Genomic DNA, 55,949 nt, shown 5'->3' on the forward strand with positions numbered 1-55,949 from the left:
AACCCGACGGCCGGGTTGGGCCCGTCCGACACCGTGGACATCGGCTGGCACACGTTCCTGATGTACACCCGCGAGTACGCCGAGTTCTGCCAGCGCCGCGCCGCTCCATGAGCGGCCACGTGAGGCCACGTGAGGCCACTGCGCGCCCGGATGCGATCTCCGGCTCGCCCGCTTCTCGCCCGGTTGGACTCTCCCACTGTGGGAGCCTCCATGCTGGTGACTCCTCCGCTCCCGAGAGGAACGGCTTCCCGCTTCCCTCGGCTGAGGTGGGCGACGGACAAGCCCTGCCCGTTTTCGAACCCGGAAACCGTATCAAGGAGGCGATTCCCCTGCCAGGCGAACCCGGCGGTCCCCTCGCTGGAGCTGATGGTGTGAACGAGGGACACCTGCCGATCGGACGGTTCGCGAGGCTCTGCCGGCTCAGCGTCAAGCAGTTGCGTCACTACGACGAGCTGGGCCTGCTGACCCCGGACCACGTCGATCCGGACACCGGCTACCGCTACTACCGGCCGGACCAGGCGCGTGCCGCGATGCTGATCGGCCTGCTCCGCTCCATCGACGTACCCCTTACCTCGATCGGGCGGGTGCTGTCCGGCGACACGGGTGCGCTCGGTGGCGTACGCGACCGGATGGAGGCCGATCTGGCGCGCCGCGAACGCAACTTCGCCGCGCTCGAACGCATCCTCTCCGACGGTCTGCCCCGGCCGGAGGTGACGGTGGTCCGTGAGCCCGCCCGGCGGGTGGCCGTCGTCAGGGACATCGCGACGCCGGACCGGATCGGCGTCGTCACCTCGGCGTGCGTGGCCCGGCTGCTCGCCGCCGTGGGCACCCCGAAGGGGCTGCTGATCGGGCTGTTCCCGCTGGATCTCACGCGGGAACTCGCCGTGGCCGTCACCGTGGAGACGTCCGAGGACGTGCCGGGGACGTCCCCGGACGTGCTGCCCGGCGGCCTGTACGCCTCGGTGACGCACGTCGGTCCTTACGACCAGATCCCGCTCACCGCGCACGCGCTGCTCGCCTGGGTGGGCGAGCGCGGGCACACGCCCGAAGGCCCGCTGCGCGAGGTGTACGTCTCCAATCCCGTCACCACGCCGCAGAACCGGTTGGTGACCCATCTGATGATCAAACTGGAGGACCCGGAATGAACTGGTATTCGGCCGCGGACGATCCCGAAGTGGTGGAGTTCGGTCCGGTACGCGGGCTCTCGGTCACCGGACAGGGGGCGCCGGGCGGGCCGGTCTACACGACGAGCGTGGGAGCGCTGTACGCCGTCGCCGGGGCGCTGCTCGGCATCGCGGCCCGCGCCGTGCGGCCGTTCGAAATGCCCCTCCTGGAAGGCCGCTGGTGGGCCGAGGACGAGCGACCGCCGCTCGACGTGCCGCGCGAGGAGTGGTGGTGGCATCTGTTCCTGCGGCTGCCGGAGCCGGTGGACGAGGTGTGGGCCGACGAGGCGCGCCAGTCCGCGGGGCACCCGGCCGCCGCCAGGGTGCAACTCGTCACCTTCACCGAGGGACTGTGCGTGCAGGTTCTGCACCGCGGACCGTACGCGGAGGAGCCGAAGTCCCTCGCCAGGATGGACGCGCTGATGCGGAGCGAGGGGCTGGTCCGGAACGGCCTGCACCACGAGATCTACCTGTCCGACACGGGGGAGACCGACCCGGAGAAGATGCTGACCGTACTCCGGCAGCCCGTTCGCGCCGCCTGAAGCCGGGGCCGTGATTCGACACCGGGTGTGCGGAAGCCGTTACCGCGCCATTCCGGTCCCTGGGCGGTGTAACTTTCCGCATTAAAGACCGACACTAATTACCCGGGCCCCGCTGATTCTCGCTCCGCGCGGCTCGCTCGGCTGGATTTTCCCGGCGGGGAAAAACCTTCGAAGGCCCGCTTCGCGCTGTCGGCGTGAGGCGGGTTTTCTTCTTTGCGTACCAGGTCATCCAGGTGATCACCGGTCTCCGGCAGGGGGCGTCCGCACCCTCCCGGGAGCTTTCGGGCCCGAGGTTCCGGCCATTGCCGCCTCGGTCGTGGGTGGGCGACTTCCTTTTCTCCGATTCCCGCTCGGAGCTATCCGCTACGCGGCAGAACTTTATTCGCGTAATGGCAGATTTAACAATTTACCTATACGATCGCCGTTCGTGGCTGAAGTTGATCTTTCGGGACCCCGATTGGCTGACGACCTGTTCTTTGTCATGCATGACAATGCGACAGGCCGGATGAGGCTTCATGCCCGCCTGACCGGTCTGGGGCTGGCCGCCGCCATCCTGGGAGAACTGATGCTCGCCGGGCGGATAACCGTGGGATTGGCGGCGGGGCAGATCGGGCTCGTCGTTCTCGACGCGGCGCCGCCCGAAGACACGCTCACCAGGACCGCCCTGGACCACGTCGTCGCCGAACCCGCACACCGCTTCCGTACCTGGTTGCAGTTCCTCGCCCGTACGGCACGCGCCGACGTGGCGGCCCGGATGACCGCCGACGGGCTGCTGCGCCCGCCCGGCAGACGCCCGTCGCGGAGGCAGGTGCCGGTCGACGTGAACATCGCGGCGTGGCCCGGCGGACGCGTCAACCTGGCGATCCAACGCCGTGAACCACTCAGCGTCCAGGACGGCGTCCTGCTGGGGCTGCTCGTCGCGACCGGCGGCAACCAGCTCGTCCTGTGGGAGCAGAACCCGAGATACCTCTCCGATTCGATCACCGCCCTCCCGGCGCCGCTCCAGGAACTGATCGCCCAGACCGAGGCTGCCGTAGGTGACTCCGTCATCAGCCGCCGGTGAACCCACCCCCCTCATTTCAAGGATCCCAATGTCCGTGACAGAACGAAGGGCCAGCGCCGTCTCCGCCGCGCTCGCCCAGGACCGCCTCGGTGTGCCGTCGGTGGTGTTCTTCGTCATCTCGGCGGCGGCGCCGCTGACCGTCATCGGTGGCTCGGTGACCGCCGCCTACGCCGCGACCGGCGTGATCGGCGTGCCGCTCGCCTTCATCCTGCTCGGAGCCATCCTGGGCCTGTTCGCCGTCGGCTACGTGACGATGGCCCGTTACGTCGTCAACGCCGGGGCGTTCTACGCGTACACCGCGAAAGGGCTCGGCAGGCCGGTGGGTGTGGCGACCGCGTGGGTCGCGTTGCTGGCCTACAACGCGCTCCAGGTGGGTCTCTACGGCATGATAGGTGCGGCCGCCCAGCCGCTGATCGCCGACTGGTTCGGAAGCTCTCCGCCCTGGTGGGTCATCGGGCTGGTCGCCTGGGTGCTGACCGGGGTGCTCGGCCTCATGCGGGTCGACGTGAACGGGAAGGTCCTTTCGGTCCTGCTGCTGACGGAGATAGCCGTCGTCGTCGTGTTCGACATCGCGGACCTGATCAACCCGGCGGCCTCGGGCTACAGCCTCGACGTCTTCGACCCGTCGAACCTCTTCGTCCCCGGGATCGGAGCGGTGGTCGCGATCTGCATCGCGTCCTTCGCGGGCTTCGAGTCGTCGGTGGTGTTCTCCGAGGAGACCAAGGACCCGAGGCGCACGGTGCCGATCGCGACCTACATCGCACTCGCCGTCATCTCCGGCCTCTACGCGTTGTCGTCCTGGGCGATGACCGTGCCGATCGGCTCGGACAAGATCGTCGAGGCCACGCGCGAGCAGAGTTCGGCCCTCCTGTTCAACCTGGCCGGGCAGCACCTGGGGGCGACCGTCGCCACCATCGGTTCCCTCCTCTTCGTGACGAGCCTCTTCGCCGCGCTGATCGCCTTCCACAACACGATCTCCCGCTACGTCTTCGCCCTCGGCAGGGAGAGGGTGCTGCCCGAGACCTTCGGCCGTACCTCCCCCCGGACCGGTGCCCCGGTCAACGGCTCGGTGGCGCAGAGTGTCATCGGGCTGGTCACGATCGTCATATACGCGCTCTTCGGCCTGGATCCGGTCGTCCAGCTGTTCTTCACCGTCGGATCGTTCGGTGGCCTGGGACTGCTCATGATGCTGGCGGCCACCTCGATCTCCGTGCTGGTCTTCTTCACCAAGAACCCCAAGGAGGAGAACGCCTGGCGGACCAGGATCGCCCCGGGTATCTCCTCGGTCCTGCTGATCGTGGTCATCGTGCTCGTCATGGCCAACTTCGACACCGTGCTCGGCGTGGCCCCCGACTCCCCGCTGCGCTGGATCATGCCCGCCGTCTACTTCGTCGCCGTGGGGCTCGGCGTCATGTGGGGACTCGCCCTGCGGGCCAACCGGCCGAAGGTGTACGCGAACATCGGGCGGGGCGCCCAGGCGGCCGTGGGAGGGACCGAATGACAGAGATCATTCGCGTTCGGAACACTCCCGGAGCCGCCGAGACCATTGGCGCGATCATCGCCACCTCCTTCCACGAGCAGGAGATCTCGGCCTGGATGATCCCGCCGGACGACGACCGCCGCCGGGTGATGCCCCCCTTCTTCTCCATGATCACCGAGAGCGCCCTCATCCACGGCGAGGTCCACGCGACGGCCGACATGTCCGCCGTGGCCGTATGGTTTCACAAAGGCGCCGAGCCGCTTCCCGAGATCCCCGACCGGGACGTCCGGGTGGAGGCGTTCGCCGGTCCCCACGCGGAGCGCATCGGGCAGATGGGGGAGGAGATGGACAAGCGCCACCCCCACGACCCGCACCACTACCTGGCGTTCCTCGCCGTACTCCCCGGGCACCAGGGACGGAGGACGGGGACCCGGCTGCTCAGGGAGTACCACCGCGGGCTCGACGAGGCGGGCATACCCGCGTACCTGGAGGCCAGCAGCACCCGCAGCCGCAGGCTCTACCTGCGCCACGGCTATCAGGACCTCGGCGACCCGATGTTCATGCCCGACGGCCCGCCGATGTTCCCGATGTGGCGCCCGCCGAACCTCTGACCGTGCCTCCCGCCGGTCACGGTGTCGCGACCGGCCCGGCCGGGCCGGTCCGGCCGGTGTCGTACGAGTGTGATGTGCGCCCCTTGGGCGGATACGGCACTGATCGGGCTGCTAGCATTCGTTCCATGATCTTCTTCTTCCAGCTGCGTTAAGGGACCGTCGGCGAGGCGAGGAACCCCCGTCGTCGACGAGGCGGGGCGGCGTGGCGCCGTCCCGAACCTTGACGTGGGAGAAGAACGATCATCATGCGCACTCGCGCGCGTTTTCTCACCGCCCCGCGTCCCAGCGCCCTCGCCGTCTCGTGACGGCGGCGCGCCTGGTGGCGCGGTGCGTCCGAGGACTGGAGCCCGTCGTGGCCTCCGAGATCCTCCAGCTCGGACTCGGTCCGATCACCCGTCTGGGCCACCGTGAGGTGCACTTCCGTGCGCCTCGGCCGGAGCCCGGGGTGGTCCGGCTGCGCACCGCGGACGACGTGTTCCTGCTCGCCGCCCAAGTGCCGGACATCGGAGCGGCCAGAACGGGTGTCGACGCGCTCGCCGAGCTCGCGGCCGTCACCGATGTGGACACGCTGCTCCGGCACCGGCTGGGCTGTGGAGGCTCCGGCGACCTCACCGGTGTCGAGGTGTCGGCGTCCTTCCTGGGAAGGCGGAACTTCAACCGGTACGACGTCGAGGACGCCGTCGGCCGGGCCCTGGCGTGGCGGCTGGGAGCCGGCTACCACTCGCGGCGCGGGGGCGCCGCGCCCCCGCCGGCCCACAGCGCGTGGCGGCTGATCCTGGACGGCACCCGGGCGACGCTCCTGCTGAGGATCACCGACCGGCCGCTGCACCGCCGTACCTACAAGCGGTGCACGATCCCGGGCACCCTGCATCCTCCGCTGGCCGCGGCGATGGCCCGGATGGCCGACATCCGGTCCGACCACCGGGTGCTCGACCCCTGCTGCGGTGCCGGAACCCTGCTCATCGAGGCCGGGCGGCTGCGGCCGGACGCCCGCTTCTGCGGCTTCGACCTGGACCCGGACGCGCTGCGGGCGGCGCGTACGAACGCGGCGGATCTGCCGGCCGTCACCGTCCGCCAGGCCGATGCCGGTGACCTGCCGCTGGCCGACGGCAGCGTCGACCGCGTCGTGTGCAACCCGCCCTGGGGTACGCAGGTCGCCGCGCACGGCCTGCTCGACGGGGCTTTCTCCCGCTGGTGGACGGAACTGCGGCGGGTCCTCGCTCCCGACGGAATGGCGGTGGTGCTGATCCCCGACACCGACGACCTCGGCACCGCCATCCGGCACCGGCTGGTCCCTGTCCACGTCCAGCAGGTCCGGCTCTCCGGCGCCAGTTCGTACATCGTCCGGCTCATGGCAGGGGAGCGGCGCCCACGACAGCAGTCCCGGCGTCGAACACAGGGAGGATGAGCTCGGAGGATCGAAGGGGAAGGTCAGGGCGGTGGCGGATGCGGTGATCCCGCCGCCACCGCCCCGACCGTTCCAGCCGGGGCTCCCGCGAGGACGCGGGCATGACGACGGTTGACCGGTGGGTTCCGCCGGGAGATCAGAGCAGGGCGCGGACCTCGCGTTCGAAGCCTGCGACGTGTTCGGCGGCGAGCCGGGCGGCCCGCTCCTCCTCGCCGTCGACGACGGCGCGCAGCAGCGGGCCGTGCTCTCCGACGTGGCCCGCCATGCCGGGAAGCCGGTCGACGAACAGGCACCAGATCCGGGTGGCCAGGTTGTCGTAGCGGACCAGGGTGTCCTCAAGGTAGGGGTTTCGGGTGGCGGCGTACAGGGCGCGGTGCACGCGCAGGTCGAGACGCATCAACTGCTCCGGCGGCAGGGTGGAGATGCGCTCGGGGGCCAGTTCCGCGCCGAGCTCGCCGAGCGCGATCCGGTCCGCCGGCGTGGCGCGCAGGGCCGCCTTGGCCGCGGCCACCGGCTCCAGTTGCTGCCGGACCTCGGAGATGTGGGCGAGGTCGGTGATGTTGACCTCGGTGGCGAAGGTGCCGCGGCGCGGGTAGGCGACCACGAGCCGCTCGCCCTCCAGCCGTTTCAGTGCCTCGCGGACGGGTGTCCTGCCCATGTCGAGTGAGGCGGCGAGCTGGTCCTCCTTGATCGGCATCCCGGGGCGGATGTCGAGCATGACGAGCCTGTCGCGGATGGCTCGGTACGCCTGCTCGGAGAGCGAGAGCGGTGCCCCGTCGTCCCCTGCGTTGACCGTCGCTCGCACCTGACGTAGATTACCCCATCAACTGATATATCAATAGTTTACTAGGTGGCCTCGACCCGAACGGAGCCTCGGCGTGACCACGAACCCGCTCCCCGAACACCCCGACCTGCTCTGGCGCAACCCGGAGCCGAAGCCGTCGTACGACGCGATCGTCGTGGGCGGCGGCGGGCACGGGCTCGCCACCGCCTACTACCTGGCCAGGAACCACGGCATCGGCAACGTGGCGGTGCTGGAGAAGGGCTGGCTGGCCGGTGGCAACATGGCCCGCAACACCACGATCATCCGCTCCAACTACCTGTGGGACGAGAGCGCCGGGATCTACGAGTTCGCGCTGAAGCAGTGGGAGCGGCTGCCCGAGGAACTGGACTACGACTTCCTGTTCAGCCAGCGGGGCGTGCTCAACCTCGCCCACACCCTCCAGGACGTCCGCGAGGCCCGCCGCCGGGTCGACGCCAACCGGCTCAACGGCGTCGACGCGGAGTGGCTGGAGGCCGAGGAGGTGGCCGAGGTGTGCCCGATCGTCAACGTCTCCCCGGACGTCCGCTACCCGGTGCTGGGCGCGACGTTCCAGCCCCGGGCCGGCATCGCCAAGCACGACCACGTGGCCTGGGCCTTCGCCCGCGCCGCGGACGCGCTGGGCGTGGACCTCATCCAGAACTGCGCGGTCACCGGCTTCGTCAAGGACGGCGACCGGGTCGTCGGCGTGCGCACCACCCGGGGCACCGTGAACGCCGGGGTGGTCGGCCTGGTCGCCGCCGGTCACAGCGGCGTCCTGGCGGAGCAGGCCGGCTTCCGGCTGCCGGTCCGGTCGCAACCGCTGCAGGCACTGGTCTCCGAGCTGTACGAGCCGGTCCACCCCACCGTGGTCATGTCGAACCACGTGCACGTCTACGTCTCGCAGGCGCACAAGGGCGAGCTGGTCATGGGCGCCGGGGTGGACTCCTACAACGGCTACGGCCGGCGCGGCTCCTTCCACGTCATCGAGAAGCAGATGGCGGCGGCGATCGAACTGTTCCCGATCTTCGCCCGCGCGCACGTGCTCCGTACCTGGGGCGGCATCGTCGACGTCTCCCCCGACGCCTCGCCCATCATCGGCAGGACGCCCGTGGAGAACCTCTACGTCAACTGTGGCTGGGGGACCGGCGGTTTCAAGGCCACCCCGTCGGCCGGATGGACCATGGCCCACACCATGGCGACCGGGGAGCCGCACCCGCTGAACGCGCCGTTCTCCCTGGAGCGGTTCACCACCGGCGCCCTCATCGACGAGCACGGCGCCGCGGCCGTGGCCCACTGATCCCGCGACCTCGCGAAGGAGCCACCGAATGCTCTTGCTGGACTGTCCCTGGTGCGGGCCGCGGGACGAGACCGAGTACCACTACGGCGGGCAGGCCCACGTCCGCTACCCGCAGGCCCCGGCCGACCTGACCGATCGGGAATGGGCCGAGTACCTCTTCTTCCGCGACAACCCCGAGGGCCCCTTCGCCGAACGCTGGGTGCACAGCACCGGCTGCCGCCGCTGGTTCAACGTCGTGCGGGACACCACCAGCTACCGGGTGCTCGCCGTCTACCGGCCCACCGACCCCCGCCCGGAAGGATCGCGATGAGCGCCCAGCCCCACCGGCTCCCGTCCGGCGGCCGGATCGACCGCGACACGGTGCTCCGCCTCACCGTCGACGGCCAGGAGCTGACCGGCCACCCGGGTGACACCGTCGCCTCGGCGATGCTGGCCGCGGGCAGGCTCGACGTCGCCCCCTCGATCTACCGGGGGCGCCCGCGCGGCATCGTGGCGGCCGGTGTCGAGGAGCCGAACGCGCTGCTCGAGGTCCTCGGGCGGTGCTCGGAGTCGATGCTCCCGGCCACCACGGTCTCCCTCGTCGACGGGCTGGCCGTGCGGACGCTGTCCGGCCTGGGCCGGCTCGACCCCACCGGTGACGAGGCCGTCTACGACAAGAGGTTCGCGCACACCGACGTCCTGGTCATCGGTGCCGGCCCGGCGGGGCTCGCCGCGGCCTCCGCCGCCGCCAGGTCGGGCGCCCGGGTGATCCTGCTCGACGAGCAGTCCGAGGCGGGGGGATCGCTGCTCTCCTGCCGCCAGGAGACGGTGAACGGCTCGCCCGCGCTGGACTGGGTGCGCGAGGTGGTGGCCGAACTCGAATCCGCCCCCGAGGCGAGGGTGCTCAGCCGCACCACCGCCTTCGGCAGCTACGACGACAACTACGTGGTCGCGGTCCAGCACCGCACCGACCATCTCGGTCACCCGGCTCCCGAGGGCGTGTCCCGCCAGCGGGTCTGGCACATCCGGGCGGCGCGGGTCGTGATCGCCACCGGCGCGCACGAGCGCCCGCTGGTCTTCGCGGGCAATGACCGACCCGGGGTCCTCCTGGCCTCGGCCGTGCGCGGCTACCTCAACCGGTACGCGGTGGCGCCCTGCTCCCGCGCCGTGGTGAGCACCGTCAACGACAGCGCGTACGACACGGTGACCGACCTGGTCGCGGCCGGAGTCGAGGTGGCGGCCGTGATCGACGCCCGTCCCGTCCTGTCGCCGCGCGCGGCCGAGGTCGCCGGGACCGGAGTGCGTGTCGTGCCGGGCAGCGCGGTCGTCGAGACGACCGGCGCCTCGCGGGTCGGCGGCGTCCTGGTCGGCGCGCTGGACGAGGACGGACTGCTCGGCGGCGACGCCGAGGCCGATGTCGAGGCCATCGCGTGTGACCTGCTCGCCGTCTCCGGCGGCTGGAGCCCGGTCGTACACCTGCACAGTCAGCGGCAGGGCGGGCTGCGCTGGGACGACGTGCTCGCGGCCTTCGTGCCCGAGGGGACCGTCCGCGACCAGCAGGTGGCCGGTTCGGCCCGGGGCACCTTCGACCTCGGTGGCTGCCTTGAGGAGGGTACCGAGGCCGGGGTCGCGGCCGCCGTGGCCGCCGGGTTCCCGATCGAGGCCGAGGCCCCGGTGGGGCGGGCGGCCACCGGCGAGTACGGGCCGGTCCGGCAGCTCTGGCTGGTGCCGGGGCGGACCGGCGGGCCGGCCGACTGGCACGAGCACTTCGTCGACCTGCAGCGCGACCAGACCGTCGCCGACGTCTGGCGGGCGACCGGTGCGGGCCTGCGCGGCATCGAGCACGTGAAGCGCTACACCTCGATCGGCACCGCGCACGACCAGGGCAGGACCTCCGCCGTCAACGCGATCGGCGTGATCGCCACCGCCCTCGGCGCGACCCCCGGAGAGATCGGCACGACGTCCTACCGGGCGCCGTACACCCCGGTCTCCTTCGCGGCCCTCGCCGGGCGCGAGCGGGGCGACCTCTTCGACCCCGAACGGACCACCCCGATCCAGCCCTGGCACGTCGCGCACGGCGCCAGGTTCGAGATCGTCGGGCAGTGGCTGCGCCCCCGGTACTTCCCGAGGGACGGTGAGGACATCGACGCGGCGGTCGCCCGCGAGAGCCGGGCCGCCCGGCGGGGCGTCGCCATGATGGACGCCTCCACGCTGGGCAAGATCGAGGTCTGCGGCGCCGACGCGGGCGAGTTCCTGGACCGCGTCTACACCAACGCCCACCGGAGACTGCCGGTCGGCTCCGCCAGGTACGGGGTCATGTGCAAGCCAGACGGCATGATCCTGGACGACGGCGTGAACCTGCGCCTCGACGAGAACCGCTTCCTGCTCACCACCACCACCGGCGGTGCGGCCGGTGTACTCGACTGGCTTGAGGAGTGGCTGCAGACCGAGTGGCCCGAACTGGACGTTTACTGCACCTCGGTGACCGAGCAGTGGACGACGATCGCGGTGGTGGGCCCGAAATCGCGGCAGGTGGTCGCGCGGGTGGCCCCGGAGCTGGACGTCTCGGCCGAGGCGTTCCCGTTCATGACCTTCCGCGAGACCACGCTGGCCTCCGGCGTGCCCGCCAGGATCTGCCGGATCTCCTTCTCCGGCGAGCTCGCCTACGAGATCAACGTGTCGGGCTGGTACGGCCTCGCCGTCTGGGAGCAGGTGTACGCCGCCGGAGCGGACCTCGACATCACGCCCTACGGCACCGAGACGATGCACGTGCTCCGCGCGGAGAAGGGTTACCCCATCGTCGGGCAGGACACCGACGGGACCGTCACGCCGCAGGACGCCGGCCTGGACTGGGTGGTCTCGAAACGCAAGGACTTCATCGGCAACCGCTCCTACACCAGGGCGGACACCGCGCGGGCCGACCGCAGGCACCTGGTCGGCCTGCTGCCGGCCGACCGGGTGACCCGGCTCCCCGAGGGCACGCAGATCATCGCGCCGGACACGCCGGTCACCCCGGAGCAGGGACCCGTCCCGATGCTCGGGCACGTCACCTCCAGTTACCACAGCGAGGCGCTCGGCCGGCCGTTCGCCCTCGCTCTCGTCGCCGGCGGCCGGGATCGGATCGGGGAGACCCTCATCGCCTGCGTGGGCGACTCCCCGGTCGAGGTCGAGGTCACCGGACCCGTGCTGTACGACCCGGAGGGGAGCAGGCGTGACGGCTGAACTGCGGCGGAGCCCGCTGGCGCATCTGGAGGACCGGATGCGCGCCGCCCGGGGCGGGTCACTGCGGGAGCTGCCGTTCCTGACCATGATCTCCGTCCGGGTGGCACCCGGATCCGCGGCCTTCGACCGGATCGGGGCGGCCCTGGGGGGCGGCCTGCCGGAGCGGGTCGCGGACACCACCCGGGCGGGAGCGCACACCGCCCTGTGGCTGGGCCCGGACGAATGGCTCGTGGTCTCGTCGGCCGACCCCGGCCCGCTGGTGGCGGACCTCACCCTGGCCCTGGCGGGTGATTCCGGCACGGTGGTCGACGTGTCGGCGAACCGGACGATCCTTGAGCTCAGCGGGGCCGCGGCGCGTCAGGTGCTGGAGAAGGGCTGCCCCGCCGACCTGCATCCCCGGTCGTTCGGCCCCGGCGACGCGGTGACGACCACGCTCGGACCGGTGCCCGTGCTGCTCTGGCAGTCCGGTCCCTCGACGTACCTGATCCTGCCCCGCTCCTCCTTCGCCGACTACGTCGCCCGGTGGCTGCTCGACGCGATGACCGAGTTCGCCTCCCCAGAGGTGCGCTGAGACGGCAAAGGCGTCCGCTCCGCAGCGGTCTTGATTATGGTCATAAATGGATTTTCGGCGGGGATCCTCTCTGCCTCCGTAAAGAGAGGATCGCCGTAATTTTCGGTGGGGTGAAGCTCTCCCTGAAAAGCTACCCGAGTTGCATATCCGCCACATACCGCGCAAGGTTTATTTGCTGCTACACCTGCCGCGTTATGCCTTGTACACCTCCTGCGGTATATGGCAGGAGGAGGGATGTCAGCCAGGGAGAATATGACTAGCATGCGCTGATGTACAGCTATGCGAGGACATCTTGGTTGAGACTTCTCACAGCGCATCCACTGCTCGTCGACACTGTGATCGCGGTGGTGTTGTCCGCCGTCATGTGGATGTGGGAACTCAGCGACACCAGGTACGGGACGCGCCCGCCGGACGGCCTGTCGCTCGCACTGACCCTCGCGGTGAACCTGCCGTTGGCCCTGCGACGGCGGATGCCGTGCACGGTGCTGGTGTTCTCGTGTGCGATGTCCCTGATTCATCTGGTACTCGGCTACCACTCCCAGGTGAACAAGATGGGAACGCTGCTGGTGCTGTACACCGTGGCCGCCCAGCGGCCGGTGGCGGTGTCATTGGCGGGGGCGGTGCTCACCTTCGGCCTGTGGTGGTGCTCCTCGATGGCGTTCCCGGGCACCAAGTTCTGGATGGCCGTCGTGTGGCCGCTGATGGCCGTCGGCTTCACCTGGGCTTTCGGCAGCGCCACCCGAATGGTCATCGAGAGCAACCGACGGCTCACCGAACTGACCAGGCAGTTGCGTGACGAGCAGGAGAACAAGGCCCGGCTGGCGGTGGCTCAGGAGCGAACGCGGATCGCCCGCGAACTGCACGACGTGGTCGCCCATCATCTGTCGGTGGTCGCGGTCCAGGCCGAGCTGGGCCAGTACGTGCTGTCGACCGATCGGGCCACCGCCGGCACGGCGCTGGCCACCATCGCGGACACCACCCGTGAGGCCCTGGACGAGATGCGACTGCTGCTGTTGATCCTGCGCATCGGGGCCGACGACGAACGGGAGGCGCAATACGGCGTGACGCCCGGACTGGGGGACCTGGGAACGCTGATCGAGCGGGTGCGCACGGCCGGCGTGACGGTGGAGGTGGTCGTGATCGGCGAGGAGAAGCCCCTGCTCCAGAGGCTGGATCTGTGCGTCTATCGGATCATCCAGGAATGCCTGACAAACGTCGTCAAGCACGCCGCCCCCACCCGGGTGCGGGTGACCTTCACCTATGGTGTGGGCGTCCTGACGCTACAGGTGTGCGACGACGGCCGTCTCGGTATCGACCAACCGGTCGAAGTGATCCATAACACACCAGGCCAGGGATTGATCGGCATGACTGAGCGAGTCAAGCTGTACCAGGGCACGATCACCACCGGTCCTCGCCCCACGGGCGGATTCCAGGTCGTGGTGACCCTTCCCCTGCTCACCCGTCCCGGTCGGGAGCCCTCCACTCCAACCAGCGAGAGGTGACGATGATCAAGGTGCTGGTAGCCGACGATCAGGAACTCATCCGGGCCGGACTGACCGCCCTCCTGCGCGCCGCCCCGGACCTTGAAGTAGTCGGTGAGGCCTCGGACGGTCACGAGGCCGTCCAGTGCGCCGCCGCCACCCATCCGGATGTGATCCTGATGGACATCCGCATGCCCGGCATGGACGGCATCGCCGCGACCAAGCGCATCCTGGCCGACGGCAGCGCGCCCCGTACCCCGCAGATACTCATTCTGACCACTTTCGACATCGATGAGTACGTCTACCAGGCGTTGCGCGCCGGAGCCTCCGGCTTCCTGCTCAAGCAGACCCCGGCCAAGCGCCTCCTGTCCGCCATTCACACCGTCGCGGCCGGGGACATTCTGCTGTCGCCCACCAGTACCCAGCGATTGATCGAGGCGTTCACACCCGCCCCGCCCGCGGCGCCCGATCGTGACGTGTCCCAGCTTTTCGCGCTGACCGCCCGCGAGCTTGAGATCTTCACCCTGGTCGGCCAGACGCTGTCCAACCATGACATCGCCCAGAAGCTGTGCCTGAGCCAGGCCACCGTGAAAACCCACCTCAACCGCGCGATGAGCAAGCTCGGCCTGTCCAGCCGCGCCCATGTCGTCGCCACCGCCTACGACTGCGGCCTGGTCACCTCGCGCCGGCCCGCGGGCTGACCCGCCCACCGGCGCGACGGGTGGCGTGTCCGCACCTTCCCCGCCCACGGTCCGGCGCCGTTGTCGTCATGCCGGCCCGGGAAGCCGGCCCGGCGCCGCTTCTGGTCATCGGGTACGTCCTGGCGGTGTTCGCGATCGCGGGGTGGCCCGCCACCGCCACCGCCATCGGCATCCCCATCGCGGCGGTGCTGTTCCGGCGAACCGGTACGACCGGCCATGCGGGTGTCCAGGTGGGGGAGCACACCGCGTGGCCGGTCGTTCTCAGGCGCGGGAGGACTAGGGGTTGATCACGAAGCTCGACCCCGGTTCCTTCACGATGTCGCCCTTGGCCGAGTTGGTGATGGTGACGTTCGTCAGCGTCGCGCTGCCGCGGGCGCCGCTCATCGCCAGGATGCCGGCGCCGTTGTTGGACCTGTCGATCCGCACGTTGGTGACCGCGACGCCGGGCATGTTGCCGCCCCCCGTCTTGAACTGGATGCCGTCGTAGGTCGAGTCGTGGATGTCGGTGTCCCGGATGGTGACACCGGTGATGTCCCGGTTCGCCGCGAAGAGCGTGATGGCCCCGAACTCCTGGTCCTCGTTCCAGAAGACGCCGCCGCACCGGTAGAGCGCGTTGCCCGCCACCAGGGTCTGCCCGGAGAAGGGCAGCGGGTCGTGGTCGGTCGCCAGCATGATGCCCGGGTAGTTCATGGTGTCGTAGACCAGGTTGTTCTCGATCTTGTTGCCGTAGCCGCCGTAGATCGCGATGCCGGTCGCCCGCCAGGGCAGCTGGATGGTGTTGTTGACGAACCGGTTGTCGTGTGCGATGTCCACCGCCGGGTCCTTGACGTACCGGTTGGCCCAGACCGCCAGGGAGTCGTCGCCGGTGGTGCGGAACGACGAGTTGAACACCCGCGAGTTCCGCGTGCCGTTGCTGAAGTTGATGCCGTCGGCGTAGGTGTTGCGGATGCGCATGCCGCTGAAGTCCAGCCCGTCGGCGGGCCCCCACAGATCCGGGATGTTGTCGTAGTCACGGCCGACCCAGACACCCACGTTGGCGTGCTCGATCCACACGTTGGAGATCTTGGTGTTCTTGCCGAACCGCCCGTTCAGCCCCACCCCGCCTTCGGCGTTGCCGTCGCCGCCGCGAATGCGGCCCGAGCCGAAGATGGCGATGTCGGAGATCTGGACGTTGTCGTCGATGTCGAAGCCGAAGTTGCCCTCGTGCGGGTGGTTGATGCCGCCGGTCGCCAGGTGCGGCTCGGTCAGGGTGTACAGCTGGGAGTGCCACATCCCCGCTCCGCGGATCGTGACGTCGCTGATGCCCACCTGGTTGAACTGACCCCGGTTCAGCGGGTCGTCGGTGAGGATCTTCTTCTCCTGCCGCCACTGTCCCTCCGGGATCCACACGCAGTCGATGACCCCGTTCTGGTCGTCCGTCACCGCCCGCTGGATGGCGGCCGTGTCGTCGAGCCCGTCGTTGGGCACCGCGCCGTACGCCGTGATCGAGGTGCAACCGGCCGGCCGGCTCGCCGCCGGTGCCACCTGCTCCAGGTCGATCAGGTCGATGATGTAGAACGAGGCCGTGTCGGTCGCGTCGCGCTGCAACCGGAACCTGGTGCCTGCCGGGTAGGTCGACGACAGCAGCGCGTGCGACTCGTCGAACAACCGCCGGGCGTCGGCCTGCGGGGTGTTCGTCAGGGATTCCGGGCCGTCGCTGTTCCCGTACAGCCAGCTGTGCCGCGACGAGAGGGTCAGCTTCCGGGCGAAGGTGTCGTTGACGTACAGGCTGATGGTGGCCTCGATGCCACCGCCGTTCGGCGCGTCGGGGATGGAGTTGCGCACCACGATCGAGTTGGCGGAGTTGGTCGAGGTGAACTCGACGAACTGCCCCGTGCTGTTCAGCCGCACCGACTGCCGCCCCGAGGACTCGGTGGCGAAGTTGGTGTGCCCGAAGGTGCGCAGCGGGTCGGCCGTCAGCAGGGTGCCCTGGTACCTGGCGGCCTCGGCCTCGTACTCGACCCACGGAACCGCCGCCCCGCGCCCGACCACGATCGCCTGGGAGAACGCGTTGTTGGTCTCGTTGGTCTCGGCGACGACGTTGGTCGCGTCGGCGGTGGCGGTGATGGTGGCACCGCCGGCGGTGGCGGTCCAGCTGCCGCCGACGGCCACGTTGACCGTCGCGCCCGCGGCGATCGACGGGGTGTTGGTGTTGAGCGTGGTGCCGCCCACCGTCAGCCGGGTGACCGTGGTCGCGCCCGTCGCGGTGTTCCCGCGGTTCTTCACCGACACGGTGAAGGTGACCGCCGCGCCGACCGCCGGGTTCGGCGGGTTGGAGCTGATGCCGAGGACCTGCAGGTCGGGTCCGGGAGCCTCGGTGACCACCAGCGGCGACGCCGCGGTGAAGGCGTTGTTGCCCTCGTTCTGCTCGAAGACCGTGTTCGGCTCGTCCACCCTGGCACTGACCTGATAGGTCGCCGCGCCGCGGGTGCCGATGTTCGCGGTCACCGTGGCCTGGGCGCCGGCCGCGAGAGCGGCGACCGGAGCGGTGCCGGCCGACGTGCCGCCCAGGTAGAAGTTGACATTGGTCGCGCCGGAGGCGGCGGTGCCGATGTTACGCACCGTGCCGGTCAGCGTGATCGCGTTGGTCTCGATCGGCGCGTTCGGGGACCAGCCGAGAGCCGAGACCGTCAGGTCGGGGTTCGGCGCGGGGACGCCGATGACCTGGAACTCGGCGACCTGTCCGGCGGGCGCGCCGGTGTTGCCGTTGAACCTCAACTGGACGTCGGCGACGGTGGCGTTGACGCCGATCGTCACCGTGTTGCCACCGGAGGCCGGGTTGAACGTGTAGTTCTGCGCCGACACCAGGTTGGTGTAGCCCGTGGCGTTCTGCTCCCGGCCCAGCACCTGGATGTTCTGGGTACGGGTGCCCCACGCGGCGTCCGGGTTCAGCTTCAGCACGACCGAGCTGACGCTCGCGTTGGCGCCGAGCTTGACCGCCAGCGTGTTCGGGTACCCGGCGTTGCCCTCCCAGTAGGTGGCCGTGCTGTTGTCGTTGGCGTTGGCCGCGACGAACGTGTGCACGTGGCCGGACTCGACCATCTCCTTGCCGACGGCCAGGTTCGAACCGGGATCGCCGGTGCCGTTGCGGGTCACCGTGTTGCTGTTCGCCGAGACGTTGCCCGCCGCGTCCCTGGCCCGCACGAAGTACGTCACGGTCGCCGACGCCGGTTGGTCGTCGGTGTAGGTCAGCACGTTGCCGACGCTGCCCCGGAGCTGGCCGCCCGCGTAGATGTCGTACCCGGTGACGCCCACGTTGTCGGTCGAGGCGTTCCAGGTCAGCTTGATCTGGCCGGGGGCCGGCTGGGTGAAGGCGAGGTTTCCGGGGGCCGACGGCTTCTCGGTGTCGCCGCCGCCGGCGGCGGCGTAGATCTCGAACTCGGAGATCTGCGCGGCGGGCCAGCCGGTGTTGGCGGTGACGTTGACGCGCCAGTACCGGTAGGTCGCGGCACTGAAGTCGATCGTGACCTTGTTACCGGTCGCCGGGTCGAACGTGTGGTTCGCCGAGGCCACCACCGTGCTGTAGCCGGTGCCGTCGGCGCTGCCCTGGATCGAGAGGGTCTGGGTGCGGGTCTGCCAGGCGGCGGGGGCGGGCACCTTCAGCACGATCCGGTCGACGCTCGTGGCGGTGCCGAGGTCGATCCGCGCCCACTGCGGGAAGCTGTTGTTCGCGCTCTCCCAGTAGGTGTTCTGATCGCCGTCGTTGATCGCGGACACCGGGTACTCGGCGATGGAAGTGCCGGCCTGGGTCGCCTTGCCCGGCGACAGGTTGGGTCCGCCGGCGGCGAAGGCCGGCACGACCGGCCCCGTGACGAGCAGGCCGGCGGTGACCGTGGTCGCCAGCATGGTCGCCAGCGTGGCCGCCACCAGCCGTAACGGTCCGTACGGTTTTCTCATGCGCGTTCTTCCATCTCTCGTCGAGCACGACAGAGCCGAGGCGTGAAGGCATGCGCCTTCACCGCACACGGATGGGGGGCAGGTGCATGGGCGCAGCGCATTCCTGAAGTTGCGAAGAGCCGCGAGAAAAAGAACTTTTCTTTGCAAGATTCTTGCGTACTGTTGGCCAAAGGTTACATACGCGCTACGACCACGTCAACGGGCGAAAAACGGCTCTCCGTACTGGCCCGACGCGAGATGTGAAGGAGGTCGGGACGGGCCGCGGCCGCCCCTTCTGCCGGCTGAAAGTCCGTCGCGGGGGTTGTGAGCGCATGGGTGACGTTGGCCGCGGAGCCGTACCGGGTGCGGGTCGTCCCGAGTTTCCATCGTCGGCTGTACGCACTCCGCCGATACCTGTCCCTGGTCGTCTCAGAAGTGTGATGCGCTGGTACCTATCCCAGGCCGAACAGCCCCACCGGCGCCAGGTTTTCCAGGTGTCGCCTCATCGAACGGCCGAGCGCGATCGGCGCCGGCAGGTCACTTCGGATCGTCTACTTGTGCACGAAGGCGGTCGACAAGCTCCCACACAGAAGCGAAAGGGTTGCGATTCGCCCACTGGGTTTCGGCGTTGTGGGCCTCTGTGAGTTGCTGGGCGCGCTTCCGCGCGACTTCGTAGCCATCCATCAGAGCGTCGGGATCAAAGCTCTTGCCGCTCCGCGTATAGCAACAGGTGCCATGTGCTTCTAGCGAATCACAAGCCTGGTCTGTTGTGAGATATCCACGTTGGTCCTTAACGTGAAGCATCAGCCAAAGCTCGAAGCAGGGGTTTGAGATAGCGCATTTTATATCATTTCGGTTGGCTAGAACCAACGCCCTGTCCAGGGTGGGATGAGGAACCGGAGCTTCGACATCCACTACGCACCAAACCTCGTCATACGCCATGAACTGGTCCATTGCGGACTTTGGCGCTCGCGCTTGATGGTCAATGGCAGATTTGATCAGCCCTAATGGCTCACCATGCGTCGGGCCGAACTGCACCCCGGGTATCCTCAGCCGGCGCTTCAACGATGCGAAGTAAATGCGCTCGGTAACCTCCCCCTCACAGTAGATGAGGAAGCGTTTCCGCTCTGGCAGGCTTCCCTGCTTTCGCTTCAGAGGTTTGCTGCGGCGGCCCGACATGTGGACTATTTTGCCGTGCGAGGGCGCGGTCCAGGAAGGAATCGTCAAAAACAGGAACCCCCCTGTAACGGCCGAGGAGGTAGCCGCGGAAGACGTTGTCGAGCCCCTCTCTCACGCGGTATCGCGTCAGCGGGTGAAGTTCTGTCGCCCCGTCCGAGGAACGGTCCGTGAACCAGATCTGATCGCGCTTGAGCCCTGCTTCGGTCAGTGGCGACAGGAGAGTCACGTCGTGTGCGTTAAAAACTATCTGTGCACCTTTGTTATTAAAGTGTGGATCTTGGAAGAGCTTCACCAACTTGCTCGCCAGCAGGGGATGTAGGAACGCGTTCAGTTCGTCGACCACAACCAGTTTTCCTGTTGACAGCGCATGAATGATGGGCCCGAGCAGGGCAAACCAGCTACGTGTTCCGCTGGATTCGCTGTCCAGCGGAAGAGTGTACTCCTGGCCTTTCACGCGGTGCACAAAGTCGACTTTCGGCGGGCCTTGAAGCTCAAGATTTTCGTCAGCATGACGATCTGGGTTTATTGCCGTTAAGAGTGCGATAATTCTGTCTCGAACCTCTTTGTCTACGGGTTGTGGCTCGTGGCGGACATTGGTAATGCCAAAGTCTGCATAATTGAGCAGACTTAAGACGCCCTCTCGATCGTGCTCCGCGATCTCATGCAGGGTGTGGGTCAGGCTTAACCATGGCTGACCTGCATCGATGTAAATAATCTCGCGCTCGAACCAGCGATATATCTCGGTAAGTTGCGGGTGATTATTTGCGGCAGCAGCCGAAAGATACAGGCTGTTCGGCCGCACCAGCTCGGAGATTGCTTTCTTTTTTCCCTTCAGGTGTTCGCCGAACTGGATCGATCCCCCTTCGGGACCTGAGCGTTCAAACAGAACACGACGAACCCTTCGCTGCTGTTTTGTGAAGCTGTACAGCCACTCGTCTTGTATCGCCCGGTCGTCCAGGGAGAAGCCGTACTCGTAGTGGACTCCGTCAAGCGCGATATCGACAGAAAACTCTGAGGGCTTTGCGTGACTCTCGCCATCAAAACGGAAGCTGTTACGGTGGATGGTCTCTCCGGGCTTCCATCGCTGATGGGAGTCTTCGACGGCGGTCGCCATGAAACGTAGAGCCTGCAGCAGGTTGGACTTTCCTGAGGCGTTGCCACCGTAGATCGCCGCAGCCGGAAGCACCGATAGATCTTCTTGGATAGGGCGACGTACTGCTAGATCGCTGTGCTCGTCCAGCGCTACCAGGCTGAGCTCCTGTTCGTCGCGCAACGATGCGTAGTTGGCGATACGGAAGCGGAGAAGCACCTTGCCTCCTGTCGGACAGACTGCTCACAACCTAGGGTACGTGTCTACGCGCCCCACACATCAATAGTTGACGATTTTGGACCTAAAATCTAGAGCACCATAGGGGCTTAGGGCTGATTTTGGCAAAAATCGATGGATCTCAACTCTGTGGCCATGTCCTCTCCGGAGACTCGCGAAGTGACTCTTTGTGTTACTTAAACCCCCGCTGAACAGGGCAAATGCCGCGTCTCATCCGCCTGGTAATCCGCCGAAGGCCCGTGTCGTTCGAGTCATGGCTTCAGTGCCTACCGGTCAGATGTTCGATACGGAGGCGAGATAACGCGACATTCGCGAAATCGGATGCCTGCTAACAGAATGTGATGATTGCCTCATCCGAGAGTGAGACTGAACAGGGGTTTGAGGATTACGGCGACTCGGTTCGTTGTTTAGAAGCGCCCACCTCCGGCCTGCTCCTTTGTTCGCCCGGGAGGGCGAACCAGGATCGTTTCCTGAACGCGGGCGCCCTTTCCGGGGGTACCCCCTGGGGGCGTGGCGTTACCAGGGCGTTCGTCCTCGTTCGGAGAGTGCGGCGGCACTATACACTTAACCAAGCGCTTGCTACTCTCCGCGCATGCTCTCCACGATTGTCTGGGGCACCGGCAACGTCGGCCGCGCGGCCATTCGAGCCGTCGAGGCCCATCCGGCGCTGAAACTCGCGGCAGTGCTCGTCCACAACCCCGACAAGGTCGGCCGCGACGCGGGCGACCTCGGCGACCTCGGCCACAAGCTGGGAATCGCCGCCACCGGCGACATCGACGCGGTGCTGGCAGGCGGCCCGCACGCCGTGGTGTACGCGGCGTCCGGCGACATCCGCCCCGACGAGGCCCTCGCCGACATCATCAGGGCGATCCGGGCCGGAGCGGTGGTCGTCACCCCCTCGCTGTACGCGCTCTACGACCAGCGGGGCGCCCCGCCGGAGCTGCGCGAACCGGTGCTGGCCGCCATCGCGGACGGTGGCGGCTCGCTCTTCGTCTCCGGCGTCGACCCCGGCTGGGGCAACGACGTACTGCCCCTGCTGATCAGCGGACTCGGCACCGTCGTGGACGTGATCCGCTGCCAGGAGATCTTCGACTACTCCACCTACGACCAGCCCGACTCGGTCCGCTACCTGGTCGGCATGGGCCAGCCGATGGACTACGAGCCGCCGATGACCGCGCCGACGGTCCCGACCATGGTCTGGGGCGGGCAGATCCGGCTGATGGCCAGGGCGCTGGGCGTCGAACTCGACGAGATCCGCGAGACCCTGGACCGGCGCGCGCTCGACGCCACGGTGAGCACCGCGGCGATGGGCGAGTTCGAGGCCGGCACCCAGGGCGCGGTCCGGTTCGAGGTGCAGGGCATCGTCGAGGGCGAACCCCGCATCGTCATCGAGCACGTCACCCGCATCCACGCCTCCTGCGCCCCGGACTGGCCGATGCCGCCCGACGGCGTCGGGGCCCACCGGGTCGTCATCGAGGGCCGGCCGCGCATCGAGGTCACGGTCGAGGCCACCGACGAGGGCGGCAACCGGTCGGCGGGCGGGAACGCCACCGCGGTCGGCCGCCTGGTGAGCGCCATCGACTGGCTGGTGGACGCGGCACCCGGACTATACGACGCGCTCGACGTCCCGCTGCGCCCGGCGGTCGGCAAACTCGTAAGGAGAGAACCGTGAACATCGACATCCCCGAGGGCAAGGACGCGATCGGCTACGTGTGGGGGGAGATGGTCCCCGGCATCGGGGTCGCCGCCTCGAAGTTCTCGATGGCGGTGTACGCCCACACGACCCTCGGACTCCGCGAGTTCGAGGCCGCCCGGCTGCGGATCGCGCAGATCAACGGGTGCGTCTTCTGCCTCGACTGGCGGACCGAACGGGACGGGCAGAAGGTCGAGGAGGAGTTCGCCGACGCGGTGACCGAGTGGCGTACCACCGACGCCTTCGACGACCGCACCCGGCTGGCCGCCGAGTACGCCGAGCGGTACGCCCTGGACCACCACGGCCTCGACGACGAGTTCTGGACCCGGATGACCGCGCACTACAGCCAGCTGGAGATCGTGGAACTGAGCATGAGCATCGGTTCCTGGCTGGCGTTCGGCAGGCTCAACCACGTGCTCGGCCTCGACACCGTGTGCGTGCTGCCCAGCGGCAGGTCGCCCTCGACCTGACACAAGTTACTTGCTGGTACGCGGTGGATTAACGTCCGGGAAACATGTAGAACTTGTTCTAATACGTCGAGAGTGAGGAAAATCACATGAGTGACAAAACCTCGCGTAGAACAGGTTCCGAAGGCATCTCACGCCGTGGATTCATCACTGGAACCGGTTCTATCTTGGGAGTCGCGGCTCTCGCGACTCCCGCCAAAGCAGCCCAGGTAAAGGCCGCACGCGCAGCCGCTCCGATCGCCGACGGGGCCCGTGTCCCGGCCCTGGTGGTCGGCACCGGCTACGGCGGCTCCGTCGCCGCCCTGCGCCTCGCCCAGGCGGGCGTCGACGTGCACATGATCGAGATGGGCATGGCCTGGGACACCCCCGGCTCCGACGGAAAGATCTTCTGCAACACGACCTCGCCTGACCAGCGCTCCTACTGGCTCCGCACCAGGACCAAGGCACCCCTCAACTTCTTCCTCGGCTTCCCGATCGACCGGGACATCTCCCGCTACACCGGCATCCTGGACGCCGAGGAGTTCGGCGGCATCACCGTCTACCAGGGCCGCGGCGTCGGCGGCGGCTCGCTGGTCAACGGCGGCATGGCGGTCACCCCCAAGCGGGAGAACTTCGCCGTGATCCTGCCGTCGGTGAACGCCGACGAGATGTACAACACCTACTACCCGCGCGCCAACGCCGGGCTCGGCGTCGGCACCATCGACCCGGCCTGGTTCGACTCCACCGCCTGCTACCAGTACTCCCGGGTCGGCCGCAAGCAGGCCCAGCGTTCCGGCTTCCCGTTCGTCTTCGTGCCCGACGTGTACGACTGGGACTACATGAAGCAGGAGGCGGCCGGAACCGTCACCAAGTCGGCACTGGCCGGCGAGATCCTCTACGGCAACAACCACGGCAAGAAGTCACTGCAGAAGACCTACATCGCCCAGGCCAAGGCCACCGGCAGGGTCACCGTCTCGGCGCTGCACCAGGTCACCTCGGTCTCCCCGGCGGCCGGTGGCGGCTACACGGTGGTCATCGACCAGCTCAACACCACCGGTGGCGTCACGACCACCAAGACCGTGACCGCGGACCGGGTGTTCTTCGCCGCCGGCAGCGTCGGCACCAGCAAGCTGCTGGTCAGGCTGAAGGCCACCGGCGCGCTGCCCAACCTGAACAACGAGATCGGCAAGGGCTGGGGCGACAACGGCAACGTCATGTGCGGCCGGGCCAACCACCTGTGGGACCCGACCGGCAGCCTCCAGTCGACCATCCCCTGTTCCGGCATCGACAACTGGGACGCCGGCGGCGCGTTCGCCGAGGTCGCCCCGATACCCACCGGGATCGAGACCTACGCCTCGCTGTACCTGTCGATCACCAAGAACCCGAACCGGGCCCAGTTCACCTGGAACGCCGCCACCGGCAAGGTCGACCTGAACTGGCAGCTCGCCTGGAAGCAGCCGTCGATCGACATGGCCAAGACCATCTTCGACAAGATCAACTCCAAGGAGGGGACGATCTACCGGACCGACCTCTTCGGCGTCTACAAGGTCTGGAACGACACCCTCACCTACCACCCCCTCGGCGGCGCCGTCCTGAACAAGGCCACCGACAACTACGGGCGCCTCACCGCCTACCCGGGCCTGTACGTCATCGACGGCTCGTTGATCCCGGGCAACACCAGCGTCAACCCGTTCGTCACCATCACGGCCCTCGCCGAACGGAACATCGAGAAGATCATCGCTACCGACCTGTAGCGACGACCCGATGACATCGTCGGCCACGGGCGCGTGTGGCCGACCCTTCCCCTGCGGGATGCGCACAGTCGCCCCCCGCCTCCGAGGAATCCGCCCCGCCGCCGGCCCGTTTCGGTCCGCACCCAGGCGTCCGTACGATCCTCGTCGTCTCCCGAGATCGGCTCGCTGCTCTGCCGCGGGATCTCCGTCTCGGAAGGTTGGGGGAAATAGGGAGAGAAAGCCAAGCTGATCGGTTTTTCGAGCGGAATCATATATTTCGAGATGCGCTCGTGATCAAGGTCCGGCAGGCTTTCCTTTTTCTCCCTGTCGGACGACCAAGGAACCCACATGAAGCGAGTGATCGCGAGTGCCGCGGTGGCCACGGCCGCCCTGCTCGTGGCCGCAGCCCCCGCCCAGGCCGCTCCCGCTCCCGCGGACCCGGTCAAGGCGTTGAAGAGCCGGCTGGTCGCGGGCAAGGGCGTGAAGTTCACCGAGCTCAGCACCATGAAGGAGGAGGGCAAGACTGAGCCCTACCTCAAGCGCACGGGCTCGTTCCAGTTCGGCAGAACCGGGATCGTCGCCTCGGACATCAGCTCGAAGGCCGCGACACCTGTCGACCCGAGGATCGGGCAGCACAACGGTATGTTCGCCCCCGGGCGGACGATCCGGATCGGCACCACGAGCTACTCCCAGGGCGGCACCTACCGCGACAAGATGCCGAGTGGCAAGAGCTGGTACAAGACCTCGAAGGGCATGACCGGTGACGTGGCCGGCTGGTTCAGCCAGCTCGTGAACGTCGCCGAGCCGGCGACCCTCGCCACCCTGCTCAAGGGGGCCAAGCAGACCCGTAACACCTACACCGGCACCACCACGTTCGGCCGGCTCGCCAAGGTCTCGCCCTGGTTCCGCGCCACCCTGCCGCTTCGGTCGAGCGACAAGACCGTGGTGACGTTCAAGCTCACCGTGGACCGCGACCGGCTCCCACAGCGCCTGACCACCTCCTTCCCGGTCACCGGCATCTTCGACAGCGCCGGCTGGGAAGGGAAGACGCTCAGCGCGGAGACCCGCTTCACCGGCTGGGGGAGCAGGGTCTCCATCAAGGCCCCGCCCGCGAACAAGGTGACCACCAGGCTCGAGGACAAGGACGGCCTGCCGTAGTGGTCGTGGGGTCCGGTGGCGGCGCCATGCGATGAGGACCTCCCGGTGCGGTGACTCCCGCGTCGGGGGTTCCCCAACGCCCGTGAGTGCCCCGGGTCAGGGACCGGTGAGGCGGCGGTCGCCGTTGGTGGTGACCACGTAGACCTGCCAGTTGTAGTACGCGTAGTAGTTCCTGATGTCGCGCTTGATCTGGCGGGCGTGCAGTTGCACCGCGTCGACGTACGCCCAGGAGTGGTTGTAGGCGTACAGCGCGCGCCGGTAGTCGCGCGGTGCCCCCGAGGCACGCAGGTAGTTGGCCGCGGCGAGCAGGGCGTCCCGGGTGTCCTGGATGTCGCCGCCCATCCCGTAGGCGGCCCAGGTGCCCGGCATGAACTGCATGGGCCCCTTGGCCCCGGTGTGGCTCGGCGACCGTACCCGGCCGAACTTGGTCTCGACGAACATCACCGCCGCCAGGATCTCCCAGTCGACGCCGAACCGGCGCTCGGCGTACTTGAAGTGACCGAGCAGGACATCGGCGGGCTTGGCCGGTTTGACGCGGAACTTCGCCGACCCGCTGATGGGGTGGACCAGGGAGAGCAGGTTCCGGATGGCCGTCACGTTGTCCTTCGTCTGCGCGGCCAGGGACTTCGACAGCCTGGCGTAGGTGCGGGACGCGACCTCCGGGTTGCGGGCGAGGAAGCGGTAGACGCGCTGCTGCTGCAGGGTCAGCAGCACCACCGGCTCGGGGGGCCGCCCCTTGCCGGGGTCCCCGTCGCGGATCCAGTCGTCGATGGCGCCTCGAAGCTCCGCGATCGTGCCGGTCAGGGAGCGGGCCAGCTTCGCGGGGTCCTTGGGGATCGCCGCCTTCGGATCGGGCAGGGCGGGCCGTGGCGTCGCCGACGGCTCCGGAGCGGCCTCGCTCGGAACCGCCTCGCTCGGGGCTGTCCGCCGGGGAGCGACCGACGAGGCGGCACCCGACGAGCCGGCGCAGCCGGAGAGCGCGACGGCCAGCCCCACGAGCGCCGCGGCCACCGGCCTCCCGCGCCACCGGCCTGTCCACAGGCTCGTCGCGGGCACCGTCTCCTCGTTCGGCCGGGACCGTGCGACCTCCGCGCGCTGATCTCTCATCGGCCTCAACGTACCCGAGCGGCGATCCGTCCGGGAGGACATGTTCGCCGTTGGGTGTACGAGCGCTTGAGATCGGGATCCGGGACGCGCCCGGCCGGTCAGCGTTGGGGCCGGTGTCGCAGGTGAGGACTGGTGATCACACCGGTCGACGGAGGAAACCCTTTGCGCGCCGGACCGCCGCCTGCCTAGGATCGCCGGGTGCGACGTACCGTCATCGTCGGCGACATCCACGGCTGCTTCGACGAACTGCTCGAACTGCTGGAGAAAGTCGACCTCCGCCCGGACGACCTGCTGGTCAGCGTCGGCGATCTGGTCGACCGCGGCCCGGCGCCCGGTGAGGTGGTCAGGTTCTTCCGCGAGCGCCCGAACTCGGTCGTGGTCATGGGCAACCACGAGAGGAAGCACGTGCGCGGCATCTTCTCCTACGCGCAGGAGATCACGCGCTTGCAGCTGGGCGACGGCTACGCCGAAACGGTGCACTGGATGCGGACGCTGCCCTACTACTTCGAGAACGAGCATGTCCGGGTCGTGCACGCCGCGATGCTGCCCGGAGTTCCGCCGGCCGACCAGAAGGAGGAGATCCTCTGCGGCTCGACCGGCGGCCAGCGAGAGCTCACCGCGCTCTTCCCGGACGGCCACTGGCACGACCACTACACCGACGCCAAGCCGGTCGTGTTCGGCCATCATGTGACCGGGCGTGAGCCGATGATCCGCGACGGCAGGATCTTCGGCCTGGACACCGGTGCCTGCCACGGCTGGAACCTGACCGCGCTGTGCGTGCCGGGATTCACGGTCCACTCGGTGCGGGCGCACGCGGATCACTGGTCGATCGCCAAGCGCCGGTGGCAGTTGCCCGTCCTGAAGACCAAGCCCTGGCGTGACCTCACCTGGCAGGAGCTGGCCGAGGCGATCACGCGATTCTCCCCGGTGGCCGGCTCGGTGGCCGGCTCGATGCCCGACGCCGCCGTACGCGACTGGCTGGAGACGGTCGAGAAGTGGGCCGCGGACCTGCGGTCGTCGCTTCCCGCCCTGGTGGCCGCGGCGTATCGCGTCGCCGGCGAGCTCACCACGGACGAGCTGCGCCGGCATCCCGCCGCGAAGTACCTGTTCCAAGCCCGTGACGGCCGGCTCGACCAGGCCGGCCTGGACAGGCGGTGCTCGACACCCGGCAGAACGATCGACCTGGCGGCCGAGTTGGGGCTGGTCCTGCCCGAACCGCCCACCTGAGGTCGCGTGCTCCCCGAGCGGAGGGACGGCCGAGGCGGCCGTCCGCCGGGTCGCGACGCGGGTCTCCGCGAGCGTCGCAACCCGGCCGGCCTCATTCGGACGGTGTCTAGGCCCGCGATGTGCGGACCTGCGAGTACACCGCCGTCGCGCCCAGGGCCATCAGGCCGAGCATCCAGTACTGCCATGACTGCGAGAGGCCGAGGAACACCGTGGCGTTCTGGATGACCTGCAGCAGGACGACGCCGAACAGGACGCCGACGAAGCTGCCCCGGCCCCCGAAGATCGAGGCGCCGCCGAGCACGACCGCGGTGATGCTGGCCATCGTGTAGCTGACGCCCGCGGTCGGGTCGCCCACGCCGATCTGTGCCATCAGCAGCAGGGCGCCGACCACGGTGAACAGCGCGCTGGCCAGGTAGACCACGAGGTGCACGCGGGCCACCGGGATTCCGCGCTTGCGCGCCGCCTGCTCGGACGAGCCGGCCCCGCGCAGCCGGAGCCCCGTCATGGAGCGCCTGGACATCACCTCCAGCGCGACCAGGACACCGGCGCCGACGATCACCGCGTACGGGATGGGGCCGACGCGCGCGCCGAGCGCCTCGGTGACGGCGGTGGAGATCGAGCCTCCGGGCGAGTCCCGCATGACCAGGGAGAGTCCCTGCAGCGCGGTGTAGGTCACCAGCGTCGCGACCACCGGTGTCACCCGGGCGAATCTCACCAGCATGCCGTTGGTCAGTCCCACGCCGGTCGCCGCGAGGATCATCAGCAGGAAGCCCAGGATCCACCATCCGGTGCCGTACCCGTCGAGGACGTAGAACGACGCGATGACCACGAGGGTCCCGCTCAGCGGGCCGACCGACAGGTCGATGCCTCCGGTGAGCATGACGATGAGCTGGCCCGCGGCGAGGAAGAGCACGGGGGCCAGCAGCCCCAGCATGCTGGCGATGTTGAACTCGGACAGGAAGCGGTCGCTCCGGGTCGCGCTCACCGCGGCCAGCAGCACGATCGCGACGGCGAGGAACGCGCTGGGCGCCTGCTCGCTGGAGAGCAGCCTGCGGAACCCGCCGAGCAGGCCGGTGCCCCGTGCCCGTCCGGTGGCCTCGGCGCTCCGTGCCGAGGTCGCGGCGGTGAGGGACGCCTCGGTGATGGCGTGCTCGGAGATCCGGTCCCCGGTCAGCTCGCGGACGACCTCCCCCCGGGAGAAGACCAGCACCCGGTCGCAGAGTCCGGCGAGCTCGACGTTGTCGGAGCTGAGCACCACCACCGGTGTCCCGGAGTCGGCGGTGGAGCGGAGCCGGTGGTAGATGTCGGAGCGGACGCCGACGTCGATGCCCTGGGTGGGCTCGTCGCAGAGCAGCACCTTGGGCGCGGAGAGCAGCGACCGGCCGAGCACCACCTTCTGCTGGTTGCCGCCGGACAGGTGATCGACGGCGGAGTCGGGTGAGGCCACCTTGATGCCGAGGTCTCTGATCTCCTCGGCCACGATCGCGTTCTCCGCCGAGCCTCGCACCACTCCGGCGACCGCGGTCCTGCCGGTGGCGGCGACGCCCAGGTTCTCCCTGACCGACAGTACGGTGGCGACGCCCTCGACATGCCGTTCCTGGGGCATGAGCACCACCCCGGCCCGGCGGGTGCGGCGGGGGCTGCCGAGTTCGACGGCCCGGCCGTCGACGGTGACGGTGCCGCCGGTGACCGGGTCGGCTCCGCCCAGCGCGCGGATGAACTCGCGCTGCCCGTTGCCCTCCACCCCGGCGAGGCCGAGGACCTCGTTGCGGGCCAGCGTGGTGGTGATCCCGTGGAGCCGGTCCGAGCGCAGGTCACGGACCTCCATCACGACGTCGCCGACCGAGGAGGGGCGCGGCGGGAACAGCGCGTCGATCTCCCGTCCCGCGATGCGGGTGACGATCTCCTCCTCGGTCACCTCCGAGGCCAGGAAGGTGCCGCGGATCTGCCCGTCGCGCAGCACGGTGAGACGGTCGGACAGGGCCATCACGTCGGGCAGCCGGTGGCTGATGTAGACCACCGCCATCCCGTCGGCGGCGAGCTTCCTGATCTGCTCGAACAGCCTCTCGATCTCGGCCACCATGAACGGCTCGGTGGGCTCGTCGAGGATCAGGACGCTGGGCTCGCAGGCGAGGGCTCCGCAGATCTCGACGGCCTGCTTCTCCGCGAGGGTCAACCGGCCGGCCGCGGCGGCCGGGTCGATGTCCATCCCCATGGGCAGCAGTTTCTCCCTGGCCCAGTCCTGGGCGTCGCCGAAGGACGGGCGGAGCCGTTTCGGCACGCTCAGCAGGAGGTTCTCGGTGACCGTGAGATCGGGCAGCAGCGCCGGATGCTGGAAGGCGATGGCCAGGCCCTGCTCCCGGGCGGCGATCGGGGACGACTGCCGCATCGGCGAGCCCGAGATCTCGACGGTGCCCGCGTCGGGTGCCAGCGCACCGGAGGCCACCGCCATGAGCGTGGACTTTCCGGCGCCGTTCCCGCCGACCAGGGCGTGTACCTCGCCCGGGTGCGCCTGGAAGTCGACCCCGTCGAGCGCGACGACGCCGGGGAAGCGTTTGGTCACTCCACGGAGAACCAGTCCAGTGGTCGATTCGACCATGCGAAGGATCACTCCTTACTCCGGCTCAGTGCGTTCCGCCGGGCGCGCGCGCCCGGCGGAAGACAACGAGTGATCAGCTGTAGGCCCGCTTGAGCTGCTCCGGCGTGAGCTCGGAGGACAGGATCGCGCTGGCGGGAAGGTCGGGGTCACACTTGGGGGCCTTCGAGTCGTCGAGCGTGTTCTCGAAGATCGGGATGTTGATGATCTCGGGCTCGTCGTTCTTGATCCCCTGGTGCGCGGCGACGGCCTTGCGCAGCGCGAGCCGGATGATCCAGGTACGCGAGGACACGGTCACGGTCTGGAAGTTCGGCTGCTTGTCCGAGTTGTCCTTCCAGGCGCAGGCGAAGCCGTTGAGGTCGTTGGCGGTCCACAGCGGCAGCGGCCGGCCTGCCTGCAGGAAGGCGCGGATGCCGCCGAGGGAGGCGTCACCGGAGTCGGTGATCACGCCGTCGATGGTCGGGTACTTGGTGAGCAGCCCGGAGACGACCTTCTGCATCTGGGCGGGGTTCCAGTTGGTGTCGATCGGCTTGCCCGGGTCGTTCAGCAGCTTGACGGCCGAGCAGCCGGCGTTCTCCTTGAGCTCCTTCTCGATGCCGACCATCTCGGTGAGGCTCTGGGTGTTGCCCGGCGTACCGCCGAGGAAGACCACGTTGCCGCCCTTGGCGCCGAGCGCCTCGCACATCCAGCGGGTCCAGGTCACGCCGTCGTTGACCGTGTTGTGGCCGACGAACGTCGTGTAGTCCGTACCCGGCTTGCCGCCGGGGTTGGCCGTCCACGGCACCACCTGCACGCCCGCCTTGTACGCCTCACGCAGGGTGGGCAGCAGCGCCTCGCCGGCGTCGGGGAAGACCACCAGGGCCTCCACGCCCTGGGCGACCAGGGCCTTGACGTCGCTGATCGCCTTCTGCGGGTTGTTCTGGCCGTCGGCGTACGGCAGCAGCGTGATGTTGGGACACTTGCTCGCCTCGTCCTCGAACTCGGCACGGGCCGTCTTGCGGAAGGCGTTGTCGCCGGTGCCGTCGGCCAGGGCGACCTTCACCGGCTTGGTGCCGCAGAAGTCCGTCATGGGACGGAGGGCGGAGACGTCTCCGGTCCGGGCCGCGTCGTTGTAGACGGCCTCGACACCGCCGTTGGCGGCGGCCGGTTCACCGGGGCCGCCGGCGCAGCCCGCCGCGCCGAGGGCGGCGAGGGCCAGGACGGCGACCGACTGACGGGCCCGCAGGCGGGTTTTGGTGAGGGACATTGCGATCTCCTGTTGGGGGAGGCCTCTAGGGCGAGGACAGCGTGGAAGCGGGTTTGAGGGAGCGGCCTCGCAGCCGCGCGCGGACGGAGTTCCAGGGCACCCCGCGGGCCACCACGCTGAGCGCCAGCACGCCGGCCTGGACCAGGAGCTGGGTGGCGGTGGAGGCGCCGGCGGCGAGGACCACCTGGTTCAGCTGGGTGAGGAACAGCGCGGCGACGGCGGTGGCGGCCAGGTTGGTGATGCCGCCGGACAGCAGGCTGCCGCCGAGGACGACGGCCGCGATGGTGGGGAGCAGGTAGGTGTCGCCGAGCAGGATGTCCGGGGTGCGCAGGTAACCGGCCAGCAGGATTCCGGCCAGCGAGTAGCAGATTCCGGCCACCACGTAGGCGCCCACCTCGTAGGAGCCGGTGGGCAGGCCGAGCAGCCGCGCCGCGGGCCGTCCGGCCCCGACCGCGATGAAGCGCCGGCCGAGCACCGTGTGCCGGATGCCCCAGTGCGCGAGGCCGATCACCACGACCGCGACCAGCAGCAGGTTGGGGACGCCGGCCACCGAGCCGACCGCGAACGCGCTCAGCGCGGGGCCGGCCGACGCGGGGAAACCCTTGGAGACCTGCAGGACCACCCCGATGAGGATCGAGTTCACCGCGAGCGAGGCCACGAACGCCGCGATGGAGAGCCGGACCACGGCGATGCCGATGACCAGTCCGCCCAGCGCGCCCGCGACCAGCCCGAGCGCGACGGCCGCCCAGACCGGGACGCCCGACACCGCGGGCAGCTTGGTGGCCAGCACGGCGGCCAGCGCCATTCCGCCGGGCACCGACAGATCGATGCCGCCGTGCGAGACGACGAGGGTCTGCCCGAGCGCGGCGATCGCCATCACCGCCGCGAACGGCAGCATGGACAGCACGGCGGATCCGGAGAGGCTGCCGGGTGAGATCAGTGGGCTGACGGCGAAGAGCAGCAGCGTGATCAGCCAGATCGAGGAGAACCGGCCGCCCCGGAGGCGGCGCAGGTCGAGCAGCCCACCAGGACCGGCGCGCTTGGCCGGAGGCAAGGTCGTATGCCGAGACATTTCCGAGTCCCTTCCTGGGAATCCGTGCTCAGATGGCGGTGTAGCCGCCGTCGACGGCCACGTCCGCGCCGGTCATGAAGCCGGCGGCGGAGCTCAGCAGGAAGGTGACCACCTTGGCCACCTCGTGCGGATCCCCCAGGCGCGCGATCGGATGGCCGGCGATGAGGCTCTGCCGGGCGGCTTCGGGGTCGGGCTGGGACCGCAGGTAGGTGGCCAGCTGCTCGGTGGCCACCGAGCCGGGGCTGACCACGTTGCACCTGATCCCCGAGGCGGCGTAGTCGACGGCGATCTGGCGGGAAAGCTGCAGCACCGCTCCCTTGGAGGCGCAGTACGCGGGCTGGTTGGGCAGGCCGACCGTCCCGGAGATCGAGGAGAGGTTGACGATCGCCCCGGGGGTCCGCTGGGCGAGCATCGCGGTCACCACGTGCTTGCACAGCAGGAAGGTCCCGGTCGCGTTGATGGTCATGACCCGGTTCCAGTCGTCGAGAGTGGTGTCGACCAGCGGTTTCGCCACGATCGTGGCGGCGCAGTTCACCAGCCCGTCGACCCGGCCCCACCGGTCGACGGCGGCCTGTACCGCACCGGCGACCGCCTCCTCGTCGGTGACGTCCAGCCCGTGTGCCACGGCGTCGGCCCCGTCGGCGCGGAGTTCGGCCGCGAGCCGCTCGACCAGGTCGACCCGCTGATCCGTGAGCAGGACGGACGCGCCGGCTGCCGCGCATTCGCGCGCCGTCGCGGCGCCGATCCCGCCTCCGGCACCACTGAGGATCACTACTTCCGGCACGACTCAATCCCTCTCAAGCACAATGTCCGATTTGGTCGGCCAGACTGGCATGCAGCACGCTGCATGTCAATGACGAGTACTGCGTTGACGTGCAACATGTTGCATGCCACTCTGGGGCGTACTCAACTCACGGCGGACCCAAGGGGTGGCACTTTGCCCGGCGCAGATACCGAAACCGGCATCCGGATCGGCGTGGCTCAGGTCGGCGTCGACCGAACCGATGTGGCGGCGAACGTCGATCGGGTCGTCGACATCCTGCGAGAGGGCGCCGCGGCCGGGCAGCGACTGGTGGTCTTCCCGGAATGCGTGCTCACCGGGTACCTGCTCGGCTCCCGGGCCGAGACGCACGCCGCCGCGATCAGCGCGGGGGACCCGAGGGTCGGCCGCATCGTGGACGCCTGCCGCGAGCACTCCATCCACGCAGTGGTGGGCCTGCTGGAGGAGGCGGACGGACGCGTCCACAACACCGCCCTGGTGCTCGGACCCACCGGGATCATCGGCAGGTACCGCAAGCAGCACCTGCCCTACCTGGGCGCGGACCGCTTCGTCGACCCGGGCGCCGACGCGGCGCCACGGGTGGTCGACACCCCCTTCGGCCGGGTCGGCGTGATGATCTGCTTCGACCTGCGCTTCCCCGAATCCGCCCGCGAGCTCGCGCTGCAGGGCGCCGACGTCATCGCGATGCCCACCAACTGGCCGGAGGGGGCGGACATCCTCGCCGACCACATGGTCCGGGTACGCGCCCTGGAGAACCTGGTCCATCTCGCGGTCGCGGACCGCGCCGACTCCGAGTCCGGAACCCGCTTCATCGGCAGGAGCCAGATCATCGCCCCCTCCGGGGCGGTGCTGGTGGACGCGGGGGAGCAGGAAGGGCTGTTCGGGGCGGCGATCGACGTCCGGGATTCCCGGACGAAGAGGCTGGTCATCAGGCCGGGCGAGTTCGAGCTCCCGGTGTTCTCCGGGCGGCGCCCCGAGATGTACGGCGAGATCACCCGTCCGGTGACCCCGGACCGGTAACAGGAAGGCGGACACCACATGTGCGGGCCGGCACTCATCAGTGAGGCGACCAGGAACAGGATCGCGGCGTACTGCGCGAAGTTCCGCGAGGTCACCCATAGCCCATTCGGTCCCGACGACGAGATCGGCATGCTGAACCTGCTCACCCCTGAGGCGTCACGCGAGGTGCTGCGGCGGGCGGACGGCGGCAGCGTCATCGACCTGTCGGTCGACTACTTCGTCGGGATGCCCTCGTGGACCAAGGCCGGTGACCCGGGCTTCCAGCAGTGGATGACGCACACGCCCGCCGGCACCGTCCTGGACGACATCACCGGAATGGGCCGCGCGCAGAACGAGCTGGTCTCCTACTCGGGCGACGCGATCTCGATGTACACCCACTGCGGGACGCACATCGACACCCTCAACCACTTCGGGTACAACGGCCAGATCTGGAACGGGTTCTCCGCGGAGGAGCACATCACCTCCCGGCACTGGACCAAGTGCGGCGCCGACAAGATCCCGCCCATCATCGCCCGCGGGGTCCTGTTCGACATCGCCGCGCTGCACGGCGTCGACGTGCTCCCGGACAACCACGGGATCGGCGCGGACGACCTGCGCGAGGCCATGCGACGCCAGAACGTCGAGTTCCGGCCGGGTGACGTGGCGCTGGTGCGCACCGGCCGGATGCGCGCGTGGCCGAAGATCGACGCCTACATCGACAACAGCCCCGGCCTGAACCTGGAAGGGGCGCGGTTCCTCGCCCACCTGGGCGCGTCGGTCATCGGCGGCGACACCCTCGCCCTGGAGCAGATGCCCGCCGCGGACGAGGAGAACTGGCAGGTCGTCCACACCTATCTGCTGGGGGAGGCGGGCATCCCCATCATGGAGGTGGTCGACTGCGAGCAGATCTCGGCCGAGCGGCTCCACGAGTTCGCCTTCGTGGCCGCCGCCATGAAACTGCGCGGCGCGACCGGCGCCCCGATGCGCCCGCTGGCCATGCCGCTCCGCCCCTGACGCGGCCCCATTCTTCCCTGATCGGATTGACCCCCGGAGGCATTACCGCCATGCACGCCAAACCCACTGAATCGGTCATCGACCGGAGTCGTACGTCCTACGGTGACGACGGTTTCAGCAAATATCTCCGGCGTGCTTTCCTGGCCTCCAGCGGGTACGACGACGAGGCGCTGGACCGGCCGATCATCGGCATCGCGGTGACCAACTCCGACTACAACACCTGCCACCGCGACATGCCCGCGCTGCTGGCGGCGGTCAGGCGCGGGGTGCTGGAGGCCGGCGGCCTTCCCATGGAGTTCCCCACCATCTCGCTCGGGGAGATCCTGACCTCCCCGACGACGATGCTGTTCCGCAACCTGCTCGCGATGGACACCGAGGAGATGATCCGCGCCCTCCCGATGGACGCCGCGGTGCTGCTCGGCGGGTGTGACAAGACCGTGCCGGCCCAGCTCATGGCCGCGGCCTCCTCGGACAAGCCGGTACTGCTCGAGGTCGTCGGGCCGATGATGACCGGCAGCTGGCGGGGCGAGCGGCTCGGCGCCTGCACCGACTGCCGCCGTTTCTGGGGCAGGCACCGGGGCGGGGAACTCGACCGGGAAGAGATCACCAGCGTGCGCAACGAGCTCGTGACGACCGCGGGCACCTGCGCGGTGATGGGCACCGCCTCCACCATGGCCTGCGTCACCGAGACCCTCGGCATGATGCTGCCGGGCGGCGCGACGCCCCCGGCGGCCACCGGCGCCCGGCTCAGGCACGGCGCCGAGACCGGCCGCCGCGCCGTCGAGCTCGCCCGCTCCGGCGGCCCGGTGCCCAAGGAGGTCATGACCCCTGCGGCGTTCCGCAACGCCATCCGGGTGCTCTCGGCGATGAGCGGCTCGACGAACGCGCTGATCCACCTGCTCGCCGTGGCCCGGCGGGCCGGCGTGGAGCTCGAACTCAGGGACTTCGACGTGATCGGTGCCGAGGTGCCGTTCCTGGTCGACTGCAAGCCCGCCGGCTCGGGGTACCTGGAGGACTTCCACCGTTCCGGAGGGCTTCCCGCGCTGCTGAAGGTCCTCGAACCGCTGCTCGAACCGGAGACCGTCGGGGTCTCCGGGCACAGCCTGAAATCGCTGCTCGCCGAGACCCCCGCGCGGGAGGACTGGCAGACGACGATCCGCCCCCTGGAGGACCCGCTCGGCCCCGCGGGAAGCCTGGCCGTGCTCCGGGGCACGCTGGCCCCGGGTGGAGCGGTCATCAAGACCGCCGCCGCGAGTGCCCACCTGATGAACCACACCGGCCCCGCGCTGGTCGTCGACTCGGCGCAGGAGGCGCAGCGGATCCTGGACGACCCGGATCTGGACGTCACCCCGGACCACGTACTGGTGCTGCGCAACGCGGGCCCGATCGCCGCGGGCATGCCCGAGGCCGGTGCCCTGCCCATCCCGGCCAAGCTGGCCCGCGCCGGGATCCGGGACATGGTGCGGGTCTCCGACGCGCGGATGAGCGGCACCTCCTACGGCACCGTGGTGCTGCACTGCGACCCGGAGGCCGCCGCCGGGGGACCGATCGCGCTGGTCCGCAACGGCGATCTCATCAGGCTGGACGTCGAGGCGCGACGGCTCGATCTGCTGGTGGACGAGGACGAGCTTGAGCGCCGCCGGGCGGACTTCACCCCGCCCGAGCTGCCCGAGCGAGGCTGGCGGCGACTGTACGCGCAGACGGTCCTCCCCGCGGGTGAGGGCGCCGACCTGTCGTTCCTCTGACCCCGCGGAGCGGTAATGCTGCATGTTGCATGCTGCACTACCGCACGCATGGTACCGTTTTTCCCCAAACAAGGGCGCCTGATCATTCGGTCGGGCGCCGGACCGATCCCCCCGGGAGTCTTGTCGGATGGAACAGATTGCGGTGGACCAGGCATCGCTGACGGCCCGGACCTTCGAGGTGGTCCGCCGCGCCATCATCACCGGCGAACTGGCTCCCGGGACGCTGCACTCCGTGGTGGGGATAGCGGCCCAGCTCGGTGTGTCCAGGACCCCGGTCAGGGAGGCCCTGCTCCAGCTGGCCACGCACGGAGTCGTCAGATTCGAGCGCAGCCGCGGTGTCCGGATCCTCCAGATGACCACGCGCGACATCGAGGAGATCTACTCGCTCCGCTTCCTGCTGGAGGTCCCCTCGGTGTACCGCGCGGCGACCATGATGGACGACGCCCAGATGGCACTGGTCTCCGAGGCCCTGGAGAAGATGCGCCAGGCGGGCGAGGCCGGGGACGAACGTCTCTTCCAGGAGGAGGACGTGAAGTTCCACCAGCTCATCCTGGAATCGGCGGGCAACGAACGGGTGACCCAGTCGGTCGCGACGACCCGCGCCCAGATGTCCGCCCGGGGCCTGTCCACCACCCAGACGCGGACACTCTCCGACATCTGGCGGGTCCACGAGCGCATCCTCGACAACATCCGGGCCCGCGACAGCCAGGGTGCCGCGCAGGCCATGCAGGACCACCTGCTGGAGACCACCCGCCTGCTGCTGACCCAGTCGACCGGCGACCCGCGGACCGGCGCCGACTTCGAACCCCCGACCCTCCCCACCTTCCCGCACCGGGACCGCCCGTAGCCGGGCTCCCGGTACGGCCGCATCGGCGCGTACGTCATCCCCCGGCCAGGGGCGCTCAGTGCGAGGCGACGACCTCTCCGTGGCGGAGCCAGGGCTTGGCGAGCCCGACCAGGGCGAGGGCCGCCAGGAGCAGGGCGATGAGGATGATGGCCGCCATGGGCATGGAGCTCGACTCGCCGAACAGGCCGACGATCGGTGCCGCGATGGCGCCGAACAGGAACTGCAGGCCGCCCATCAGGGCCGAGGCGGCACCGGGAGCGGCGCGCCCGACTGTCTGGCCGAGGCTCATCACGGCCGGGAACACCATGCCGATGGCGCTCATGCTCACGAAAAGGGTGACCCAGGTGCCCGCGAAGGTCTCACCCACCGCGGCCACCAGGACGACCTGGGCGAGCGCGCCCAGCAGGGCCACGCCGGTTGCGAGAACGAGCAGGCGGTTCAGCGGAACGCGAGACGCCAGCCTGCCGAAGGTGATGCCGGCCAGCAGCATCCCGATCGCGTTGACCGCGAAGATCATCGAATAGCCGGTGGCCGAGACGTGGTGGATCCGTTCGAAGACGAAGCTGGAACCGCTGATGTAGGCGAACAACGCCGCCGAGGAGAAGGCCAGGACGAGCACGTACCCCAGGAAGATCCGGTGACCGGCCAGCCGTCCCATGGCGCGGAAAGAGCTGCCCAGCCCGTCTTTGTGCCGACGTTCGGCCGGAAGCGTCTCGGGTACCTTGATCACTACCGCGACCAGCAGCAGGACACCGAAGACGGCCAGCAGGACGAAGATGGATCGCCAGGTGGAGACGGCGAGAACCGCACCGCCGAGAACGGGCGCCGCCACCGGCGCGATGCCGAGGATCTGCGACAGGACGGCGAAGTAGCGAGGAATGTCACGGCCGTGGAAGCGGTCCGTGACGATGGCCCTGGCCAGCACCATGCCGGCGGCGCCGGAGACTCCCTGCAGGAAACGGGCGGCCGTCAGCGGTCCCGCGCTGGGAGCCAGCGCGCAGAGCAGGGATGTCAGGACGAAGGCGGCCACTCCTCCGAGCAGCAGGCGCCGTCGCCCCAGGCCGTCGCTGATCGGCCCGATCACGAGCTGTCCCGCGACCAGTCCGGCGAGAAAGGCGGTCATGGTCAGCTGGACGGCGGAACTGCTCGTGTTCAGGGACTGGCCCATGGAGGGAAAGCCGGGCACGTACATGTCGACGGTGAGCGGCGCCACCGCGGTGAGCGCCCCGAGTACGAGGACCAGGGCTGACGTCCGCTTCGGCGGGGCCGCCGAAGGCCGCGACACGTTGGCGCTCCGCGCCAATGGCTGGTTGGGTGATGTGGACGTCATAGGATAACGGTAACAGGTAGTTTACTGGTTAACAAAAGGAGCCGTCGTGCTGCCCTCGCCCGCCGCCGTCCAGGCCCAGTGGGCCGCGGAACATCCCGGCCTCGACACCTCCCCCGGGGAGGTCGTCGAGTTGCTGAAGAGGATCAACGGGCTGCTGACCCAGGCCATCGAGCCGATCTACGATGGGGCTCCGCTCGCCGCGCACGAGGCCGACCTGCTGATTCCCCTGCGCTACGCGCGGACTCCGGTCATCGCCCGCCACATCGCGGAACACCACGGCCTGTCCCGGGCGGCCGTCAGCAAGACGCTCGCCAAACTCGAAAGCCGCGGGTACGTCTCCCGCACCCCGAGTCCCAACGACAGGCGAGTCGCCCTGATCACCATCACTCCCGAGGGGGAGAAGGTCATCGACGCCTTCTTCCCGCGGCAGCTGCGCGTCGAGGCGGCCCTGCTGGCCCAGCTCGACGAGGACCGGTCGCGCGTCCTGGACGCACTGACCCTGCTGGCGAACTCCCTGAAGGCCGGCCTCTCCGCCGCGATCTCGACCGAGGCCTCACCGCCGTCTCGGTGAGCGGTCGCGCGACTCGCACCGGTCCTCAGCCGTCTCCCAACCGGTGTGCCCCCGGAGCTGCTGGGTCAGGTTGACCATGTTTCCATCAGGGTCGTGGATGTGGGCCACGCGCTCTCCCCAGGGCATGTCGTTCGACGGGCCGAGCACCCGGCCGCCGGCCGCCCCGACCTGCTCCAGCAGACCGTCGACGTCGTCGACCCGCACGCTCAGCAGGATCCGCTGCGGGGCGGACAGGTCGGTCGCCGCCTCGTTGACCAGTCCGACTTCCGAGTCACCCAGCCTCAGGTTCACGAAGGAGGTGGGACCGTCGTCGGGGAAGCGGCTCGTCTCCACCGCCCCGAGCAGGCGTTCGTAGAAGGTTCGCATCCGAGCCAGGTCGGATGTGGTGATGATGGGCTGGACGGTCGTCATGTCCGCTCCTCAGGTCTGCTGTGCGTGGCCGTCCACGGTGATACGCCGGGGCGTCACGAAACTCATCGGTGTGCGGGAATCATTCGCGACGGCCGGGAGGGCTCGGCCGGAGCGCCGAAAAGCGGGATCAGCCGGTCGGCGTCCAGGTACGTGGTGATGCCGCTGATCAGACCCCCGGACACGTCCAGGAGAACCAGCCCGAAGGGCAGGTGAACGCCGTCGGGACCGGGTCTGGTCTGCCAGAACGCCGGCGAGCCGTTCGCCGCGACCGGGACGAGGCGTGCGCCCGCGCAGGACGCGTTCGGGTCCAGCAGCGCCTGCTCGATCCGGTCACGGCCGCGAAGCCACCAGGCGAAGGGAGGCATCGACATCGTCGCGTCCTCGTGCAGCAGGGCGACGAGCGCGGTGATGTCGTGACGCTCGAACGCGCTGCAATAGCGGGCGAGCAGTTCGCGCTGTCCCGGGTCGGACGGCCGGAACGGCTCACCGGGCATGACGTCGATCGCTTGGAGCGTCGACCTTGCCCGCTGCAACGCGCTGGTCACCGACGCGACGGTGGTTTCCAGGAGGGTCGCGACCTCCCCGGCCCTCCACCGCAACACGTCGCGCAGGATCAGCACCACCCTCTGCCGGGGCGGCAGGTGCTGCAGTGCGGCGACGAACGCCAGCCGGATCGTCTCCCGCTGCACGGCCAGCTCTTCCGGATCGCCGTCCGCCGGCAGCACGAGACCGTCTGGCACCGGCTGGACCCAGATCCGCTCCGACAGCGGCGCACCGATGCTCGGCCCGCGGTCCGCGGCCCCGCTCAGATCCATGGCCAGGGCCCGGCGCTGCGTGCTGCGCAGCATGTCGAGGCAGACGTTGGTGGCGATGCTGTAGAGCCAGGTGCGCAGCGACGCCCGTTGCTCGTCGTAGCGGTCGAACGCCCGCCAGGCACGCAGCAGCGTCTCCTGCACCGCGTCTTCGGCCTCGAAGCCGGAGCCGAGCAACCGGTAGCAGTAACCGGTCAGTTCGGCCCGGAACGGCTCCAGCCGGGAACCCTCACCGATCGGCGTCTCTGCCATGCCCTGACCATATGCGCCGCCACCGACACCTCACGCGGGGGAGACCGATGACTTCCCGGCGGGTCTCGCGAGAGCGGAGAGGAGCGGCAGCGGCGCCAGGGCCGGCCCGGCCGCGGTGACCAGCGGTGCCGCGGGCGCCGTCCCACGCGGGGCGATCCGGTTCGTCCATCGTTGGCCGCCGAACAGTACCGCTCGTCACGTCCCACCGGCCCGGAGCCGCCCGAGGCCGCGCCCGGCAGGGGTGCCACCGTGGCCGGGTCATCGACCGCGCTGAGGCCGAGGAGCGTACGAGCCGGACGTGTACGGCCGTGCCCGGTGCGTGTTCGGCGGCGTTCGTCAGGGCTTCTGTCGATTACCGGGTCCTTGAGCCGAGTGGCCCTGCTCTATCGCGCAGATCACATCGGGAACGCTATCTTTCCGACTCAATGTTGGTATCTTGCCAACGGCGCGTCGGTAAGTCGGGGCGCTCGTCCCCGTGAAATCCCTTCCTGTGAAGGAGTGCCATGTTCCTGGCCTGGCGCGAGCTGGTCTTCGCCCGCGCACGTTTCGGCCTGATGGGCGGAGTCGTCGCCCTCATCGCGATCCTCGTCGTGTTGCTGTCCGGCCTCTCCTCCGGGCTCGTCAACGACGGCGTCTCCGGGCTCCAGCGATTGCCCGTCACCGCGTTCGCCTTCGCCGAGGGCACCAAGACCGACTCCGCCTTCTCCCGCAGCACCGTCAACCTGAACCAGGCCGAGGCGTGGAAGGGCCGCGACGACGTCGGCGGCGCCGCGCCGTTCGGCAACATGCTGGTCAACGCCAAGGCCACGACCGCCGCCGGCGCCCAGGTGCCGATCGACCTGGCCCTGTTCGGTGTCGACCCCGGCTCGTTCCTCGCGCCCGCCGTCTCCGACGGCGCGGGACTCGGCGATCCCGACGGGATCGTGGTCAGCCAGACCGTCCTGGACGAGGGCCTGGCCATCGGCGACACCGTCGTCATCGACCGCCTGGGCACCCGGCTCAAGGTCGTCGGCACCACGGGCGACCAGCGCACCTTCGGGCACGTCGACGTGGCGTACCTGCCGCTGCGCGCCTGGCAGCAGGTGCACGCGGGCGCCGGGCCGGGCGACGAGGCGCGTGACGGGGCGTACGAGGAGGCCACGGCCATCGCCCTGCGTGCCCGGGACGGAAACCGGATCGACCTGTCCGGCGGCGACGCCGCGGCGGGCACCACGAGTATGACGCTCAAGGAGTCCTTCAGCGCCTCCCCCGGCTACTCCGCCGAGACCTCCACGCTCACGCTCATCCAGGTCTTCCTGTACGCCATCTCCGCGCTCGTCGTCGGAACGTTCTTCACCGTGTGGACGATCCAGCGTAAGCACGAACTCGCCGTCGTACGGGCCATGGGCGCCTCGACCGGCTACCTCATGCGGGACACGATGATCCAGGCGACCGTCATCCTGACCGCGTCCACCGCAGTGGGCTTCCTGATCGGGGTGGGCGGCGGCACGCTGCTCACTACAACCCCCATGCCGTTCGCACTGGAGGTGGGCTCGCTCGTCTTCGCCGCGCTGCTCCTCATCGGTCTTGGCCTCGCCGGTGCCGCGGCGGCCGTGGGCCGCATCGTCCGCGTCGACCCGCTCGCAGCCCTGGGAGGGCAAAGATGACCACCAGCTCCACGTCCCCGCGCCCGGACTCCCGCCGGGCCGGCGCCCAGGAACGCCGCGGCCTGCTGGTGGAGGGCGTCACCCTGTCCCTCGGCGACGGCGACGCCACGGTCACCGCGCTCGACGACGTCGACCTCGACGTGGCGTCCGGCGAGTTCGTCGCCGTCGTCGGGCCGTCCGGTTCCGGCAAGTCGAGCCTGCTCGCCGTCGCCGGCGCGCTCACCACGCCCGACACCGGCCGGGTCCTGCTCGACGGCGTCGACATCTCCCGGGCGAGCGCCCGCGAGAAGGCGCGCCACCGCCGCGAACGGATCGGGTTCGTCTTCCAGTCCGGCAACCTCATCCCGGCCCTCACCGCGCTCGACCAACTCCGCTTCGCGCTCGACGTGGCGGGCAAACGCGCGGGTGACGGTCACGACCCGCGAGAGCTGCTCGATCGGGTCGGCATGGGGCACCGCGCCGGGCACCGCCCCCACCAGTTGTCCGGCGGTGAGCGACAGCGCGTGGGCATCGCCCGCGCACTCGTCACCCGCCCGGCCGTACTGCTGGTGGACGAGCCGACCGCCGCGCTCGACCGCGCCCGCAGCGACGACATCGTCACGTTGCTCGCGCACGAGACGCACGAGTCCGCAGTCGCGACGATCATGGTCACCCACGATCACGACGTGCTCGGCCACTGTGACCGCGTTCTGTCGATGGTGGATGGGAGACTGTCGAAGTAGGCCGACCATGGTGGAGGAGGGCAGGTGCCACGCATTCAGGCGGCGACCGTCGCCGAGCATCGGGCCGCCCAGCACCGGATGCTGCTCGACGCGGCCAGGGAGATCCTCGCGGAGACCGGCCGCCCACCGACGCTGACCCGGGTCGCGGCGCGCGCCGGACTGGCCCGGGTCAGCCTTTACCAGTACTTCCGGTCATCGGAGGACCTGCTCAACGCGGTGGTGGAGGACGTCTTCCCCCGCTGGTCGGCCCGGGTCGCCGCCGCGATGGACGCTGCCGCGACCCCCGCCGACCGGGTACTCGCCTACGTGCTGACCAACTTCGAGCTCATCACCGAGGGCGAGCACGCGCTGGCCACCGTCCTCGCGGAGGTCGCGCCGGGCGACACGGTCGCCGAGCAGAGCCGTGCCATGCACCAGCAGCTCCTGGAGCCGCTCGTGGAGGCGCTGCGCCACCTCGGCGTCCCCGCGGTGCCCGAGACGGCGGAGATGATCAATGCCATCGTGTTCGCCGGGTCCCGGCTGATCGAGTCCGGCACTGACCTGCAGACCACCTGGGAGTCCGCGCGGGCCCTGCTGGAGCCGTTCGTGCGCACCTCCGGCAAGACGACGTCCTGAGCGGGGCCGTCTCGTCGTCCTTCAAGGAAGTGGCCGATCCGCAGCCGCGTTGAGCGGTCCATCGACAGTGAGCGAACCGCGTCCCGCGGCACCCAACGCACTTCCCGGGACTCGTCGCTCGGCGTCGGCTCCCCGTCGACGGCTCGGCCGGTGAGCACGATGGAGAACCCCTGGCGGGCCTCGCTGTTGCTGGTGTGGAGAATCACGTCTTTGGGGCCGGTATACGTTCCGACAAGGCCGGTGATCTCACATCCGAGACGGCGGTACCCGACAGCCCGGCGAACCTGGCCCGGTACTGACGGACCGAAGGACACGTCACCCCAGGAAGTGACCCGTGGTGTCCACGGAAGGGCCCCGCGGCCGAGGGGACAAGAGTTATCGGTGCGTAGGCATCGAGCTCATGAAAGTACGGGCGAGGCGATCGATCTCGTCGTCCCTGGAAGCCTCGTCCACGCGCTGATCTCGGTCGATCCGGCCGCGTTCGGCTTTCAGCCGGCGCTCTTCCTCGCGCAGTCGGATCTCGTACTCGCCGGTCCTCTGCCGGGTGGTGAAGTTCAGTTCGGCTTCGTGGCAGGCCGAGCCCGCGCGCAGCTCCTGAGTGAGAAGGCGGTCATACTCGGTCCTGCCGTTCAGCATCTTTGAGATGATCGGCATGCAGTCGAGCAGCACGAAGATGACGCGCAACAACCAGTGAGCGAAGTCGACCATGCCGCTCTGGCCCGCGACCGTGCCCAAGGCCTCCCATCGGTCAAGCAGCCCGATGTCGGTGTAGGCCCGTTTCCTCTCCTCGACGCGCTCGGTGATCTTCTTGCTGAGTGCCGCCGCGCGTTCCGTTTCGGCACTGGCGCGATCGGCCGCGAGAGAGCCGAGCTCCGCCCTGAGTCTCGCCACCTCCGCCTGCTGCCGGGGGATGTCATGGTTGGCGGTGAAGGTGTTGAGCTCGTTGTTCCTGACCCTGCACTCGGGGCCGTTGCCGGGCACGCCCGTGGTCCAGTTCGGGATCCTGCGGCCGCCGTAGCACTCCCGGTCGCGGCGCCCCTTCAGCCTCCCCTCCTCCTTCATGTCCGCTGCCAGCCGATCCTCCGCGGCACTGAGGACGCTCTGCCTCTGCGTCATGTTGCCTTCGACGGCGAGTGCCTGGTCGCCGCCGTCGAGGATGAAATCGGCGCAGTCGACACCCGCGGGAGCCGACCCTTTGAGGGGGTTGCACTGCTTGTACCGGCTCTCCGTCAGGCTGATCGCCTGGTCGCGTTCTACCATGATCTGCCGGTCGAGCCGTTCCTGAAAGATCTTGAGAGTCAGCGGCTCGGCGATGAAGACGCCGATGACGACGGCGAGGGCGAGCCGGATCAGCAGGTTGCCCCAGCGGGACCAGCCGTCGTTGTCACCGGTGAGGCTGGTGATCAGAAATCGGTCGATGTTGGCGATGATCAGGCCCCACAGCACCGCCACCGGCAACAGATACAGCGGGGACGCCTGCGAAAGCAGTGTCAGCGCGCCCAGCAGGGAGGTGCCCGCTATGAGCGCGGTGCTGACCACGATTCCGCCGAGACTGGTGTAGCGGGAGCGTTCCTGAGGAACACTTGCGAGGATCTTCTCGTCGACTCCGGTGAACCGGCGGAGGAACATCCCAGGATCGGGCTTCTCCCGACGCCGGGGGCGCCGTCTGTGCTGCTGGGCGGCCTTGGAACCGTGGAGGATGTCAACCACGGACGTCCTCCTCCATGAAGAAGTCGTCGTCGGTGTCGCCTGCCGTCACCTCGGCATGGGCCTGGTAAGTGGGTCCTTCGAGGTGCTTCGCCTCCGCTTCCGGCTCGACTTCGTCGAAGGTGGCGAGCAGTTCCCTGCCGGTCGTCTCGTTGAACAGGCCCTGGGCGATCGCCGCCCGAACGACATCGGCCCGGGCGCGGGCCTGAACGACCTGCAGGTCGTGCTCCAGCTGGATTCCGCGCTGGATGGCGCTGTGTTCCCGGTCGCCCAGGGCGGCGTAACGTTCGGCGACCTGCTGGTCGCTGAGACCGCGAACGGTGACGTACAGACCGTCGGCGGCGCCGGGACCACTGTTGAGGAGGTCCTTGATTTTCGTGGCCTCGGTGATCTGCTGATCCCGGTCGAGGGCCGCCTCCTGCCGGGTGAAGTCGTTCGCACCGCGGCCCTTGACGTGCAGAAAATCCTGTTCATCGAGTTCGAAGTCACGATCGAGCCTGCGTTTGACGTCGCGGAGGCCATGTTCGCCCTGGATGTCGTGCAGGCTGGTCTCGTAGCGCCGCCGTCCCTGGGCGATCTCGTCGGGGGCGTACACGTTGAGGCCGGAGAATTCGGCCGTCATGCCGGGCAGCACACAGGGCACCACGGTCGTGTAGGCCTTCACCTGGGCGCGCACGAGCGTCCACAACTCGTGGACCTCGTGCAACCCGTAGCCACGGCCGAGTTCGAAGAGCTTGTGGTAGGCCTGGATGTAGGTGACCAGGTGCTCGGTGACGTCGGTCAGGCCGGCGCGCACCACCTCGATCGGCTCGTCGACCGTGCAGCGGAACTGGACCGCGACAGTGAAGTCATGGGCGCCGGAGGAGTTGATCGGCACCTGGATCGTGGTGGGGTGATCCTTGGCCACGTCCACGACGCTGACGCTGGCGGCGTGCAGCACGTGCGGCTCGTCGCCGCGCAGCAGCCGGTCGCCCAGCACGAACGTGCCGTCGTACTCGAAGACGAGCCGCTGGTGCGGAAGCTGGCGGGGGAGGCTGGAGATCGGGCGCCGGGGTTTGCTCAGGAACCCCTGCCTGGCGACAGGATCAAGAGGGATCTGGCTGATCACGGGGTAGCTCATGGACGCTTTCCGGTGGTGTCGAGGGACAGAACGGCCGGGCTCAGGAAGACCCGGAGCAGCGACAGGAGAATCTCCAGCCGGTTCTCGTCGGTGTCGCGGGAGATGGCATAACGCCGCAGGTCGTGGGCGAGTAGCGGCCGTTCCTTCGCGGGGAGCGTCTCCACGAGCGCCGCGAACAGGGCATGGACATGGTCGCGGTCATCGCCGTCGCGCTCATCGAAGGCGCAGACGGCTTCGTACAGGGCGGCCAGCGCATCCCTGCGGTGAGGGCGTTTGACGAGAACCGCGGACCAAAGTTCGGCGAGGGGGACGGCGGAACCGGGGCAACTGCGCAAATGAGCAGTGACCGTGGGAGGCCCGACGCCATCCGCGCGAGCCGACAGGACGCTCAGGATCGCCCGAATCAGCGGATCGACCGCGCGGCCGATCCGCCTGTCGTTGCCGATCTGACGCGCCAGCCAGTCGAGCATCGGCAGAGCGTTACCGGTGGCCTCGGTCAGCGCCGCGAACAGACGGGCGAGCGCGATCTCCGCATGCCGGACAGGCTTCTCACTGCCTCTGATCTGTAGCCAGAGCATCCGGACCGCCTCCAGCGGGAACCGGATGCCCAGCTCACCGGACCAGGCGAGGGTGGCGGTGAATTTGGGCCTGGCGGCGGACGCCCGCGTCCACAGGCTGACGGTACGCAGCACCTCCGGACGGGTCGTCTCGTCCAGGCACAACCACGAGATGGCCATCGCGGCGGTGGCCTGGCTGCGCATGACGCCTCTGCCACGGGCCCAGGGGGTGAGAAAAGTGCTCTCGACGTACGAGTAGTCCGAGACAGAGGCAAGAACCGCCACGCCCCTGGCGATCTCCGCCTGCGCGCTCGGGTCGCGTAGAGCCGCGCACTCATGGAGCCATTCGGTGACCGGCTCCCACAACCGCATGCCGTGTCGCCGGTACAGCTCCCGCATCACATGCGTTCGATGACTCGGGACCCTGAACTCCAGCCTGCGCCCCGGCGACAGGCTGAGAAGCGAGCCCTCCGCCACCCGAAGCAGGCGGCGGCTCGGCATCGGATCATCCGCGGAAACGGCGACCGCACCCTCGGCGCCGATACCGGCGATCGACTCCAGCCGGGCGAGCAGCGACTCGAAGCCGGCTTCCGGAAGGCCGGCGGTGAAGGCCATCGCGGCCATCTCGAAGAGCTCCCCCCGAGTACGCGGGCCGTCGAACCAGGCGACCACATCGCGCCGCCCGGCGGACTCCAGCCTGCCGAGCGCATTGCCCAGCGGGATCCCCGAGGCCAGGTCGCACGCCAGTGTCACCACGTCGGCCATGGCATGGTCGACGGTGATCCGCGCGGCCGCCTCGTCGGCGACCTCGGGCGCCACCCGGTGGGCCAGCAGGACGTCGCGGGCCGGCGGCGGTAGCCAGAGAATCCGGTCTCTTTCGGGCAGCGAGGTCGCCGTCGTCGTGATCACCAGGTAGGCCCCGGCGTCGCGCACGCGGCGCCCGATCTCCCGTACGTGGAAGTCGGCGATGCTTCCGTCGATGTCGTCCTTGGGCCAGTCGCACAGCAGATAGCCGTGAGCCTTCCGGTATTCGCGGGCGGCCAGCTTCTCCAGCGTGTAGGCCGGGCTGAGTTCCACCACCTCGCGCCGTCCCCCGACGACGTCATGGAGCAGATTGAGCGCCGCCGTCCGGCGGCCGGTGCCGGCATTGCCGATCAAGGCCACCATGTTGCGGCTGCCCAGCTGTTCGGCGGCGGCCTCGTAGGTGGCGTGGCGCACGTAGCGGGTGCGGGCCTCCGCCATCTCGTCAGCGGATACGGGTCCTGCGGTGCGGCGGGACCTGGGGCGGGAAGCCGAGATGCCGAAAGAGGCGTCCCCCACGTTGCCGTGAATGTGGTTGATGACGGTCTGGACCTGGGAGACCTGCGCGAAACCCTCGTCCGTCGCCTCGGCCTGATCGGTCAGATCCACCGGCGTGGCCGCCTCGCCGAGCAGGACGCCATCGGGCGGCGAATCAGTTTCGGATGCCAAAGTTGATCTCCTCACCGGAAACGGGAGCGGTGATCAGGTTTATGGTCATCTGCTCGGCATTGAACTGCTGCGCGAACCGCTTCGCAGTGGGGTCGACGCGCACCAGCTTCTCCAGGGACTCCAGCAGGTCGTCGCGCGACTCCGGGGTGGTCGGCCGGCCCTGCTCTGACCGGAATTTCGTGATCTTCGCGAGCAGTCTGCGGGCTCCACCGAGGCCGGTCTCGGTGCCGTAAGCGCCGAGACGTTCGATGGCGCCCCCGGCGATCAGGGCCCACAGGGTGTCCGCGACCTCGGGCAGGTTGTCCATGTCGACAGTTCCTCTCTGATCCAGGTCCTCGGAAGGAATCCACATCCAGGCGATTTCGGTGCGTTCCTTGGTCGGTACCTCCAACCGAGTGAACGACTCTGGCCGGTAGGAGGTGTGGAGCTGTCGGACGACGTCCTCATAGAGCCGATCGGTGAGGATCAGCACCAGGTCGGCGCGCGGGTTCACCTTCAGGGCGGTACGGGCGGCCTTCGCGTCGAGCAGCCGGCTGGTGGTCACCACGACCTGGCCGACGAAGCCCATCGCGCCGCGTTTCACGACGCCGTGGCCGATCGCGACGCGTATCCGCAGGCGGGCGTCGTCTCGGCGTTCGCGGTTGTGGTCGTGGAGCGCCTTGCGCACGCGGCGAACCAGGTCGTCGATGACCCGAAGCTCGCCCTCCCTTTCGGGAAGGACGATGACCTCACCGTCGCCGGCTTCCTGGCGGGCCCAGGTCTCGCGGCGCAGGCCGGCCTCTCGTGCGCCACGGTCCATGACCTGGGCCAGGCCCGACTGGATCGAGTCGTGCCGTAGGTCGTCGCCGCGGCCGTATCCCTCCGCATCGACCGCCATGACCAAGCGGCGGCTGAAATCAGAATCGAGCATCACGTCACCTTGTGGTTGCGAGAAAGATCCACCAGAGCGGTGGGGGAGATCGCCGGGGACGAGTCTGGCGAAGATCGCATCGCCTCAAGACGTACCAGTACGCTTTACCGGTAATCGGCCAGACCGACCGGGTCGATGACGAGCTTCCTGCGATGACCGGGGTCGATCAGGTCAAGTTCCTTGAAACGTCGGATGGCCTTGAAGACGGCGTCTTTTCCGGCCCCGACGAGATTGGCGATCTCCTCATGGGTGAGATCGACTCCCAGGTCCCGTTTTCCGTCCGCCCTGTCGACTCCATGCCGGCCGGAGAGTTCCACGAGCACGTTCGCGACCCGTACGGGAACGCTGAACTGGGCGAAGTCGGTTCTTCTGCGGTTGGCCCAGTCGAGCTGGTCGGCGATCATCCTGGCCAGTGCATTCCAAGCCGCCGGATGGCGATCGAGGAAGTCGGTGAACGCCTCCGCGCGGATGACGTGCACCAACATCGGACTGCACGCGGTCACCATGGCCGATCTTGGCTCTCTGCGCAGAGCCGCCAGTTCGCCGACCACATCGCCGCTGACCCGGATGCCCAATATGGCCGCTCCACCCGATTCCAGGTAGGCCGTCACCTTCACGCACGCCGTGAGCCGCTGACCTGGGACGGACCTCAGTAGATAGACCTCGGACCTCTCTCGGTCTCCTTGATATATGAGTGGTTCGCCGGCCTGCCGAGGGGAGGACGGCACGAGGCCCAGAAGTTCCTTTCGCTCCTCTGGGCTGAGTCTGTCCATGAGGGTGCCAATGGGCCACCTGACGGGAATTTGATCATTTATCACGGATCAAGCGCCTTGAGTCATCGATGTGAAGCTGTTGGAAGCTACACCCTGGAATATGTGGTGGCCAGGTTAGATGGTTATCGGCGTAGATATGTGGCGTTTGTCCGGCTTGCCGAAAAGGGTGGGGCGAAATCTCCGGGAGGGTGGAACAATATTCCTGTGATTGGCGTGATCTGGCGGAACATCAGGCATCTCCTCTGGGATTGCGCTGTTGCTCGGGACGCTTCGTCTTTGCGTACGGGAAGCCGTCGGTAAGTCGGGGTCCTCATAAAGGGTCGGCTGATGATCGCGATGGGAGGCCACACGAGACGCACCCGTAGGGCGAGGCTGTCGCGGGGCTCCCTTTCGAGGGGGAGCGTGCATCACGAGTAAAGCACATCGTGAACTCAATGCACAATAGATATTCTTGTGTCGACTGGCCCTTGGTGCGTCTGTTCGGATGCGACGCACGATCTTTCGGACGCCGGCAGTACGGGACCGGCTGGACCCGGCTCCGTGACCGGATCCGCGGACTCGTCTTCGACTCAGACCTGCCACTCGTCGCCGCGGAGCAACTCGATCGCGCCGCCGTCGTGCCCGATCCCCGTGACGGTGACGTCGGGGCCGCCCACCATGAAGTCGACGTGCACACCGGAGATGTTGACCCCGGCCGCCTCAAGCCCGGCGGCGTCCCGTTCGCGCAGGTGCTCGGGCACGCCCGGAGGCAGGCCGGCGCCCCAGGCCAGATGGCAGGTGGCGTTCTCGTCCAGCAGGGTCTCGAGAAAGGTGAGGCCCGATCGCCCGACCGGCGACGAGCCGTCGACCAGGGCCAGCTCGCCCAGACGGGCCGCGCCCGCGTCGGTCGCCTGGTGGGTGCGGACCACCTCGGCGCCGGCGCTCGCCCTCACCTCCGTCACCACCCCGGCGGTGAAGGTCAGCTCCAGGTCGCGAATGACGTTCCCGTTGAGCGCGAGTGGCCGCGTCGAACGGACGGTGCCCTCCACCCGGCGGTAATCAGGCGTGGTGAACACCTCCTCGGTGGGGAGGTTGGCCTGGAAGCGGTGCCCCCGCACGGATTCGAGGCGCGCCGCGGTCCAGTGCGCGTCCGGGAGCAGGCCGACGGTCAGCTCGGTGCCCGGCCCCTCGAACCGGACGGCGTCGAGCCGCATCCCGTTCAGCACCTCCGCGCGGCCCAGCAACTCGGCGATCCGCTGCTCCCAGGCGGCACGGGGATCGGGCCGGTCCAGGCGCAGTATCGGGCGCAGATGCTGCCAGAGGCGGATTTCGTCCGGCTCCCCGAAGACCGCGCGCGCCCATTCCGCGGTCGGGCAGGGGACCATCGCCCAGCGGACGAGGTTGCCGAGCTGCAGCCGCTGCCTCGACGTGAGGTACGGCATGCGGTCCAGGCCCGCCCGTACCGGGTCCTGCCCGGCGAGGAGATCCGGTGCCGCGGCGCCGCGGATGTTGAGCAGGATGCCGCAGTGGCGGGCCAGCTCCTCGTTGCGCGCGTCCAGCCAGGCCGGGACCTCGCTCAGCGTGGCCGCGTCCGCGTGCTGGACCCGGGATCGCCTCGCGTAGGGATCGAAATACCAGATGTCGGCATAGCGAGCACCTCGGACGTATGCCGCCTCGGCCAGGGCGCGGGCGAGCGGGGCGTGCTCGATCTCGGCGTTGATCAGCACCCGGTCGCCGGCGACGACCGGTACGGCGACGTCGAAGACGACGTCGGCGTAGCCGGCCAGCTCAGCGGTGGGAATGGTCACGGCTGTCTCCTTGGGGTGATGTCCTGCGGGTCTTGCGAGAGCGGGAGAGGAACAGCAGCGGCGCCAGGGCCGGCACGCAGCCCGCGACGGCGAAGCCGTAGACCAGGCCGGACGACTGCACGATGGCGCCCAGCGCGAGCGCGGCCGTCATGAACCCGAGATCGAAGAACGCCGTCGTGGTGGCCACCGCCGAGCCGCGCCGCGCGGCGGGCAGACCGGCCACCGCCATCGTGAGGAACGCGGGAAGACCCAGTGCCTGCCCGGCGCCGATCACCGCCGCGGCGGCCAGCGCCCCGGTCACGGACGGCCAGGCGACGAGCAGGGCCAGCCCGGCCGCGGTGACCAGCAGTGCCGCGGTCGCCGTCGCGCGCGGGTCCATCCGGTTCGTCCATCGTTGGCAGCCGAGCCGCACGGCGAGCAGCACGCCGCCGTAGACGAGGAAGTGCGGGCCGCTGCCGCTCCCGCCCAGCGCGGCGACGTGCAGCGGGAGGAAGGCGCTGAAGGCGGTGTATCCCCACACCGACGCCCAGTACGCCAGCCCGGGACGCAGTCCCGCGCGATGCAGGAGCGGCCCGGCCTTCCTCGTACCGGCCGGATCGCCGGCGACGACCGGGCCCGCGGGCAGGAACAGGCAGGCCACGAAGGCCGCGAGGGCCACGGCTCCGGACAGCGCCCATACGGCCCGCAGGCCGGCGACGGAGTGGCCGGCCTCGGCGAGCGCCGGTCCGGCGAGCAGGCCGGCGTTGACCGCGATGGAGAAACGGTTGATCGCGGCGCCCGGACGGTCGTGATCGCTGGCCGCGGCGGCCAGGCCGACGTAGGTCAGGGCCTCCCCTGCTCCCGCGACCGCCCGGCACGCCAGGAACAGCGGCAGCGACTCGACCATGAGCACGGCGAAGGAGGTGATCGCCAGCAGCGCGGCGCCGGTGCAGGCCGCCGTCCTGCGGCCGCGCCGGTCGGCCAGCCGACCGGCCGGCGGGCGGAAGAGCACGGCGCACACGGCGGTGATCGCCAAGCAACCGCCGACCAGGCCCGGCCCCTGGTTCAGCGGGCCGGTGACGTACTTGGGGATCGTGGGGATGAGCAGCCCGAGCGACAGGAAGCACGCTCCCGCGCACGCCATCAGCGGGCGGGTCATCGCACGTCGTCGAGTTCCAGCAGGATCGCGGTCATGCTCACCTTGACCCGGTCGCCGGAGCGGGGCGGCCCGGCCTTGTCGTGGGCCAGCGCGACCGCCTGCTCGATCAGCCCGACGATCTCCTCCCACACGGTGCGATCCAGCCATACCTCGGCGTCCATGGACATGCGCTGCAGCTTTGTCTGGGCGAGGCGTCGTGCCAGGTCGGTGCTGAGCGCCTCGTGCACGAGCTGCCGGCCGTTCGCGCGGTCCAGCCGCGCGCCGCTGGAGGGGTCGTAACGGTAGATCCGGCGGGGTCTGCCCTTGCCGCCCGGCGACGGCCGCTCGTCCACCTGTTGCAGGAAGCCGGCCTCGGCCAGCTGGCGCAGGTGGTAGCTGGCGGAGGCGTGGGCGATGCCCAGTTCCTCCGCGACCTCGGTGGCCGACATGGACGTGCCGGTGAGCAGCGACACGATGCGGATCCGGAGCGGGTTCGCCAGCGCGCGCAGTGGCACCAGGCCGTCACCATTTTCCCAAGACATGTTGGGATTATGACATTTCCAACATGTCTTGGGAAAGGGGTGGCGGACACCGCCTTGGCATCCCGCCGAGTTCGCGGTGCCGGGTGGTGACGGGACGGCATGACCGCCGGGCGGACGAGGGCCAGGGCGGCGAACCGCCCGGATCATTTCGAACGGCGGAAACCACCGGCTGAAGCGCCGTGTACTCGTCGAGGACTTCGAACGGCATCCGGTGACCGGCAGGTGAATGAAGTCGGCGCCGATCGTAGCGGCCGTCGACATAACGGATCGCGGCTCGGCGGGCCCTCGCCCGGCCGGCGAAAAAATACCACCTCGGCCATTCGTTCTTCAACGCCGAAAAGAACGATTTGGCCGTGGCGTTACCGTGACATGCGCCGGTACAGCCGGCGGGCCTCCAGATGTGCAACCTCTTCGGCGATACCGAATTCATCGGACGTGTGGTTCGAGCCCTTGTCGGAGTGGAAGATCATTCCCTTTTCAATGGTGAAGTTCCATACCGCCTTCTCGATCACCTCGGTGCGGTAGTGATCGGCCATCGTCCACCCCGCCGCAGCTTTCCCTTGGGATTTTGCGGCCCTATCGAGTGATTTGTCCGGAATCTCTGGAGTGCCTCGGCCCTACTGGGAGGCCGTTCTCATGTCAACCCACCCCGGTGCGCTTTTTCTGATCGCCTGCGCCATCGGGTCGGTGGAGCGTCGATAAAGCCGCCGATTGCCGACGGACCGGAAACGCTTTTACGTCTGATGACAACCCCCGGCCCGCCGGTCCGAATTCTGCGCACAACAAAAAGTGGTAGCGATATTGAAAGTCCGGTCGTGGAGGCACACACTCGGCGTTGAGAAGGCCACCCCAGATTTTTGGAGCCGCAATGAACCGAGCCGTAATCGGAATTCACGGGCGTAGAAAATCGACGCTTCGGCGCCTCACATCCGCCATCGTCGCGATGCTCGCCGTGGCATTCCTCTGCGTGCCGCCCGCCGCCGCCCTCGCGCTGCCGACACCAAAGGATCTGACCGCCTTCCTCGACCTCGAATGCTTCAAGACCAACCCGTACCAGCCGCCCGCCACCACGCTCACACTGCGGCACATCAACCCCGTGCTCGGCAACCTGCCGATCGAGACCGTCACCCTCGGCCAGCGTGAGCAGCTGTGCGTCCCGGTCGCCAAGAACAACCAGGCGCCGCCGTCGCCCGCGCTCGACT

General features: G+C 68.9%; 47 protein-coding genes and 1 pseudogene. 27 read left to right on the top strand and 21 right to left on the bottom strand.

Features of this window, described 5'->3' with window-relative positions:
* Positions 1-371: 371 nt before the first annotated feature.
* From AB0J58_RS30310 to AB0J58_RS30335, 6 genes are all read left to right on the top strand, one after another.
* Positions 372-1,145 carry a MerR family transcriptional regulator gene (locus tag AB0J58_RS30310; protein ID WP_364222042.1) on the top strand — a complete coding sequence of 258 codons (774 nt, stop codon included), beginning with the start codon at positions 372-374 and terminating at the stop codon, positions 1,143-1,145.
* Positions 1,142-1,705: a GyrI-like domain-containing protein gene (locus tag AB0J58_RS30315; RefSeq protein ID WP_364222045.1), complete on the top strand. Its 564-nt coding sequence runs from the start codon at positions 1,142-1,144 to the stop codon at positions 1,703-1,705. Before AB0J58_RS30310 ends, AB0J58_RS30315 begins: the two co-directional genes overlap by 4 nt.
* Positions 1,706-2,132: 427 nt before the next feature.
* Positions 2,133-2,768 carry a GPP34 family phosphoprotein gene (locus AB0J58_RS30320; RefSeq protein ID WP_364222048.1) on the top strand — a complete coding sequence of 212 codons (636 nt, stop codon included), beginning with the start codon at positions 2,133-2,135 and terminating at the stop codon, positions 2,766-2,768.
* Between the two features lie 28 nt (positions 2,769-2,796).
* Positions 2,797-4,269, top strand: a complete 1,473-nt coding sequence (locus AB0J58_RS30325; protein ID WP_364222050.1) for an APC family permease — start codon at positions 2,797-2,799, stop codon at positions 4,267-4,269.
* Positions 4,266-4,859: a GNAT family N-acetyltransferase gene (locus tag AB0J58_RS30330; protein WP_364222053.1), complete on the top strand. Its 594-nt coding sequence runs from the start codon at positions 4,266-4,268 to the stop codon at positions 4,857-4,859. Before AB0J58_RS30325 ends, AB0J58_RS30330 begins: the two co-directional genes overlap by 4 nt.
* A gap of 352 nt (positions 4,860-5,211) precedes the next feature.
* Positions 5,212-6,267 carry a methyltransferase domain-containing protein gene (locus tag AB0J58_RS30335; RefSeq protein ID WP_364222056.1) on the top strand — a complete coding sequence of 352 codons (1,056 nt, stop codon included), beginning with the start codon at positions 5,212-5,214 and terminating at the stop codon, positions 6,265-6,267.
* 136 nt (positions 6,268-6,403) lie between these two features.
* Here AB0J58_RS30335 and AB0J58_RS30340 read toward each other — a convergent pair whose 3' ends face one another.
* Positions 6,404-7,072, bottom strand: coding sequence for a GntR family transcriptional regulator (locus AB0J58_RS30340; RefSeq protein WP_364222059.1), 669 nt, complete (start codon positions 7,070-7,072; stop codon positions 6,404-6,406).
* Positions 7,073-7,145: 73 nt separating this feature from the next.
* Here AB0J58_RS30340 and AB0J58_RS30345 point away from each other — a divergent pair, with 73 nt between their 5' ends.
* From AB0J58_RS30345 to AB0J58_RS30375, 7 genes are all read left to right on the top strand, one after another.
* Positions 7,146-8,366, top strand: a complete 1,221-nt coding sequence (locus tag AB0J58_RS30345) for a sarcosine oxidase subunit beta family protein (protein WP_364222062.1) — start codon at positions 7,146-7,148, stop codon at positions 8,364-8,366.
* Between the two features lie 28 nt (positions 8,367-8,394).
* Complete coding sequence (locus tag AB0J58_RS30350) at positions 8,395-8,676, top strand: sarcosine oxidase subunit delta (RefSeq protein WP_364222065.1); 282 nt, start codon at positions 8,395-8,397, stop codon at positions 8,674-8,676.
* Entirely contained in the window at positions 8,673-11,567 is a 2,895-nt protein-coding gene (locus tag AB0J58_RS30355; RefSeq protein WP_364222068.1) for a sarcosine oxidase subunit alpha family protein, read from the top strand. The genes AB0J58_RS30350 and AB0J58_RS30355 overlap by 4 nt, the downstream gene beginning before the upstream one ends.
* Positions 11,557-12,138 carry a sarcosine oxidase subunit gamma family protein gene (locus AB0J58_RS30360; protein WP_364222071.1) on the top strand — a complete coding sequence of 194 codons (582 nt, stop codon included), beginning with the start codon at positions 11,557-11,559 and terminating at the stop codon, positions 12,136-12,138. Before AB0J58_RS30355 ends, AB0J58_RS30360 begins: the two co-directional genes overlap by 11 nt.
* Positions 12,139-12,434: 296 nt before the next feature.
* The gene (locus AB0J58_RS30365) at positions 12,435-13,640 is read left to right on the top strand and encodes a sensor histidine kinase (RefSeq protein ID WP_364222074.1); all 1,206 of its coding nucleotides are present in this window, start codon (positions 12,435-12,437) and stop codon (positions 13,638-13,640) included.
* Between the two features lie 2 nt (positions 13,641-13,642).
* On the top strand, positions 13,643-14,320 hold the full coding sequence (locus AB0J58_RS30370; RefSeq protein WP_364222170.1) for a response regulator transcription factor: 678 nt from the start codon (positions 13,643-13,645) through the stop codon (positions 14,318-14,320).
* A gap of 68 nt (positions 14,321-14,388) precedes the next feature.
* The gene (locus AB0J58_RS30375; protein ID WP_364222077.1) at positions 14,389-14,607 is read left to right on the top strand and encodes a hypothetical protein; all 219 of its coding nucleotides are present in this window, start codon (positions 14,389-14,391) and stop codon (positions 14,605-14,607) included.
* On the opposite strand, the gene AB0J58_RS30380 is transcribed toward AB0J58_RS30375, so the two are convergent.
* From AB0J58_RS30380 to AB0J58_RS30390, 3 genes are all read right to left on the bottom strand, one after another.
* A complete protein-coding gene (locus AB0J58_RS30380; protein ID WP_364222080.1) occupies positions 14,597-18,256 on the bottom strand; it encodes a CARDB domain-containing protein in 3,660 nt (1,219 codons plus the stop codon). The genes AB0J58_RS30375 and AB0J58_RS30380 overlap by 11 nt on opposite strands.
* Positions 18,257-18,772: 516 nt before the next feature.
* A complete protein-coding gene (locus tag AB0J58_RS30385) occupies positions 18,773-19,414 on the bottom strand; it encodes an RloB family protein (RefSeq protein WP_364222083.1) in 642 nt (213 codons plus the stop codon).
* Entirely contained in the window at positions 19,335-20,723 is a 1,389-nt protein-coding gene (locus tag AB0J58_RS30390) for an ATP-binding protein (protein ID WP_364222086.1), read from the bottom strand. Before AB0J58_RS30390 ends, AB0J58_RS30385 begins: the two co-directional genes overlap by 80 nt.
* A gap of 610 nt (positions 20,724-21,333) precedes the next feature.
* Between AB0J58_RS30390 and AB0J58_RS30395 the strand changes: the two genes are divergently transcribed.
* From AB0J58_RS30395 to AB0J58_RS30410, 4 genes are all read left to right on the top strand, one after another.
* Entirely contained in the window at positions 21,334-22,413 is a 1,080-nt protein-coding gene (locus AB0J58_RS30395; protein WP_364222089.1) for a dihydrodipicolinate reductase, read from the top strand.
* Complete coding sequence (locus AB0J58_RS30400; protein ID WP_343965832.1) at positions 22,410-22,904, top strand: carboxymuconolactone decarboxylase family protein; 495 nt, start codon at positions 22,410-22,412, stop codon at positions 22,902-22,904. Before AB0J58_RS30395 ends, AB0J58_RS30400 begins: the two co-directional genes overlap by 4 nt.
* A 164-nt stretch (positions 22,905-23,068) precedes the next feature.
* Entirely contained in the window at positions 23,069-24,634 is a 1,566-nt protein-coding gene (locus AB0J58_RS30405; RefSeq protein ID WP_364222092.1) for a GMC oxidoreductase, read from the top strand.
* A 327-nt stretch (positions 24,635-24,961) separates the two neighbouring features.
* On the top strand, positions 24,962-25,771 hold the full coding sequence (locus AB0J58_RS30410; protein WP_364222095.1) for a hypothetical protein: 810 nt from the start codon (positions 24,962-24,964) through the stop codon (positions 25,769-25,771).
* A gap of 96 nt (positions 25,772-25,867) precedes the next feature.
* Here the strand turns inward: AB0J58_RS30410 and AB0J58_RS30415 are convergent, their stop codons facing one another.
* Positions 25,868-26,878 carry a transglycosylase SLT domain-containing protein gene (locus AB0J58_RS30415; protein WP_364222098.1) on the bottom strand — a complete coding sequence of 337 codons (1,011 nt, stop codon included), beginning with the start codon at positions 26,876-26,878 and terminating at the stop codon, positions 25,868-25,870.
* Positions 26,879-27,076: 198 nt separating this feature from the next.
* On the opposite strand from AB0J58_RS30415, the gene AB0J58_RS30420 reads away from it, so the two are divergent.
* Positions 27,077-28,105 carry a metallophosphoesterase family protein gene (locus AB0J58_RS30420; RefSeq protein WP_364222101.1) on the top strand — a complete coding sequence of 343 codons (1,029 nt, stop codon included), beginning with the start codon at positions 27,077-27,079 and terminating at the stop codon, positions 28,103-28,105.
* Between the two features lie 106 nt (positions 28,106-28,211).
* Here AB0J58_RS30420 and AB0J58_RS30425 read toward each other — a convergent pair whose 3' ends face one another.
* The 4 genes from AB0J58_RS30425 to AB0J58_RS30440 form a co-directional block, all read right to left on the bottom strand.
* Positions 28,212-30,704, bottom strand: coding sequence for an ATP-binding cassette domain-containing protein (locus AB0J58_RS30425; RefSeq protein WP_364222104.1), 2,493 nt, complete (start codon positions 30,702-30,704; stop codon positions 28,212-28,214).
* A gap of 73 nt (positions 30,705-30,777) precedes the next feature.
* Entirely contained in the window at positions 30,778-31,947 is a 1,170-nt protein-coding gene (locus tag AB0J58_RS30430; protein ID WP_364222107.1) for a substrate-binding domain-containing protein, read from the bottom strand.
* A 25-nt stretch (positions 31,948-31,972) separates the two neighbouring features.
* Positions 31,973-33,019 (bottom strand): ABC transporter permease, encoded by a 1,047-nt coding sequence (locus tag AB0J58_RS30435; RefSeq protein WP_364222110.1) that lies wholly within the window; start codon positions 33,017-33,019, stop codon positions 31,973-31,975.
* 28 nt (positions 33,020-33,047) lie between these two features.
* The gene (locus AB0J58_RS30440; RefSeq protein ID WP_364222113.1) at positions 33,048-33,803 is read right to left on the bottom strand and encodes an SDR family oxidoreductase; all 756 of its coding nucleotides are present in this window, start codon (positions 33,801-33,803) and stop codon (positions 33,048-33,050) included.
* A 153-nt stretch (positions 33,804-33,956) separates the two neighbouring features.
* Between AB0J58_RS30440 and AB0J58_RS30445 the strand changes: the two genes are divergently transcribed.
* From AB0J58_RS30445 to AB0J58_RS30460, 4 genes are all read left to right on the top strand, one after another.
* Complete coding sequence (locus tag AB0J58_RS30445) at positions 33,957-34,820, top strand: carbon-nitrogen hydrolase family protein (protein WP_364222116.1); 864 nt, start codon at positions 33,957-33,959, stop codon at positions 34,818-34,820.
* Between the two features lie 18 nt (positions 34,821-34,838).
* Complete coding sequence (locus tag AB0J58_RS30450; RefSeq protein WP_364222119.1) at positions 34,839-35,813, top strand: cyclase family protein; 975 nt, start codon at positions 34,839-34,841, stop codon at positions 35,811-35,813.
* A 50-nt stretch (positions 35,814-35,863) separates the two neighbouring features.
* On the top strand, positions 35,864-37,558 hold the full coding sequence (locus tag AB0J58_RS30455; RefSeq protein ID WP_364222122.1) for a dihydroxy-acid dehydratase: 1,695 nt from the start codon (positions 35,864-35,866) through the stop codon (positions 37,556-37,558).
* Positions 37,559-37,685: 127 nt separating this feature from the next.
* Positions 37,686-38,405, top strand: a complete 720-nt coding sequence (locus tag AB0J58_RS30460) for a GntR family transcriptional regulator (RefSeq protein ID WP_364222125.1) — start codon at positions 37,686-37,688, stop codon at positions 38,403-38,405.
* Between the two features lie 55 nt (positions 38,406-38,460).
* Here AB0J58_RS30460 and AB0J58_RS30465 read toward each other — a convergent pair whose 3' ends face one another.
* Positions 38,461-39,735 (bottom strand): multidrug effflux MFS transporter, encoded by a 1,275-nt coding sequence (locus AB0J58_RS30465; protein ID WP_364222128.1) that lies wholly within the window; start codon positions 39,733-39,735, stop codon positions 38,461-38,463.
* 46 nt (positions 39,736-39,781) lie between these two features.
* Here AB0J58_RS30465 and AB0J58_RS30470 point away from each other — a divergent pair, with 46 nt between their 5' ends.
* Entirely contained in the window at positions 39,782-40,306 is a 525-nt protein-coding gene (locus AB0J58_RS30470; protein ID WP_364222131.1) for a MarR family transcriptional regulator, read from the top strand.
* Here AB0J58_RS30470 and AB0J58_RS30475 read toward each other — a convergent pair.
* Entirely contained in the window at positions 40,289-40,717 is a 429-nt protein-coding gene (locus tag AB0J58_RS30475; RefSeq protein ID WP_364222134.1) for a VOC family protein, read from the bottom strand. The two genes, AB0J58_RS30470 and AB0J58_RS30475, sit on opposite strands and share 18 nt — an antisense overlap.
* Positions 40,718-40,779: 62 nt before the next feature.
* Entirely contained in the window at positions 40,780-41,781 is a 1,002-nt protein-coding gene (locus AB0J58_RS30480) for a sigma-70 family RNA polymerase sigma factor (RefSeq protein ID WP_364222137.1), read from the bottom strand.
* A 503-nt stretch (positions 41,782-42,284) separates the two neighbouring features.
* Here AB0J58_RS30480 and AB0J58_RS30485 point away from each other — a divergent pair.
* Genes AB0J58_RS30485 through AB0J58_RS30495 form a run of 3 tightly spaced genes read left to right on the top strand, consistent with a single transcriptional unit; the run spans position 42,285 to position 44,764 of the window.
* A complete protein-coding gene (locus tag AB0J58_RS30485; protein WP_364222140.1) occupies positions 42,285-43,427 on the top strand; it encodes an ABC transporter permease in 1,143 nt (380 codons plus the stop codon).
* On the top strand, positions 43,424-44,149 hold the full coding sequence (locus tag AB0J58_RS30490) for an ABC transporter ATP-binding protein (RefSeq protein WP_364150270.1): 726 nt from the start codon (positions 43,424-43,426) through the stop codon (positions 44,147-44,149). The genes AB0J58_RS30485 and AB0J58_RS30490 overlap by 4 nt, the downstream gene beginning before the upstream one ends.
* Before the next feature lie 24 nt (positions 44,150-44,173).
* Positions 44,174-44,764, top strand: coding sequence for a TetR/AcrR family transcriptional regulator (locus AB0J58_RS30495; protein WP_364150273.1), 591 nt, complete (start codon positions 44,174-44,176; stop codon positions 44,762-44,764).
* Positions 44,765-45,139: 375 nt separating this feature from the next.
* Here AB0J58_RS30495 and AB0J58_RS30500 read toward each other — a convergent pair whose 3' ends face one another.
* From AB0J58_RS30500 to AB0J58_RS30540, 9 genes are all read right to left on the bottom strand, one after another.
* Positions 45,140-46,474, bottom strand: coding sequence for a DUF4407 domain-containing protein (locus tag AB0J58_RS30500; protein ID WP_364222143.1), 1,335 nt, complete (start codon positions 46,472-46,474; stop codon positions 45,140-45,142).
* On the bottom strand, positions 46,467-47,591 hold the full coding sequence (locus AB0J58_RS30505) for a hypothetical protein (protein WP_364222146.1): 1,125 nt from the start codon (positions 47,589-47,591) through the stop codon (positions 46,467-46,469). The genes AB0J58_RS30500 and AB0J58_RS30505 overlap by 8 nt, the downstream gene beginning before the upstream one ends.
* A complete protein-coding gene (locus AB0J58_RS30510; RefSeq protein WP_364222149.1) occupies positions 47,588-49,618 on the bottom strand; it encodes a hypothetical protein in 2,031 nt (676 codons plus the stop codon). Before AB0J58_RS30510 ends, AB0J58_RS30505 begins: the two co-directional genes overlap by 4 nt.
* Positions 49,602-50,528, bottom strand: a complete 927-nt coding sequence (locus AB0J58_RS30515) for a hypothetical protein (RefSeq protein WP_364222152.1) — start codon at positions 50,526-50,528, stop codon at positions 49,602-49,604. Before AB0J58_RS30515 ends, AB0J58_RS30510 begins: the two co-directional genes overlap by 17 nt.
* Before the next feature lie 104 nt (positions 50,529-50,632).
* Positions 50,633-51,301 (bottom strand): Crp/Fnr family transcriptional regulator, encoded by a 669-nt coding sequence (locus AB0J58_RS30520; protein WP_364222155.1) that lies wholly within the window; start codon positions 51,299-51,301, stop codon positions 50,633-50,635.
* Positions 51,302-51,870: 569 nt separating this feature from the next.
* Positions 51,871-53,088, bottom strand: coding sequence for an aminopeptidase (locus AB0J58_RS30525; RefSeq protein WP_364222158.1), 1,218 nt, complete (start codon positions 53,086-53,088; stop codon positions 51,871-51,873).
* Entirely contained in the window at positions 53,069-54,226 is a 1,158-nt protein-coding gene (locus tag AB0J58_RS30530; RefSeq protein WP_364222161.1) for an MFS transporter, read from the bottom strand. Before AB0J58_RS30530 ends, AB0J58_RS30525 begins: the two co-directional genes overlap by 20 nt.
* Positions 54,223-54,747, bottom strand: a complete 525-nt coding sequence (locus AB0J58_RS30535; protein WP_364222164.1) for a helix-turn-helix domain-containing protein — start codon at positions 54,745-54,747, stop codon at positions 54,223-54,225. The genes AB0J58_RS30530 and AB0J58_RS30535 overlap by 4 nt, the downstream gene beginning before the upstream one ends.
* A 359-nt stretch (positions 54,748-55,106) precedes the next feature.
* Complete coding sequence (locus tag AB0J58_RS30540; protein ID WP_364222167.1) at positions 55,107-55,283, bottom strand: hypothetical protein; 177 nt, start codon at positions 55,281-55,283, stop codon at positions 55,107-55,109.
* Between the two features lie 407 nt (positions 55,284-55,690).
* Here AB0J58_RS30540 and AB0J58_RS30545 point away from each other — a divergent pair.
* Positions 55,691-55,949 (top strand): annotated as a pseudogene (locus AB0J58_RS30545) (hypothetical protein); the annotation flags it as partial.

It is taken from the genome of Streptosporangium sp. NPDC049644, from assembly GCF_040675205.1.
Classification (GTDB): domain Bacteria; phylum Actinomycetota; class Actinomycetes; order Streptosporangiales; family Streptosporangiaceae; genus Streptosporangium; species Streptosporangium fukuiense.

Excerpts from the sequence above, each read along its gene's own strand:
- AB0J58_RS30330 (WP_364222053.1), top strand. The coding sequence starts at position 4,266 with ATGACAGAGATCATTCGCGTTCGGAACACTCCCGGAGCCGCCGAGACC.
- AB0J58_RS30395 (WP_364222089.1), top strand. The coding sequence starts at position 21,334 with ATGCTCTCCACGATTGTCTGGGGCACCGGCAACGTCGGCCGCGCGGCC.
- AB0J58_RS30415 (WP_364222098.1), bottom strand. The coding sequence starts at position 26,878 with ATGAGAGATCAGCGCGCGGAGGTCGCACGGTCCCGGCCGAACGAGGAG.
- AB0J58_RS30460 (WP_364222125.1), top strand. The coding sequence starts at position 37,686 with ATGGAACAGATTGCGGTGGACCAGGCATCGCTGACGGCCCGGACCTTC.
- AB0J58_RS30530 (WP_364222161.1), bottom strand. The coding sequence starts at position 54,226 with ATGACCCGCCCGCTGATGGCGTGCGCGGGAGCGTGCTTCCTGTCGCTC.
- AB0J58_RS30450 (WP_364222119.1), top strand. The coding sequence starts at position 34,839 with ATGTGCGGGCCGGCACTCATCAGTGAGGCGACCAGGAACAGGATCGCG.
- AB0J58_RS30515 (WP_364222152.1), bottom strand. The coding sequence starts at position 50,528 with ATGCTCGATTCTGATTTCAGCCGCCGCTTGGTCATGGCGGTCGATGCG.
- AB0J58_RS30355 (WP_364222068.1), top strand. The coding sequence starts at position 8,673 with ATGAGCGCCCAGCCCCACCGGCTCCCGTCCGGCGGCCGGATCGACCGC.
- AB0J58_RS30465 (WP_364222128.1), bottom strand. The coding sequence starts at position 39,735 with ATGACGTCCACATCACCCAACCAGCCATTGGCGCGGAGCGCCAACGTG.
- AB0J58_RS30540 (WP_364222167.1), bottom strand. The coding sequence starts at position 55,283 with ATGGCCGATCACTACCGCACCGAGGTGATCGAGAAGGCGGTATGGAAC.
- AB0J58_RS30485 (WP_364222140.1), top strand. The coding sequence starts at position 42,285 with ATGTTCCTGGCCTGGCGCGAGCTGGTCTTCGCCCGCGCACGTTTCGGC.
- AB0J58_RS30435 (WP_364222110.1), bottom strand. The coding sequence starts at position 33,019 with ATGTCTCGGCATACGACCTTGCCTCCGGCCAAGCGCGCCGGTCCTGGT.
- AB0J58_RS30490 (WP_364150270.1), top strand. The coding sequence starts at position 43,424 with ATGACCACCAGCTCCACGTCCCCGCGCCCGGACTCCCGCCGGGCCGGC.
- AB0J58_RS30375 (WP_364222077.1), top strand. The coding sequence starts at position 14,389 with ATGCCGGCCCGGGAAGCCGGCCCGGCGCCGCTTCTGGTCATCGGGTAC.
- AB0J58_RS30380 (WP_364222080.1), bottom strand. The coding sequence starts at position 18,256 with ATGAGAAAACCGTACGGACCGTTACGGCTGGTGGCGGCCACGCTGGCG.
- AB0J58_RS30520 (WP_364222155.1), bottom strand. The coding sequence starts at position 51,301 with ATGGACAGACTCAGCCCAGAGGAGCGAAAGGAACTTCTGGGCCTCGTG.
- AB0J58_RS30350 (WP_364222065.1), top strand. The coding sequence starts at position 8,395 with ATGCTCTTGCTGGACTGTCCCTGGTGCGGGCCGCGGGACGAGACCGAG.
- AB0J58_RS30455 (WP_364222122.1), top strand. The coding sequence starts at position 35,864 with ATGCACGCCAAACCCACTGAATCGGTCATCGACCGGAGTCGTACGTCC.
- AB0J58_RS30325 (WP_364222050.1), top strand. The coding sequence starts at position 2,797 with ATGTCCGTGACAGAACGAAGGGCCAGCGCCGTCTCCGCCGCGCTCGCC.
- AB0J58_RS30385 (WP_364222083.1), bottom strand. The coding sequence starts at position 19,414 with ATGTCGGGCCGCCGCAGCAAACCTCTGAAGCGAAAGCAGGGAAGCCTG.
- AB0J58_RS30430 (WP_364222107.1), bottom strand. The coding sequence starts at position 31,947 with ATGTCCCTCACCAAAACCCGCCTGCGGGCCCGTCAGTCGGTCGCCGTC.
- AB0J58_RS30535 (WP_364222164.1), bottom strand. The coding sequence starts at position 54,747 with ATGTCTTGGGAAAATGGTGACGGCCTGGTGCCACTGCGCGCGCTGGCG.
- AB0J58_RS30505 (WP_364222146.1), bottom strand. The coding sequence starts at position 47,591 with ATGAGCTACCCCGTGATCAGCCAGATCCCTCTTGATCCTGTCGCCAGG.
- AB0J58_RS30480 (WP_364222137.1), bottom strand. The coding sequence starts at position 41,781 with ATGGCAGAGACGCCGATCGGTGAGGGTTCCCGGCTGGAGCCGTTCCGG.
- AB0J58_RS30425 (WP_364222104.1), bottom strand. The coding sequence starts at position 30,704 with ATGGTCGAATCGACCACTGGACTGGTTCTCCGTGGAGTGACCAAACGC.
- AB0J58_RS30370 (WP_364222170.1), top strand. The coding sequence starts at position 13,643 with ATGATCAAGGTGCTGGTAGCCGACGATCAGGAACTCATCCGGGCCGGA.
- AB0J58_RS30315 (WP_364222045.1), top strand. The coding sequence starts at position 1,142 with ATGAACTGGTATTCGGCCGCGGACGATCCCGAAGTGGTGGAGTTCGGT.
- AB0J58_RS30410 (WP_364222095.1), top strand. The coding sequence starts at position 24,962 with ATGAAGCGAGTGATCGCGAGTGCCGCGGTGGCCACGGCCGCCCTGCTC.
- AB0J58_RS30475 (WP_364222134.1), bottom strand. The coding sequence starts at position 40,717 with ATGACGACCGTCCAGCCCATCATCACCACATCCGACCTGGCTCGGATG.